The organism is Arsenicicoccus sp. UBA6765 (assembly GCF_002453335.1).
Classification (GTDB): domain Bacteria; phylum Actinomycetota; class Actinomycetes; order Actinomycetales; family Dermatophilaceae; genus Arsenicicoccus; species Arsenicicoccus bolidensis.
The window spans coordinates 1179-49960 of the sequence record NZ_DKGR01000049.1; the positions used below are offsets into that span (position 1 = coordinate 1179).

Below are 48782 nucleotides of genomic sequence, written 5' to 3' on the forward strand. Positions count from 1 at the left end.
GGAGAGGCGGTCACGGTGACGGTGACGGTCTCGGACGGCGACGACGGAGCGGGAGCGGACGTGGACGTGGCCGTGGCGGAGCCCGCCGGTGATGACCCCGCAGCGGTGCTGCCCGTCGTGCTCGGATCGCCTCCGCCGCACCCCGCGAGGGCGATCGTGAGGGCCACGAGGCCCGCTGCCAGGAGCGGCTTCATCGTCCCAGGGTGGCAGGGCGACGGCCGACCCGCCAGGGGCGCGATCGGCTCAGTCCGGCAGGAGCGCGCGTATGACGCGACCGGGGTCGCCCGCCCGCATCACCTCGCCCATGACGGCCACCCCGTGCGCACCCGCGCCCATGGCCTCGGCGGCCGTCTCGCCCGAGATGCCGCCCAGCGCAAGGACCTTCGTCTCGCCGAGGGGCACCGCATCGATGACCCGGCGAAGCCCTGCGGGTCCGAGCGCGGGGCCGTAGCCCGGCTTGGAGGCGGTTGCGGCATACGGCGAGAGCGTGACGTAGTCGCACCCCTGCTCCACCGCAGCACGCAGCTCGGCCACGTCGTGGGTCGAGCGCCCCACCAGCGACGCGTGCGGCGGGACGGGATCGCTGCGTCGCAGGTGCACGCCGTCCGCCACCGCGCCCCACGCCGCCGCGGCAGGCAGGGGCGCCGCCACGACGAGCCGACCACCCACCGGCCGCAGGAGGCCGGCGAGCGACGTGGCGAGGGCGAGTCGCTGGTCGTCGGGCAGGTCGCGCTCGCGCAGGCACACCCAGCACGCCCCGGCATCGATGCAGCGCTCGACCTGCTCGACCAGCGACCGGCCGGCCGGCAGCTGCGAGCGGTCGGTGAGGACCAGCAGCCGGGAGGGCATCAGTCGATGCGGCCCTGCATGGGGGAGGACGCGAGAGCGTGGCGTCGGACCGGGATGCGGCCGGCGCCATGGGCGAGGCGCCCAGCGATGGTCGCGTGGCGGATGGCGGCGGCCATCGCGGCGGGGTGCTCGGACCGGGTGACGGCGGACGCGACGAGCACGGCGTCGCAGCCGAGCTCCATGGCGAGGGCGGCGTCCGAGGCGGTGCCGATGCCTGCGTCGAGCACCACGGGCACGGTGACGGCCTCACGGATCAGCTCGATGTTGTGCGGGTTGCGGATGCCGAGGCCCGAGCCGATGGGGGAGCCCAGCGGCATGACGGCGGCGCAGCCGAGATCGGCGAGCCGACGCGCGATCACGGGGTCGTCGGTCGTGTAGGGCAGCACCGTGAACCCGTCGTCGACGAGCCGTTCGCACGCGTCGAGGAGCTCGACGACGTCCGGGAGCAGGGTGCGGTCGTCGGCGATGACCTCGACCTTGATCAGGTCGGTGCCGAGCGCCTCCCGGGCGAGCTGGGCGGTGAGCACGGCCTCCCGCGCGGTGTAGCAGCCGGCCGTGTTGGGCAGCAGCCGGCACCCGAGGCGGCGGAGCAGGCCGAGCGTGTCGTCCTTGCCGGTGGTCGAGATGCGGCGCATGGCCACGGTGACCAGGCTCGGCTCGGCGGCGAGCACCGCGGCCTTGAGGTCGGCGATGCGCCGCGAGCCGCCCGTGCCGAGGAACAGCCGGGACGAGAGCTCGTGCCCGCCGACCACGAGCGGGTCGTCCAACGGTGTGGCGCCCGCCGGGGCGTGAGGAGTGGTGGGGGACATGGCGGCTCAGCCTCCCTGCATGGCGGTGACGATCTCGACCTGGGCGCCGTCGTCGAGGGTGCGGCCCTGCCAGCGTCCGCGGGGGACGACGGTGTGGTCGACGGCCACGGCGATGCCGTCGGGGGTCAGGCCGAGCTCGGCGACGAGGCCGGTGATGTCGAGCCCGTCTGCGACGGAACGGCTCTCGCCGTTGACGGTGATGGTCATGGGCTGTCCTCAGGGTGGTGACGGGAGGGAGGTGGGTAGCGGGTGGCGGCGAAGGGGGTCGCCTCGGCGATGTCGGTGACACCGTCGAGCACGAGGTCGGTCACGAGGTCGGCGGTGACGGGGGTCAGCAGCATCCCGTGGCGGAAGTGACCGGTGGCGACGACCAGGCCGGGCGTGCCGACGAGTCCGAGCAGGGGTCCGTTGTCGGGGGTGCCGGGGCGCAGCCGGGCGACGGCGTCGACCAGCGTCAGCTCACCGACCTCGGGCAGCAGGGTGGTGGCGGCGCGCAGCAGCTCCAGCAGGCCGCGCCCGGTCACGTCGGTGTCGCCCAGCTCCTCGGACGTCGCGCCGATCACGAGCTCGCCGGTGATGCGGGGGATGAGATAGACGTGGTCGCCGTGCACCGTCCCCCGGACCGTGTGGTCGAGGAGGCCTCGGGCTCCGCCCATGCGCAGGATCTGCCCCTTGACCGGGCGCAGCGGCAGGGTGACCAGCTCGGCGACGCCCGGGACCGCACCGCTGTCGACGCCCGCCGCGAGGACCACGGTGTCGCAACGGGACTCGCGTGGCGTGTCGTGGTCGCAGGACGCCACCGCGACGACCCGTCCGTCCTCGACGACCGGCGCCCCGCGCCGCGCGACCAGCTCCACCCCGGCCCGGACCCCCGCCGCGCGGAGCCCCTGCACCACGAACCGGTTGTCGACCCACAGGTCGCTCTCGACGAGCAGCGCGGTACGCGCACCGGGCGCGAGAGCGGTAGCCACCCGACGCAGCTCGCGTGACGAGAGCCGTTGGTAGGGAAGGGAGTAGCGCTCCAGCAGGTCGGCGGTCCGCCATACCTCGCGGGCGTCGTCGAGATCCATCCCGACGTGCAGGGCGCCCTCGGTGTGCAGGTCGGGCGAGATGTCCGACGCAGCCTCGAGCCGCGCGGCGAAGTTCGGCCACCGGGCGTGCGACGCGAGCGCCAGGGCGAGCAGGTCCTCCTCCTCGTAGGTCGCCTCGCTGACCGGAGCCAGCATGCCGCCGGCGGCGTGCGAGGCTCCCTGGCCCGGCGCGGGATCCCACAGCTCGACGTCCGCCCCGCGGCTCGCCAGCGACCACGCGCAGGCGAGACCGATGACGCCGCCACCGAGGACGACGACCCTGGGGCCGGGTGAGGACATCTGCGCTCCGATCTCCCTGACCCGCATGACCGGGCCGGTGCAGCGGTCGAGACCAGGCGTCAGGTCTCCTCTCAGCCCGGTGCACCGGGCTCCCGCGAGGACCCCACCATCCTAGGCCGGGCGCATCGTGCCCGTCTGCATGAACCGCTCGTGCCAGCTGAACGCCTCGCCCAGCAGGTGAGGCGTCTGCATCCCCCACGCGCCGCGCTGGGCCCGGTCGAAGTAGTCCTGCAGCATCGGCCGGAAGTCGGGGTGCGCGCAGTGGTCGATGATCCGCTGCGCCCGGCGCCGCGGGGAGCAGCCGCGCAGGTCGGCAAGACCCTGCTCGGTGATCAGGACCTGCACGTCGTGCTCGGTGTGGTCGACGTGCGTGACCATCGGGACGATGCAGGACAGGGCGCCGCCCTTGGCCGTCGACGGCGTGACGAAGGTCGACAGGAAGGCGTTGCGCGCGAAGTCGCCGGAGCCGCCGATGCCGTTCTGGATCCGCGAGCCCATGATGTGCGTCGAGTTCACGTTGCCGTAGATGTCGGCCTCGATCAGTCCGTTGCTGGCGATGACCCCGAGCCGGCGGATCACCTCGGGGTGGTTGGAGATCTCCTGCGGACGCATGATGATCCGCTTGCTGAAGAAGTCGATGTCGTCGTTGAACCGCTGAACTCCCTCGGGGGACAACGAGAACGCTGTCGCGGACGCCACCTCGATGGTGCCGTTCTCGATCAGGTCGAGCATGCCGTCCTGCAGCACCTCGGTGTAGGCCTGCAGCCCCTTCCACGGGGACTCCGACAGCCCGGCGAGCACCGCGTTGGCGATGTTGCCGACGCCGCTCTGCAGGGGGAGCAGCTTCTCCGGCATACGGCCGGCCCGGACCTCGGACTGCAGGAAGTCCATCAGGTGACCGGCGATGGCCTTGGAGTCGTCGTCGAGCGCCTTGAACGCCGTGTTGCGGTCGGGGGCGTCGGTCTCGACGATCCCGATGATCTTGTCCGGCGGGCAGCGGAAGAAGGGGTCCCCGATGCGGTCGGCGGCGTCGGTGATCATCACGGGCTTGCGGTGGGGCGGCAGGGCGGTGCCGTAGTAGATGTCGTGCATGCCCTCGAGCTCCATCCGCTGCCAGGCGTTGACCTCGAGGATCACCGTGTCGGCCTGGTCGATCCAGGTCTTGTTGTTGCCCACGGATGCCGACGGGAGCAGCGTGCCGTCCTCGTTGACCGCGGCCACCTCGACCAGCGCGACGTCGAGCTTGCCGAGGAAGCCCTCCCAGGTCATCTGCGCGACGTGCGAGAGGTGGACGTCGATGTACTCCATCGTGCCGGCGTTGATCTTGGCGCGGCTGATCGGGTCGGACTGGTAGGGGAGCCGCAGCTCCACGCCGTCGGCCTCGGCCAGCGCGCCGTCCAGCTCCGGGGCCGTCGAGGCGCCCGTCCACACCCCGACCCGGAAGTCGTCGCCGCGCTGGTGGGCGGCGGTCATCCGGTCGGCGAGCGCCTTGGGGACGGCCTTGGGATAGCCCGCGCCCGTGAACCCGCTCATCCCGACGTTGTCGCCGTGGCTGATGAGAGCGGCCGCGTCATCGGCCGTCATGATCTTGCTGCGGAGGGCGGGGTTGGCGACGCGGGAGCTCATCGAGATCACCTCGGGGGTCGGTCCTTGGGGTCGGTCCAACCCTAGGACCGGGGTCGGTCGGGTGATGCGGTGGGGTGGCCCTTGGCGCGGTGACGGACGGCGAGGCCGTATGCCGGGAAGGGGGACCCGGCATACGGCCTCTGCGTGCTGTGTTTGTCTGGGGTGACGCTGGGGTTACTGGACGGTGATGTCGTCGAAGACGAAGCTGGACTGGGCGGAGGAGTCCTCGGTGGCGCTGATCTTGAGGGTGACGGCCTGGCCGGCGTAGCTGGACAGGTCGACGGTCTTCTGGACGTAGCCGTTGGTCTTGGTCAGGTTGGAGTAGGACGCCACGGCGGAGCCGTTGATGGTGACGGTGGCCTTGTCGTAGGCGGTGTAGCTGGAGGTCTCGGCGCTGTCGACGGCGACCCAGTAGGTGAGCTTGTGGCCGGCGGGGACGGTGAGGGTCTGCTGCTCGTACTCGGTGGCGGTGGCGCCGTTGCCGCCGAGCCAGAGCTTCCAGGTGCCGGTGTGGGCGGGGCGTCCGGCGTTGTTGGTGATGGGGCCGGTGGTGCCGGTCCAGCCGGTCTGGCCGGACTCGAAGCCACCGTTGACGACCGCGTTGCTGCCCGGGGTGGGCGTCGGTGTCGGGGTCGGCGTCGGGGTGGGCGTCGTGCCGCCGGGTCGCGTGCCGCCGATGGCGTCGATGGCCGACAGGATCTGCGAGCGGTAGGCCGAGATCTTGGTGTAGTGCCCCGCGTCGTTGGCGCGGGCGCAGCCGACGCCCCACGAGGTGATGCCGACCTGGACGTCACGGCCGTAGGCGTTCTTGGCGAAGAGCGGGCCGCCGGAGTCGCCGTTGCAGGTGTCCGTGCCGGCCGTGCCGTTGCCGGAGGCGCAGATCTCGGCGTCGGCATAGGGGAGGCAGCCGCTGCCGGTGTGCAGGGGGAGGTCCACCTGCTGGAGGTACTGCGTGCTCGCGCCGCCCTCGGTGAGCCGGCCCCAGCCGATGGCGGTGAACCAGGGGGAGCGGTCGAGCGACGTGTCCGGGGTGATGGGGGCGAAGGTCGTGATCGTGGACGGGCGGTCCAGCTTGCCCACCGCCCAGTCGCCCTTGCGCGGTCCGGCGCCCGTCTTCCACGTGACCACCTTGCGGGACTCACCCTGGGTGTAGTCGACCTTGCCGATGAGGGCCTGGACCGTCATCGTCGAGGGGGTCTCGTCGAGGCAGTGCTGGGCCGTCAGGACGGTGTCGGGGCTGATCAGGGTGCCGCCGCAGCCGAAGGTGCCACCGGAGGTGGTCATCTTGATCTTGACGGCCATGGGCCACCGGCCCTCGGGGGCCTGACCCCCGCCGACGATGGGGTTGATGGGGGCCGAGGCCGGAGCGTCGGCCTGGGCGAGGGGGGCGAGCGCCCCGGCGCCGAGCGTGACGACGGCGGCGGTCGCGAGGGACATGAGGGCAGGGCGTGGCACAGTCAGATGGCGCATCGATGACTCCTGTGGGTGAGCACGGCCTGGGGATGGGAGGGCCGTATGGGGGATCATCCTGGACCGTCTTGCAGGCTGTGTAAAGACCTTCTGGCCACCGATTGTTTCTTGATCGGTCAACACGCCACGAGATACGCGGAGGGCACGTCCCGTCACGGAACGTGCCCTCTGTCCAGGTTGGCGCCGTCGTCAGCGCGGCGGCATGCGCAGCGCCCCGTCGAGCCGGATCACCTCGCCGTTGAGCATGGGGTTGGCGATGATGTGCTCCGCCAGCTCCGCGAACTCCTCCGGGCGGCCCAGGCGTGACGGGTGCGGGACCATGGCGCCGAGGCTGGCGCGCGTCTCCTCCGGCATGCCCGCCATCATCGGGGTCTCCATGGTGCCCGGGGCGATGGTCATGACCCGGATGCCCTTGTCGGCGAGGTCCCGGGCGGCGGTGAGCGTCAGCCCGACGATGCCCGCCTTGGAGGAGGCGTATGCCGCCTGCCCGACCTGCCCGTCGTAGGCCGCGATCGAGGCGGTGCTGATGATGACGCCCCGGTCCCCGTCGACCGGCGCGTTGTCGACCATGGCCGCCGCCGCCAGGCGCATGACGTTGAAGGTGCCGACGAGGTTGATGTCGACGACGGTCCGGAACTTCTCCAGCGCGAGGGGCCCACCCCGCCCCACGACGCGACCCGGTGTGGCCACGCCCGCGCAGGACACCGCGATCCGCAGCTCACCGAGCGTCGCGGCGACGTCGACGGCGGCCTGCACCCCCACCTCGTCCCGCACGTCGGCGGGGCAGAAGCGCACGCGTTCGCCCAGCTCCGCCGCGACCTGCGCCCCGTGCGAGGACTCGAGGTCGACGATGACGACGGTCGCGCCGGCGGCGTGCAGGGCGCGGGTGGTGGCCTCGCCGAGGCCCGAGCCGCCGCCGGTGACGAGGGCTACGGTCTGGTCGGTGATCTTCACGAAATGTCCTGTCCTGGAGGGATGTTGACGATCGGATGATAGGTCTGGCCGCAGCCGGACGAGCTCAGCCGCGGAGCAGCGCCCGCGAGATGACGAGGCGCTGGATCTGGTTGGTCCCCTCGAAGATCTGGGCGACCTTGGCCTCGCGCATGTAGCGCTCGACGGGGAAGTCCATCGTGTAGCCCGCGCCGCCGAGCACCTGCACCGCGTCCGTGGTGACCTTCATCGCCGCGTCGGTGGCCGTGAGCTTGGCGACCGACGCCTGCTTGCCGACGCTGCGCCCGGCGTCCTTCATGCGGGCGGCCATCAGATAGGTCGACCGCGCCTGGTGGACGGCGGCCTCCATGTCGGCGAGCAGGAAGGCCAGGCCCTGGAACTCGCCGATCGTCCGCCCGAACTGCGCCCGCTCCTTGGCGTAGCGCACGGACACGTCCAGCGCGGCCTGGGCCAGACCCGTGGCGCACGCCGCGATGCCGAGACGTCCGGCGTCGAGGGCGGCCAGCGCGATCGGCATACCCTGACCCTCGGCACCGATGCGACGACCCTCGTCGACCTCGACCCCCTCGAGGTAGACCTGGCGGACCGTGTCGCAGTGCAGGCCCATCTTGCGCTCGGGCTCGGCGAAGCCCAGCCCCGCCGCGTCCCCCGGCACGATGAAGCAGGACAGGCCCTTGGCGCCCTCGTCGCTCGTGCGGGCGAAGGTCGTGTAGAAGTCGGCGTGGCCGGCGTGCGAGATCCAGGCCTTGGTGCCGCGCAGGGCGTAGGGACCCGAGTCCCCTTGGCGCGTGGCCCGGGTCGTCATCGAGGCGACGTCGGACCCGGCCTGCGGCTCGGACAGGCAGTAGGCCCCGAGCTGCTCGCCCGAGAGCATCCCGGCCAGCAGGTCGCGCTGCTGCTCCTCGGTGCCGTAGGTCGCGACCGGGAAGCAGGTCAGCGAGTGCACCGACACGCCCACGGCCACCGACATCCAGGCGTAGGCGATCTCCTCGACCACCTGCAGGTAGACCTCGTAGGGCTGGCCGCCGCCGCCCAGCTCCTCGGGGTAGGCCAGCGTCAGCAGGCCCGACCTGCCGAGCAGCGTGAAGGTCTCGCGGGGGAACTCGTGGGCGGCCTCCATGGCATCGACCTGGGGCGCGAGCTTGTCGCGGCAGATCTCGCGGGTGAGGTCGATGAGGTCCTGGGACTCGTCGTTGGGCATCAGGCGCTCGGCTGGCATGCCCTGAGGATAGGACTTGACGTCGCGGAAGGCGCAGGCCCGGGAGCGCTGCCCGGGGCCCGCAGCGACCGTGATCTACAGCACGGAGACCTGCAGCACGCAGACCTACAGCACGATCTCGGCGATCTGCCGGACGGTGCGGGCGTTGCCGTGGATGACCATCGTGGTGACCAGCGACTCCTCCCACGCGGCGAGCTCGTCCTTGATCTTGGCGACCGGCCCGACGAGCGCGATCCGCGACACCATCTCGGTCGTGACGGCGGCCATGGCCTCCTCCTTGCGGCCGGCCAGGAACAGCTCCTGGATCCGCGCGCACTCTGCCTCGAAGCCCAGGCGCGCGACCGCGTCGTAGTGGAAGTTCTGGCCCTTGGCGCCCATCCCGCCGACGTAGAGGGCGACGTGCGGCCGCAGGCGGTCGGCCGCACGCTCGACGTCCTCGTCCACGACGACCTGCACCGGCAGCGGCACCTCGAAGCCGTCCGGGTGCCCCCCGCGCGCGGCGAAGCCCTCGTCGAGGCAGTGGCGGTAGAAGGAGTCCTCGTAGGGGGAGTAGAACAGCGGCAGCCAGCCATCGGCGATCTCGGCCGCGAGGGCGACGTTCTTGGGCCCCTCGGCAGCGACGAGGATCGGGATGGTCTCGCGGACGGGGTGCAGCGTGGACCTGAGCGGCTTGCCGAGGCCGGTCCCGCCCTCGATCGGCACCTGGTAGTGCCGGCCGGTGTGCTGCACGACGTCGCGACGCATGGCGGTGCGCAGGATCTCGACATACTCCCTGGTCCGGGCGAGGGGCTGCCGGTAGGGCTGGCCGTACCACCCCTCGACGACCTGCGGGCCGCTGGCGCCGATGCCGAGCGCGAACCGTCCGTCGGAGAGGTGGTCCATGGTCATCGCGGCCATGGCGGTGGCGGCGGGGGTGCGCGCCGACATCTGCATGACGGCGGTGCCCAGGGTGAGGCGCGTGGTGCGGGCGCCGAGCCAGGCGAGGGGGGTGAGGGCGTCGGACCCGTAGGCCTCGGACGTCCAGACGGAGTCGAACCCGCACTCCTCGGCGGCCGTGACCGCCTCCTCGACCCCCTCGGGCTTGCCCGCGCCCCAGTAGCCCAGTCCTAGTCCCAGCTTCATCGCCTGCTCCTCACCGTTGGATTACCGGTCAGTATGCCCGGGGTGCCCGGGCGGGACCAGGACGGGGCCGTATGACGAACCCCACCCGCTCGCGCGCAGGACGGTCCATCCACAGACGGTGAGGACGGCGTGGCGGCGGATCGAGTGGATCTCACCGCTCGGCTCGTCAGGGGTGTGGGAGAGCCGCGGGGCCGAGTCGGCAGCTGGCAGCCGTCCGACCTTAGGGCTCAAGGTGTCGCCGCGGCCCCGTCGAGGCAACTTTAAGCGTTAAGGTTGCCACAGGGCATCTTAGGGCATCTCGACGAAAGGCTAGCGACTATGGGCACGTGGGAGCAGGCGTGGTGGGACTCGTCCGAGCCCAGCCTGCCTCGGCGCGAGCGGCGTTCGGGGCCCTACCCGCGATATGTGCCGGACCTGCTGGTCGGCGCCGCGCTGGCTCTCGACCCGGAGACGGATCGGCTCGTCGCGGAGGCCGAGCGGCGTGTGCGTTCGCTCGACGGGGACCTTCGAGATCTTGCCGGGATCTCCCGCTTCCTCCTGCGCTCCGAGGCGATCGCGTCGTCGCGCATCGAGGGGATCGCGCCGTCCGCCCGAAATGTGGCGCTCGCCGAGCTGGGTCAGAGCGAGGAGGTCAAGGGGGTCGGCGAGCAGGCGCAGATGGTTGCGAACAACATGACCGTCGTCCGTGAAGCGACCACCCGCCTCGTCGGCGTCGATCACGTGGCGGTCGAGGACATCGAGGCCCTGCATCGGTCCCTTCTCCCCCGGGAGGAGCACCACCACGGGCTGCGGCAGGTGCCGAACTGGATCGGCGGCTCTGACTGGCATCCCCTCGACGCCGACTTCGTCCCTCCCGACCCCGAGCGAGTGCCCGCCCTCATGCAGGATCTCGTCGCCTATCTCGCCGGAGGACTGCACTCGCCTATCGCCCAGGCGGCGCTGGCGCACGCCCAGTTCGAGACGATTCACCCCTTCACCGACGGCAACGGCCGGGTGGGCCGCGCACTCATCCACACCGTGCTCGCCCGCCGCGGACTGACTCGCGACGCGGTGCTGCCCATCAGCCTCGTCCTGTCGACGATGCGCAGCCGGTATGTCGAGGGACTGACGACATACCGGGTCGCCGCCAGTGCGGACTCGGTGACAGGGATGGCGGTGCGCTCGGCCTGGATCGCCGTCTTCTCGACGGCGACGATCCTTGCCTGTGACCAGGCGGAGCGGATCGCGAGCGAGCTGGCGGCTCTGCGCGCTGACTGGGACACGAGGATTGCGGAGGAGCGGACGAAGAAGGGTGCCACCCGCGGCCTGCGTAGCGATTCGGCCACGGCGGCGATCCTCGCGGACCTTCCTGCGACGCCAGTCCTCACCGTAGCCACCGTGGTCCGGATCCACGGCGTCTCGCGGACCGCAGCCGGGAAGGCGCTGGACGAGCTCTACGTAGCACGGATCCTGACGAGGAAGGCCATCGGGCCGGGGCGGCAGGCCTACGTGGCCGACGACCTCCTCGACATGATCACCTGGGCCGAACGTCGGCTCGCGAGCACCCGCTTCGACACGAGACAGAGCGCGCCTCACCGCGGCGCTCCCACAGCCCCTCCGGCAAGGCCCGCTCATGACTGACTCCGACAGGCTCATCGACAAGCTCTGGCCCTGCTGCGATGTCCTGCGCGGGATCGCCTGCGAGAAGCTCTGAGAGCTCAGCGGCTGCGGCCGTCAGTGCTGGGAGGGGGCGAAGGCGCGGCGCGGGTCGACGACCTGCAGCGTGGGGTACTTGGGGGCGCGGCCGTCGCCGGACGACCGGCCGGTGAGGCGGCGCTGGACCCAGGGGCCGACGTAGGTGCGGGCCCACTCGACGTTGCCGCGCAGCGCCTCGGAGCGGGCGGGTGCGGCCATGGGCGGCAGCGGCGTGCGCCAGTCGGCGAGCTCGGGCGGGAAGCCCAGCGACTGGAAGGCCTCGGCGGCGACGCGCTCGTGGCCGTCCGGCGTCATGTGGATGCGGTCCTCGGACCACATGCGCCAGTCTTTGAGCGGCGTGAGGGCCCACTGGTTGAGCAGGTAGCACTCGTGCCGCTGCGCGATGGCCACGATGTGCGCGATGTAGGTCGCCACGCGGCCGCGAGTCAGGCCGACGAGGGGGGCGTCCTTGGGGTCGGTCGGGGTCGCCATGAGGACGTCGGCGCCGGTCGCGCGGATGCGGGCGACCGCCTCCTCCAGGCGGGACGCCAGCGCGTCGATGTCGGCGCGTGGTCGCAGGATGTCGTTGCCGCCGCCCACGATCGACACGAGGTCGGGCTCCAGCGCGAGCGCGTCGTCGACCTGCCGGGTCACGATGTCGTCGAGCAGGCGGCCCCGGATGGCGAGGTTGGCGTAGCGCAGCTCCCGGTCGTCCTTGGCGGCCACGACGGCCAGCATCGCCGCGAGGCGGTCCGCCCATCCGGCATACACGTCACCGTCGGGAGAGGCCGGGTCCGGGTCGCTCATCCCCTCGGTGAAGGAGTCGCCGATGGCGACGTAGCGGCCCCAGGACCTCGGATCACGGGCGATGCTCACGGGAGCCTCCAGTCGATGGGTTCGGCGCCCTGCTCCTGCAGGGCGGCGTTGGCGCGGCTGAACGGTCGCGAGCCGAAGAACCCGGCGTGCGCCGACAGGGGTGAGGGGTGGGCGGACTCGATGCATGGTATGCCGGGAAGGTGGGGCGCCAGGTTGCGGGCGTCGCGACCCCACAGGATCGCCACGAGAGGGCCGCCGCGCTCGACCAGCGCCGTGATCGCGCAGGCCGTGACGGCCTCCCAGCCCTTGCCCCGGTGGCTGGCAGGCTTGCCGGGCTGGACCGTGAGGACGCGGTTGAGCAGCAGCACGCCGTGGTCCGCCCACGGCGACAGGTCGCCCGAGCCTGGCTGGGGGACACCGAGGTCCGTCGTCAGCTCCTGATAGATGTTGACCAGCGAGCGGGGGATCGGGCGCACGTCCGGGGCGACCGAGAAGGACAGGCCCACCGCGTGACCCGGGGTGGGATAGGGGTCCTGGCCGACGATCAGCACCCGCACGTCGGGCAGCGGCTGCTCGAAGGCGCGCAGCACGTGGGCCCCGGCCGGGAGGTAGGGGCGACCCGCCGCGACCTCGGCCCGCAGGAAGTCCCCCATGGCCCGCACCTGGTCGGCCACCGGCTCGAGGGCCGTCGCCCACGTGGGGTGGACGATCTCGGACAGCGGCTGGGGCGGGGTCACGGCGACCACCCTAGACGGATCCCGGCGCCATCAGGTGTCGCTCAGGGTCCGGCCAGGGGTTTCCCCTGGCCCTGACGCAGCGTCAGGCCAGTAGCGTCGAGGGAGCAGCGGTCGGCCTCCCGGCTGGACCGCCACCGGACTCGCGGCAGCGGGGACCTATCGGAGGGGATGTCAGGGATGGGACTGTTCAAGAGGCAGCAGCCACGTCACGCACGACAGCAGACGGAGCCGGTGGTCGAGGCCGGCGACCCGCGCGAGACGGCGGCCACGCACGAGACGGTGGCCACGCACGAGACGGTGGCCACGCACGAGACGGTGGCCACCCGGGAGGTCCGCGCGCCGGCATACGAGCAGCGGGCGGTCCAGGGCGAGGTCGCCGCCTCGACGCGGGGCCTGGCCAAGGTCTATGGGCAGGGCGACGCCCGGGTGGTCGCGCTCGGGGGCGTCGACATCGCGTTCGAGAAGGGGCGGTTCACCGCCGTCATGGGACCGTCGGGGTCCGGCAAGTCGACCCTGATGCACTGCGCGGCCGGGCTGGACGCGCCGACCGCCGGGCAGGTCTTCGTCGGGGACACCGAGATCGGCGGCCTCAAGGACAAGGACCTGACCGAGCTGCGGCGCGACCGCATCGGCTTCGTCTTCCAGGCCTTCAACCTCATCCCGACCCTGACGGCGGAGGAGAACATCCTGCTCCCGCTGTCGATCGCCGGGCGCAAGCCGGACCCGGAGTGGTACGACACCGTCATCGACACCGTCGGGCTTCGAGACCGGCTGCGGCACAAGCCGTCCGAGCTGTCCGGCGGCCAGCAGCAGCGCGTCGCCTGCGCCCGCGCGCTGGCCAGCAAGCCCCAGATCATCTTCGCCGACGAGCCCACCGGCAACCTCGACTCCCGCTCCGGGGCCGAGATCCTCGGCTTCCTGCGGCGCAGCGTCGACGAGTTCGGTCAGACGATCGTCATGGTCACCCACGACCCCGTGGCCGCGGCCTACTGCGACCGCGTCGTCTTCCTCGCCGACGGCGAGCTCGTCGACGAGCTGCAGAGCCCGACCCGCGAGGACGTGCTCGACACCATGGCCCACCTGGACGAGCTGGTCCAGGGGCGCCGCCAGCCCCAGCGGGCAGGCTGACCCGCCATGCTCCGCACATCGTGGAAGTCCCTGATGGGCCGCAAGCTGCGGCTCCTCATGAGCGCCTTCGCCATCGTCCTCGGGGTGTCCTTCGTCAGCGGCTCCCTGATCTTCACCGACATGCTCGGCAGCACCTTCAACGGCATCATGAACGGCACCGTCGCCGACGTGAACGTCCAGCCCAAGGGCTCGTCGGCCGGGGGCGCGACGTCCGGGTCCCGCAGCGTCCTCACCCGCGCCCAGATCGACCGGATCGGCCAGGTGGAGGGCGTCCGGTCGTCCGTGGGCGCCATCACCGTCACCGACGCCTACCTCGTCGGCAAGAACGGCAAGGTCCTCGCCACCGTGGGGCCGCCGTCCATCGGCGGCAACGTCATCACCGAGCCGGCCTTCGGCGGCCAGCAGGGCATGGTCGTCAAGAGCGGACGGACGCCCCAGCGGGAGGGTGAGGTCGCGATCGACCCCGCCTCCCTCGAGAAGTCCGGCTACCGGTTGGGCGACACCATCGCCATCGCCAGCTCGGGGGCCGAGCCCACCATGCGGGCGACCATCGTCGGGACGGTCCTGTGGGGCTCCAAGGGGTCCACGGCGGGCGCGACCTACGCGATGTTCGACGACCGGACCGCGCAGCAGCAGTGGATGGGCGGCAAGGACGCCTACCAGGCGGCCTGGGTCACGGCCGAGCCCGGGCAGGACGTCGACGCCCTGGCCGAGCGGGTCCGCGCCCTGACGCCGGCCGGCTACGAGACCCTGACGGGCGCCGAGCTGGCCAAGAAGAGCGAGGACCAGGTCGGGCAGGCGCTGTCGTTCATCTCGACCTTCCTGCTCGTCTTCGCCGGCATCGCCCTCGTCGTCGGGTCCTTCCTCATCGTCAACACCTTCTCGATCCTCGTCGCGCAGCGCTCCCGCGAGCTGGCGCTCCTGCGGGCCATGGGGGCGAGCCGGCCGCAGGTGCGCCGGGCCGTGCTCTTCGAGGCGTTCGTCGTCGGGCTCGTCGGCGCCACCCTCGGGCTGCTGCTCGGCCTGGGGATCGCCCAGGGCATCTCGGCGATGTTCTCGACGTTCGGCCTCGACATGGGGTCCACCCCACCTCGGCTCACGCTGCAGGCGGTGGCGGCGTCATACGTCGTGGGTCTGCTCGTGACGATGCTCGCGGCCTATGTCCCGGCCCGCAAGGCGTCCTCGGTGCCCCCGGTCGCCGCCATGACCGGTGACGCGCTGACCGGCCGGTCCGACCTCGGACGACGGCTGGCCATCGGCCTGACCCTGACCGGCCTGGGCGTCGCCGGGCTGCTCGCCGGGCTCTTCTGGGAGGACGCCCCCGGGCGCACGTGGTGGATCGGGGCCGGCGCGCTCCTGACGCTGCTCGGCGTGGCCTTCACCTCGCCGGTGCTGGGCAAGCCGGTCCTGTGGGGCCTCGGCCGGGTCTACCGCGGGATGTTCGGCCAGGTCGGAGCGCTCGCCGAGACCAACGCCACCCGCAACCCACGCCGCACGGCCGCCACCGCCTCGGCCCTGATGATCGGCCTGACCCTCGTGACCACGATGGCGGTGCTCGGCCAGTCGGCCAAGACCTCGCTGACGGGCATCATCGAGGGCGGGCTCCGCGGGGACTACATGTACTCCAACCCGGCCTTCCAGCCCTTCTCGCCCGCCATCGCCGACCAGGCGGCCAAGGTCGACGGGGTGGCCAGTGTGCACCGCATGCGGATGGCGTTCGGGACGCTCGGGGGCGAGCAGACGATCCTGGGAGCGATGGCGCCGAGCGACTTCGACAAGATCTTCAAGCAGGAGGCCGGCCGGGGCTCGCTCGCGGACTTCCGCAAGGGCACGGTCATGGTGCCCGAGAAGATGGCGACCGACAAGGGCTGGGCGCTCGGGCAGAAGGTCGACGTCGCGCTCCCCAGCGGGCCGCTGCCCCTGACCCTCGCGATGACCTACCAGCAGGACGAGGGGATGGACGGCGGGCTCTACACCACCCTAGACACCCTCGCGGACGCCGGGGTGCCGGCGACCGACATGCGCGTGGTGGTGGACGTGGCGGACGGCGCCGACAAGGCCAAGGTCCGTCAGCAGCTGGAGACCATCGTCAAGGACCTGCCCATGGTGACGGTCAAGGACAACCAGGAGTTCGCCAAGACCCAGACCGGGCAGATCGACCTGCTGCTCAACATGATCTACGCCCTGCTCGGGCTGGCGATCGTCATCGCCGTGCTCGGCATCGTCAACACGCTAGCCCTGTCCGTCATCGAGCGGACGCGCGAGATCGGGCTGCTGCGGGCGATCGGCCTGCGGCGGGGACAGCTGGGGCGGATGATCCGGCTCGAGTCGGTGGCGATCGCGCTCCTCGGCTCGGTGCTCGGTCTCGGCATGGGGCTGCTCTTCGGTTTCGCGCTGGTCCGGGCGCTCGAGGGCGACGGGCTGTCCCTGCACGTGCCGTGGGTGCAGCTGCTGGCCTTCCTCGTCGTCGCGGGGATCGTGGGGGTGCTGGCCGCGCTGTGGCCGGCCCACCGCGCCGCGCGGATGGACGTGCTGCGGGCGATCCAGACCGAGTGAGCCGGGGCCATGTGGGTGATCGGGGGCGCGGCACGAATGACATGCGTGTGATTCGGCCGCTACCCTGAGGCTCATGAGCGCCGCACTGCACCCCACGTCGGCCGAGCGTCCCGTCGCCTCCCTCAGCGACCGGGAGCGCGAGATCCTCGCGTTCGAGCGCCAGTGGTGGAAGTACGAAGGCGCCAAGGAGCAGTCCGTCAAGGAGCTGTTCGACATGAGCGCGACGCGCTACTACCAGGTGCTCAACGCCCTGATCGACACGCAGGCGGCCCTGGAGCACGACCCCATGCTCGTCAAGCGGCTGCGGCGCATGCGCGCCCAGCGGCAGCGCGCCAGGTCAGCACGCCGGCTCGGCGTCCAGCTCTGACCCCCACAGACCCGTAGGCCCCCGTCCTCGCACAGGACGGGGGCCATCGGCATCCCGGGGGCCGGGAGTAGATTCGCGGGCATGCGCACCGGACCCACCAACACCCTCGTCGACGTCGCCGGGTTCCGGGTCGGTCACGCGACCCGGGACGAGACGGGCTGGCTGACCGGGACCACCGTCGTGCTCCCGCCGGACGGCGGCTGCGTCGCCGGCGTGGACGTGCGCGGCGCGGCCCCCGGGACCCGCGAGACCGACCTGCTCGACCCGCGCAACCTGGTCGACCGGGTCGACGCCGTGGTCCTGTCCGGCGGTTCGGCCCTCGGGCTCGCCGCGGTCGACGGCGTCGTCCAGGGGCTGCTGGAGGACGGCATCGGGTGGCCCATGGGCTCGCCCGGGCAGGTCGTGCCCATCGTCCCCGCAGCGGTCGTCTTCGACCTCGGGCGGGGCGGCGAGTGGCGGCACCACCCCGGCTTCCGGGACGGTCAGGCCGCGTATGCCGATGCGCGCGACTCGGGTGCGCGGCCGGTGCCGATGGGCGCCGTCGGTGGCGGGACGGGCGCCAAGGTCGGGGGCTTCAAGGGCGGCGTGGGCTCGGCGTCGTGCGTGCTCGACGACGGCGTGACGGTGGCCGCCCTGTGCGTGGTCAACGCCATCGGGTCCGCCGTCGACGAGACCACGGGCGAGCTGTGGGGAGCGCGGCACGAGCTTGACGAGGAGCTCGCTGGGCTCAGGTCACCGTCCGCGCAGGACGTCGCGGCGTCACGCGTGGCAGCAGGGAGCCTGCCGGAGCGGTTCGCGGGCATGCCGGGCATGGCGACGACGATCGGCGTGATCGCGACGGACGCGCGGCTCACCAAGGCGCAGTGCCAGAAGATGGCGGGCGTCGGGCACGACGGCCTCGCGCGGGCGCTCAAGCCGGTCCACACCTACTTCGACGGCGACACCCTCTTCGCCCTCGGCTCGGGGCGCCACGAGCGAGAGCTGTCCCTGCCCGAGCTGGCCCTGCTCTTCGAGGCCGGGGCGGACTGCGTGACGCGTGCGGTGGTGCACGCCGTGCTGGCGGCCGAGTCCGTGGACCGCACGGCGGACGGCGGCGCGGCCTGGCGCTCCTACCGGGCCGCGTTCCCCTCGGCATACGGCTGACTGACTGGATGACTGACCGACTGACGTGGCCGGACCGGCCGAGCCTCGCGGAGTCTGGGAGAGTGGTCGTATGACGGAGCAGTGGGACACACCGGAGAAGCTCGCCGCCATGCGCGACGCCACCGAGGCGACCGTGCCGGGGTGGCGACGGCCCGCCCTGTGGGGCGTCGGGATCAGCGCAGCGTCGTCGGAGCCGGAGTGGGAGTTCCCGTGCGTCAACCAGGGCGGGGCCTACCTGCCCGCGGTGGTGCTCGGGCGCCTCGTCCGCCACTCGCAGACCACCGAGACGCTGCCGGTGACCGTGGACGTGCTGCGACGCGCGATCGACGACCTCTCACCGGCCGAGGCCTGCACCACGGTCGACCACCCCAACCTCGTCGCCTGGCGGTGGCTGCTGGCGGAGGTCGAGTCCAACCCGGCGCGCGATCTCGTCGTGGTCTACGTCGACGACCTGGACGACCCCGTGAGCAGCGAGGCCGACGGCGATCTGAGGGCCGCGGCCTCCTGACAACCGGCCTGACAGGACCCGAGCGGCCCGCCGACGCAGGTCACGCTGGGTCGATCGGCGTCACGGACGCGATTTCTTCAGACGCGGAGGGTAACGCTCGTCATACTTGATGCAGAGGACGCGCCGGCGCCCGCTCGTCGAAGGCTCCGCGAGGCGATGGCCGAGAGCCGTCAGCAGGAGGAATACTTCCGCAGCCTCGTCCAGGACTCGCAGGACGTGATCATGATCTGCGACGGGCGTGGGGTGCTGGAGTACGTCTCACCCGTCGCCGAGCGGGTGATCGGGACCGAGGAGGCCCTCCGCAGCGTCGACGACCCGCGGTCCTCGACGCTGGCCGAGGTGCTGCTCGTCGATCCCACCGTCGTTACGGAAGCGCTGCGCCTGGCGAAGGACGAGGGGTCCGCGTTGTTCGACGTCCAGACCGACGGTCGGGTCCTCGAGACCTCGGTCGCCCCGCGTCCCGACGGGTTCGTGGTCGCCGTGCGCGACGTCACCGCGCGGGTAAGCTGTGCGAGCCGCTGCACGCGCTCGCCTACAACGACACCCTGATCGGGCTCGCCAACCGTCCCCAGCTGCTGGAGCGCCTCGGTGAGCTGCTGGACGACCCGGTGGAGCGCTCCGAGGTCGCCCTGATCTTCGTCGACCTCGACCGGTTCAAGCAGGTCAACGACTCCAGCGGGCACCACGCCGGAAACGCCCTCCTGCGCGAGGTCGCCGCGCGGATCACCGGCGTGACCGGGCCCGGGCGCCTGCTCGCCCGCCTCGGCGGGGACGAGTTCGCCGTGGTGGCGTCGGCCGGCATCGAGGAGGCGACGGAGCTGGCCGGTCACGTGCACGACGCCCTCGCTCGGCCGTACGGCCTCCTGGACCGGGTGCACCAGGTCGGCGCGTCGATCGGCGTCGCGGTGGCGGAGCCGGGGGAGCCCCGCCTCGCCCCGGAGGAGCTCCTGTAGCGGGCGGACCTCGCGATGTATGCCGCGAAGCAGGCGCACGAGGCCTGGCGTGCCTACGACCCCGGCATGCGGGCCGCCGTGGAGCGCCGCGCCGACGCCGACCACGAGATCACGAGGGCCTGGGGAGCTGACTCCGTCCGCCTCTACCTGCAGCCCATCGTGCGCACGCACGACCTCACGGTGCACTCGGTGGAGGCGCTGCTGCGGTGGGTGGGTGCCGACGGCCGGGTCGTCGGCCCCGCGACCGTGCTGGACTACGCCACCCGCACCGGGCAGATGACGCGCCTCACCCAGTGGGTCGTCTCGGGCACCGTGGAGTCCCTGAGGCGCATCGGGTCTGGTGGTGTCCCGGTCTCGATCAACCTGCCCACCGCGCTGCTGGACGTCGAGGACGTGGCGCCGAGGCTCGAGGACACGCTGCGTCGGGGCGGGCTCCGACCCGCCGACGTGCACCTCGAGCTCACCGAGGAGGCGATGGTCGATCGCGGCCCTCGGTCCGCGGAGACGATGCAGAACCTGCGTGCCCGGGGTTTCCGGGTCTACGTCGACGACTTCGGGACCGGTTACTCGTCACTGAGCTATCTCGTCCACCTGCCGATCGACGGGATCAAGATCGACCGTGCGTTCGTGCGAGACCTGCCCACCTCCGTCGCGGCCCGGTCCATCGTCCGCGCGCTCGTAGCCGTCTCCGAGGAGCTGGGGGTCGAGCTCGTCGCCGAGGGCGTCGAGACGGGGGCGGAGGCCGCGTGGGTCGAGCGCCTCGGGGTCCCCCTGGCCCAGGGCTTCTGGTACGCCCGCCCCGCCGACGCCGCGCGGCTCCCCAGCCTGCGGGAGCTGGCGTCCTGGGGGTCCTTCATGGGCGCCGGAGGCGTCCGGCATACGACACCGTCGTCATTTGCACTCGGGGGTGCCGAGTGCTAATCATGGTGTTAGCACTCTCCTAGCGAGAGTGATAAGAGCCCGGTCGTATGACGAGGTCCGGGGCCCCCAGGTGATGTGAACCCGGTGGCCACGAGCCGTCCGTCGCGGGCGTCCTGCGACCGACACATCCGTTTCGTGTGGGAGGAAACCCCCGAATGGCCAAGCTGATTGCCTTCGACGAGGAGGCCCGCCGCGGTCTCGAGCGCGGCATGAACATCCTTGCCGACGCCGTCCGCGTCACCCTCGGCCCCAAGGGCCGCAACGTCGTCCTGGAGAAGAAGTGGGGAGCCCCCACCATCACCAACGACGGCGTGTCCATCGCCAAGGAGATCGAGCTCGAGGACCCGTACGAGAAGATCGGGGCCGAGCTCGTCAAGGAAGTTGCCAAGAAGACCGACGACGTCGCCGGTGACGGCACCACCACCGCGACGGTCCTCGCGCAGGCCATGGTCAAGGAGGGCCTGCGCAACGTCGCGGCCGGCTCCAACCCCATGGCGCTGAAGCGCGGCATCGAGACCGCCGTGAAGGCCGTCTCCGCCGAGCTGCTCGACATGGCCAAGGACATCGAGACCAAGGAGCAGATCGCCTCCACCGCCTCGATCTCCGCCGCTGACCCCCAGATCGGCGAGCTCATCGCCGAGGCCATGGACAAGGTCGGCAAGGAAGGCGTCATCACCGTCGAGGAGTCCAACACCTTCGGCCTCGAGCTCGAGCTCACCGAGGGCATGCGCTTCGACAAGGGCTACATCGCGCCCTACTTCGTCACCGACACCGAGCGCATGGAGGTCGTCCTCGAGGACCCCTACGTGCTCATCGTCAACTCCAAGATCTCGGCGATCAAGGACGTCCTGCCGCTGCTCGAGAAGGTCATGCAGTCCGGCAAGCCGCTCGCGATCATCGCCGAGGACGTCGAGGGCGAGGCCCTGTCCACGCTGATCGTCAACAAGATCCGCGGCACCTTCAAGTCCGTCGCCGTCAAGGCCCCGGGCTTCGGTGACCGTCGCAAGGCCATGCTCGGCGACATCGCCATCCTCACCGGTGGCCAGGTCATCTCCGAGGAGGTCGGCCTCAAGCTCGACACCACCGAGCTCGACATGCTCGGCCGGGCGCGCAAGGTCGTCGTCACCAAGGACGAGACCACGATCGTCGAGGGTGCCGGCGACGCCGACCAGATCGCCGGTCGCGTCGCGCAGATCCGTTCCGAGATCGACCGCAGCGACTCCGACTACGACCGCGAGAAGCTCCAGGAGCGCCTCGCCAAGCTCGCCGGTGGCGTCGCCGTCATCAAGGCGGGCGCGGCCACCGAGGTCGAGCTCAAGGAGCGCAAGCACCGCATCGAGGACGCGGTGCGCAACGCCAAGGCTGCCGTCGAGGAGGGGATCGTCGCCGGTGGTGGCGTGGCCCTGCTGCAGGCCACCGACGCTGCCTTCGCCAAGCTCTCGCTGGAGGGCGAGGAGGCCGTGGGCGCCAACATCGTCCGCGTCGCTGCCGAGGCTCCGCTCAAGCAGATCGCGATCAACGCCGGTCTCGAGGGTGGCGTCGTGGCGGAGAAGGTCCGCCACCTCACCCCGGGCGAGGGCCTGAACGCCGCCACGGGCGAGTACGTCGACATGATCAAGGCCGGCATCATCGACCCGGCCAAGGTCACCCGCTCCGCCCTGGAGAACGCCGCGTCCATCGCCGCGCTGTTCCTCACCACGGAGGCCGTCATCGCCGACAAGCCGGAGAAGGCTGCGGCGGCGGCGCCTGGTGGCGACGACATGGGTGGTATGGGCTTCTGACGAAGCATGTAGGTGAGGCCTAGTCCCGAGGAACGAGGGACACGGCCGAGCCGGAGTGCGAGGAAGAAGCCCGATCAAGCTCAGGCTTCTGACGCCAGACGGAGCCCGATCAAGCACAGGCTTCTGACGCACGAGATTCACGAAGGGCGGCTCACCGATCACGGTGGGCCGCCCTTCGCGTGCGCAGCTGCTGCACATACCGGGTCGAGCGTGAACCGGGGTGTTGTGCCGCAACGGAATTCGTCCGGGACGAGCTCCGATGTGCAGCAGTTGTGCGCGCTGCCGACCGTCGGTGGGCGCTCGCCGTGCCTGCGAGCGCACCTCGGCGCACCAGCCGGGTCGTATGCCGGCCCGCCGGGCACGTGAGCGACGTCATGTCGTCCGAAACGTGGGTGGACGTGCGCTCCAGGGCCCGGTCGGGGGAGAGTCGTGGTCGGACCACGTCGACGACACCGCAGGAGCCCCAGCATGATGCCGCGCAAGGACACCTTCCTCGCCTGCGTGGTCATCCTCATCTGGGGCGTGAACTTCGTGGCGGCGAAGTACGGCATGGAGGTGATCCCGCCGCTGCTGTTCGCGGCGCTGCGGTTCACGCTGGTCGCGTTCCCCGCGGTGCTGTTCGTCCGGCCGCCGGGCAACGGGTGGCGGACGGTGCTGGCGTGCGGAGCGACGATGTCGGCGGGGCAGTTCGCGCTGCTCTACACCGCGATGAACCTCGGGATGCCGGCGGGGCTGGCGTCGCTGGTGCTGCAGATCCAGACGGTGTTCACGGTGACGATCGCGGCCCTGGTGCTGCGGGAGCTGCCGACGCGCTGGCAGGTGGCGGGCATCGCCATCGGGGTGCTCGGCATGGTCGTGGTGGGGTGGGAGTTCATGGTGGCGGCGCCGGTGCTGCCGTTCGTGATGACGATCGCGGCCGCCGCGTCGTGGGGGATGGGCAACGTGCTCACCCGTCGCCGTCCGCCGCGGGACGGCTTCTCGCTGGTGGTCTGGTCGGCCCTGGTGGCGCCGCTGCCGCTGCTCGGTCTGTCGCTGTGGCTGGAGGGCTGGGAGCGGGACCTGCATGCGCTGACGCACCTGACGCTGACGTCGGTGCTGGGGCTGGCGTTCGTCACCTACGGCGCCTCGATGGCGGGCTACGGCCTGTGGAACCTGCTGCTGTCGCGCCATGCGGCGTCGACGGTGTCGCCGTGGTCGATGTTCGTGCCGGTCATCGGCACGGTCGCCGCCTACTTCTACAACGGTGAGACCCCGACGGTCCTCGGCCTGGTCGGGGCGGTGGTCATCATCGTCGGCGTGCTCATGGCCCTCGGTGTGATCGGCCCGCGTCGACGGCCACGGTCGGACCTGCCGGACCGGGAGCACCCGGCTTCAGAGCCCGCGGGTCTCTGAGGCTCGGGCCGCCTCGGGCGACCGGCTCCTGGCGACGCGCCCGGTCCAGGGCCCGGTTCCCGGTTCCGCCAGACCGTCGAGGGACACCGAACCGGAAGAAGGCCGCGGCGGGGCTGGGGGACCCCCCCGCCGCGACCCTCCCGACCCGGGCGGGCCGAGCCCGTGGGCCCGCCCGGGAGCTCGTGGGGTCAGCGGAACATCGCGGTGTTGGCCTGCTCGGTGTCGGCATACTGCACCCCGGCCTGCTGGAGCAGCCGGTTGATCGACTCCAGCGACTCGCGCACCTGCGACTGGGTGCCGCGCCACTGCGCGATGACCCCCTGGAAGCCGGCGGAGGCGCTGCCCTGCCAGGCGTCCTGCAGGGCGGTCAGGCGGCCCATCATGGCCCCGACCTGCGTCTCGATCTCCGCGGAGATCTGGCCGATGTCGGCCGAGGCCGCCGAGATGCGCTCGGTGTCGACGGTGAAGGTTGCGCTCATGTCCGAATCCTCTGCTCGCGTTCGACCCTGGTGGCCCGTCCGTCCGGTGTGCCCGGACCGGCTGAGAGCAACTCTGCCCCGCCCGGCCCGTGACCTCGTCCGCTCATCCACAGGCGGGGTCGGTTAGCCTGCCAGCATGGGGACGGTGACCGCGTGACGCTCTATGTCGACGCTCCGCAGTGGCCGGCGCACGGCCGCCACTTCGCCCACCTCATCTCGGACTGCTCCTACGACGAGCTGCACGCCTTCGCGGCGGAGGTGGGACTGCACCCGCGGTCCTACGACGGTGACCACTACGACGTCCCGCAGGAGCGCCACGCAGACGTGGTCGCGGCCGGGGCGCGCCTCGTCGACGGTCGGGAGGTGGTCCGGCTGCTCCACGCCACGGGACTGCGCTTCCGCAAGCGCAAGGGCGAGCGCCCGATGGGCCGCTACCCGGACGTGGTGCCGACCGTCGCCGGACCGCACCACCTCGACGTGATCGTCTCCGACCAGGAGCCGCCCGAGCCGACGACCTCGGCGGCGGCGACCTTCGTCTTCGACCGGTCCGATCGCCTCCTGATGGTCCACAGCCGCGCCCGTGGCGGGTGGGAGGCGCCGGCCGGGGCCCGCGAGCCCGGCGAGACCCCGCGCGCCGGAGCGGTCCGCGAGGTGCGCGAGGAGACCGGCTTCGACCTCGACGAGGCGCTGCTGCGGCCGATCGGCTACGAGCGGATCACTCAGAGCCGGCCGTCACCGCGCTGGCCGCACCTGCCGCACTGCCACGTGGCGATCTATGCCGCGGACCTGGACGTGGACGGGCCCTCCCTCACGCCATACCGCACCGAGGTCCACGACGCGGTCTGGGTGCCGCTCGACCAGGTCCCCGAGCACTGCTCGGCGCAGTTCTGGTGGCCGGTGCTGGACTGGTTCCTGCAGCAGCGCTGAGGGGCGTCGCAGGAATCAGCCGGCCGGGACCGAGCCGGGCAGCACCCGACGAGCAGCGGCGGCTCAGACGAGCGCCCAGGCGGCCGCGACCGTCGCGAAGCCCACGAGGCTGCCGATGGTCGACAGGACGGTCCAGGTCTTGAGCCCGTCCGCCACGCTGAGTCCCAGGTAGCGCGTCACGATCCAGAAGCCGGAGTCGTTGACGTGGGAGGCGGCATACCCGCCGAAGGCGATGGCCAGCAGGATCAGCACGACCTGCACCGAGCTGAATCCCCCTGAGGCGATGGAGGGCTGGACCAAGCCGGCCGTCGTCAGGATCGCCACGGTCGCGGAGCCCTGCGCCACGCGCAGCCCCACCGCGATGAGGTAGGCCATGAGCAGGACGGGCATGCCCAGCCCCGCCAGGGACCCGGACAGGGCCTTGCCGACGCCCGTCTCGATCAGGACGTTGGCGAAGACGCCGCCCGCCCCGGTCACGAAGATGATGACGGCGACCATCGGCAGGGCGGAGTCCATCAGCTCGCCGCCCTTCTCCATGCTCCAGCCCTGGTTGAGGCTGATCACGTAGTACGCCAGCAGCGCCCCCACGAGCAGGGCGAACGGCGGGGCGCCCACGAGCGAGAGGATGTTGCGCAGCGTGCCCTTGGGCAGCAGCATCGCGCCCGTCGTCCCGGCCATGATCATGCCGATGGGGATGAGGATGAGGGCCATGACGGTGCCCGCGCTCGGGACCTTGCGGCGCGGTGCGTCGGCGCCCCCGGCATACGAGCCGGTCGCGAGGTCGGTGGAGTGCTCGGCCGTCTTGAGGGCCTCCGTGGCGGGGGAGTCCTGCAGGGTGATCCGGTCGTAGCGCATCCGCTGGGACACGAGGTAGCAGACGACGGCCATCGGGATGCAGGCGAGCAGGCCGAGGATGGTCAGCAGGCCGGCGTCGGCGCCGAGCGTCGCGGCGGCCGCGACGGGACCAGGGTGCGGCGGCACCGCCACGTGGACCGCCAGCAGCACGGCCGCGACCGGCAGGCCGATCTTGAGCGGCGAGATGCGGGCGACGGCCGCGAAGCCGAACACGATCGGCGCCAGGATGATCACGCCCACGTCGAAGAACACGGGGATGCCGAGCACGAAGGCGGCGCAGGTCACAGCGAGCACGACGCGCTTCTCGCCGAGGCGGGCGGTGAAGCGGCGGGCGAGGTTCTCGGCGCCGCCGGACAGCTCGATCATCCGGCCGAGCATCGCGCCGAGGCCGACGATGATCGCGACGGAGCCGAGGGTCTTGCCCATGCCGTTGGTGAGGACGGTGATGACCTTCTCGGGGGCGATGCCGCCGGCGAGCGCGGTCACGAGACTGACCAGGATCATGGCGACGAACGCCGGCATCTTGGCCTTGATGACGAGCAGGAGCATGACCGCGATCGCGCCGGCGGCCAGGCAGAGCAGGTATGCCGTGGACATGGCTCAGGCCCCCTGGACGTCGGGGGTCGTGACGCGGGTGGGGGCGAGGACCCGGATGACGCTCGAGTCGTCGGAGGCCGCCAGGCCGTGGGACTGGCCGAGCAGGTAGAGCTGCTGCGCCGCCGCCGCGACGGGCGTGGCGAGACCCGCGCCCTTGGCGGCGGTCGCGACGATGCCCATGTCCTTGACGAAGATGTCGAGACGGCTGCGCACCTCGGCCCCGTCCTCGTCGTAGGCCTGCAGCATGCGCGGCCCGCGGTCGCCGAGCATGAACGACGCCGCGGCGCCGGCACCCAGCGTCTCCAGGGCGGCGGCGGGGTCGAGCCCGAGCGCGTCGGCCAGGGCGAGCGCCTCGGCGCCGGCGGCGATGTGGACGCCGCACAGGAGCTGGTTGACGGTCTTCATGGCCTGGCCGGCACCGGCGCGGTCACCCACGCGGCGCAGGGTCGAGGCCATCGCCTCGAGGACGGGACGGGCGACGTCGTATGCCGTGTCCTCGGCGCCCACCGTCACGAGCAGGTCGCCGTTGCCGGCGCGGGTGGGGCCACCGGACACGGGCGCGTCGACGAGGCCGAGGCCCTGGTCGGCGAGGCGGGTCGCGACGTCCTCGACCGCGGCGATGCCGACCGTCGAGGTGAGCAGCACCACGCTGCCGGGCTCGAGGACCTCGGTGACGCCGTCGTCACCCCACAGCGCGGCCTCGAGCTGCTCGGCGTTGCGGACGGCGACGAGCACGACGTCGGCGTCGGTGGCGGCCTCGCGGGCGCTGGCGTGGCCCGTGGCGCTGGTGGTGCCGAGGCCGGCGGCGCGGGAGGGGTCGAGGTCGTAGGCCCGGACGGGGAAGGTCTGGGCGAGGTGCGTGGCCATGGGCAGGCCCATGGCGCCGAGTCCGAGGACGGCGACGGTGGGGGTCACGGGATCTCCTTCGATCGTGAGGGTGCAGCGGTTGGGGCGATGGGGCGATGGGGCGCGGAGGGGTGCGGCGGGGCGCCATACGGCAGGTGCGTGGTGCGCGTGGGACCGACGTCAGCGGGAGAGGGTGTCCACCACGTGGGCGAGGGAGGCGTCGGTGCCGACGTTGCCGGCGAAGACGATGTAGGGGATGCCGCGGGCGGGTCCGTCCACCGGCTCCCACAGCGACACGATCCCGGGGAGCATCGGGCCGCGGACGTAGGCGCGGGCGATGCCGAGACCGCGGCTGGCGACGTCCGAGGAGGTGATGCCGCCCTTGGCCACGACGAAGCGCGGCGCCCGGCGGGCGAGGACCTGCTGGACCACCTCGACGACCGCGGTGGACACGGTGCGGGCGATGTCGAGGGAGCTGTCGGCGTCGTCGCCGCGCACGAGGGTGCGGCTGGTGCGGACCACGACGGTGCCGGTGGCGAGGGCCTCCACGACGGTGTCGACCACGGCGAGCAGGTGGGCGTCCCGGTCCTCGGAGCGGACGGTGGGGACGTCGATCTCGAGCTCGACCGGCTGGGTGCGCTCGCGCAGGGCGTCCAGCTGGCGGGTGGTCAGGGCGACGTGGGAGCCGACGACGACGAGGCCGCCGGTGGCGTCCTCGGCCAGCCCGCCGTCGCGGATGCGGGCCACCTCCGCGGAGGTGAGGGGGGTGCGGGGCTCCTGGCCGATGAACGCGCGGGGAAAGGGCGGGCCGACGCGGTAGAGGAAGGTGGAGCCGGCGGCCTCGGCCTCGAGCAGGGCGGCGCTGAGCAGGCGCAGGTCGTTCTCGTCGACGATGTCCGCGACGACCGGTTGGCCGTGGGTGAGCGAGCGCAGGAGCGCGACGGTGCCGGCACGGTCCTGGCGCAGCAGGTCCAGCCCGAGGGAGACGACCCGGGACTGCTCGCGGGTGGTCCCGGACTTCTCGGCCACCCAGTCGCGCAGGTCGGAGCTGGCGTAGCCGAAGGTCGCGTCGCGCGCGAACTCGGTCTCGCCGACGGGGGTGTAGCCGTCGACCGGGTTGCCGGCGTGGTGCACCGCGTCGACGGTGACGCGCCCCGCGTCGCCGAAGGCCGGGACGAGGACGACGCCGTCGACGTGGGGGCCGTCGAGCTCGGCCAGGGTCTCGGCGATGGTGTCGGTCTCGAGCGGGAAGTGACCGCGCAGGGTGGAGTCGGAGCGGGACACGAACCCCACGGTGACGCCGGTCTCGCGGGCGGCGGCCAGGGCGGAGGTGACGACCTCGCGGTTGACGCGGGCGGCGTCGGCGGGGGCGAGGCTGCGGGAGTTGGTCATGACGTAGACCGCGGGCTCGCGCTGCTGCAGGGCCCAGGCCAGGGAGTCGACGTCCCACGCCGTGAGCACGGGCAGGTCGGCGACCGACTGGGTGCCGGTGGGGTCGTCGTCGAGGACGACGAGGACGCGGCCGCGGCGGGCGACCTCGGCCGCGATCTCGGCGGCGGGCTGGTGGGGGCCGGCGGCGTGGTGGCGCACCAGGTCGTCGAGTGTGACGCTCACGGGTCTCTCCTTTGAGATCAGAGGTCTGATGTCTAGAGAGGGTAGCGGGGGACCACCGAGGAGGGAAGGGGTGGCGCGATCTCGGCCTCAGAGCCGCACGTGGGTCGCCAGGTCGTCGGAGGTCTGGTCCATGTGGGCGTCCATCGCGGCCTGGGCCGCCTCGGGGTCGCCCGTGCGGAGCGCAGCCAGCACCCGTCGGTGGTGGTCGAGCGCGTGCTCGCGGATGACCGGGACCTCCGAGGTCTGGTAGCGGGCCCGCTCGAGGACCCGGCGCAGCGGGTCGTAGACGGCCCCGAGGAAGGGGTTGCCGGCGGCCTCGAGGATCCGGGCGTGAAAGGCCATGTCGTGGCGGACGAAGGACTCGAGGTCGGACTGCGTGACGGCCTCCGCCATGGCCTCGCAGTGCTGCTGCAGGAGGTCCAGGTCGCGCTCGGTGGCTCGCCGGGCGGCGAGCGCGCAGGCCCCGACCTCGATCATCCGGCGGATCTCGATCAGCGACTGGGCCGTGGCGTCGGACCCCTGGCCGCCGGCCCGCGCGGCGCGGCTGACCGCGTCGAGGTCGGTCCAGCGGTCGACGGGGTTCACGAAGGTCCCGTTGCCGTGCTCGACCCGCAGCACGTGCCCGGCGGCGAGCGTGGCGGTGGCCTCGCGGACCGTCAGGCGGCTCACGCCGAGCAGCGTGGCGAGCTCGTCCTGGCCGGGCAGCCGGTCACCCGGGCCGAGCCGGCCCGACACGATGCGGTCCAGCAAGGTCGTGACGGTCTCGTCGACCAACGAGCTGCGCGGCATACGGCCCTCTCCTCCTGGTGGTGCCAGCCAGGATAGGACGCGGAGGAGGCCGGTCAGGCCAGCCGGGCCAGCTCTCGCCGGACGTTGTCCCGGGCCGCCGCCTCCCAGGCGGTGCGCGCGCCGGGCGTGGCATAGATGTGCGGTCGCTCCACGAGCGCCTCGAGGATGCGGGAGCGGCCGGTCCGGTAGTCGTCGTCCGGGACGGCGGGGTACTCGTCGCGGACCTGGCGGCAGTACTCGTCGAACCGGTCGGCCGGCGCCCCGAGGATCCACAGGTCGGCGTCGAGGAAGGCGGCGTGCACCGGGTCCGTCGTCGGGCCGTGCTCGGCGGTCGCGTGCACGAGCCCGGCCACCTGCTCGATCAGGTCCACCTCGGCGTCGAGCTCGTCGAGCAGCTCGACGGCCAGGGCGGCGCTGGCCTCCTCGTTGGCGCCGGGCTCGGCGGTCACGTCGTAGACCGCGTCGTGCAGCCACGCCGCCACCCGGCAGGCCAGCAGCTGGGGTGGGGTGAGGGCGTCGTCGGCGGCGAGCCGGCCGAGGACCGCGAGCATCTCGGCGAGGTGGTGGATGCCGTGATAGGTCCGGTGCGGCTCGCGCCAGTGGTCGACGAGTCGCGTGGCCGCGCGCTCGAGGGGGACCGCGTCGGCCCGAGGGGCGAGGGCCTGCAGGTCGGCCTGGCAGGCGGCGACGAGCTCATCCATGGCCCCACCCTCTCATCCGGTCGTCAGTCCAGGGGGGTGGGCGCGGTGAGCGGTCCGGGGAGCGGTCGGGCGTGAATCACGCTGAGACCAGACACGGCTCGCGTCAGGACGACATAGAGGCGTCGCAGCCCGGTCCGCTCGTCGGGCTCCGCGTCGGCGATGGCGGCCGGCTCGACGACCACCACGCGGTCGAACTCCAGACCCTTGGCGACGGTCGCCGGCACGACGTGGACCTGGTGCTCGACGTTGCCGTGGTCGGCGCCCAGCGTGCCGTGCTCGATCCCCGCGTCGGTCAGGGCGGCGGACGCGGCGGTGACGCCGGCGTCGGGGACGACGACACCGACCGAGCCGGGCCGCCGGGCCAGGCCGGCGACCCTGTCGGCCGTCTCTGTCCAGAGCGAGTCAGCCTGCACCGCAACGATGTCCAGCTCGCCGACGTTGTCGCGCACGGACTGCGGAGCCGCCAGGCCTGGCGCCATGACGGGTAGCAGGCGGGCGGCATACTCGATCACCGCCGCGGGCACCCGGAAGCCCCGGCGCAGCTCGGTGACCTCGCCGTCGGGCTTGCCGAGGTGGCGCAGCGACTCCGCCCACGAGCCGGTGGCCCACGGGGTCGTGCCCTGCGCGATGTCACCGAGGACGGTCGCCGCGCCGGTCGAGCAGCGCCGGCCGACCGCCCGCAGCTGCATCGGTGACAGGTCCTGCGCCTCGTCGAGCATCACGTGACCGAGGCTGGGGGTGCGGGTCAGCAGGTCCGCGAGCTCGTCGAGCAGCACGGCATCGGCGAGGGTCCAGCGGGCGGACCCCGGCGTGCGAGGAGCCTGGTCCCACACCAGGTCTGCCTGCTCCGCAGGGGAGAGTATGCCGTCCGCCGCCGCCTCCAGCGCCGCCGGGTCGGACCACAGCCGGTGCAGGACCGAAGCGGGGTCGAGACGGGGCCACACGGCGTCGGCATACCGCGTGACGGGGGTGGAGCGGGCGACCGCGTCCTGACCCGGTCGTCGGGCGAGTCGCCGGCGGCCTCCATCTGGACCAGCACCGCGTGGGCGAGACGCTGCGGGAGCATCTGGCGGGCGGCGTCGTGGCGCACGTCGCGGGTGCGCAGCTCGTCGAGGATCTCGCGCACCTCGTAGGCCGGGATCCGCCACCGGCGGGCACCGCGGGGGACGACGAGGGGCTCGTCGGGGTCCTGGACGGTGGCGCGGACCGCGCGACGCAGCACGTCGGCCAGGCGGGCGTCGCCCTTGAGGGTCGCCCGGCCGGGAGGGTCGGTGGCGCGGATGCGGACGCCCTCGCCCACCAGGCCCTCGATGGTGGTGTGCCTGACCTGCACCTCGCCGAGCGCCGGCAGCACGGCGCCGATGTGCTCGAGGAAGGACGCGTTGGGGCCGATGACGAGGACGCCCTGGCGGGTGAGGCGGTCGCGGTAGGCATAGAGGAGCCACGCGGCGCGGTGCAGGCCGACGGCCGTCTTGCCGGTCCCGGGCGCCCCTTGGATGCAGACGGTCGTGCTGTCGTCGACGCGCACCAGCAGGTCCTGCTCGGGCTGGATCGTGGCCACGATGTCGCGCATGGGACCGACGCGCGGACGCTCGATCTCGCGGGCGAGGATCTGCGAGCTCGCCTGCTGCTCGGTGCGATCCGTGAGGTGCTCGTCCTCGAGGGCGGTGATGCGACCCCGGTCCAGGCCGAACCTGCGTCGGAGCGTCACGCCCATGGGCTCGGTGCGGGAGGCGCGGTAGAACGCGGTCGACACCGGCGCCCGCCAGTCGATGACGAGAGGGTCGCCGGCGTCGTCGGTGACGTGGCGTCGGCCGACATACCAGCGCTCGCCGTCGTGCTCCGCGTCGAGGTCGATCCGGCCGAAGAACAGGGCGGTCGCGGGGTCGTCCTCGAGCGAGCGGGCGCGCTCCCAGAGGGTGCGGGCGAGGTGCTCCGCGGCGATCGGGTCGCTGCCCTGCACGTCGACGGCGAGGGTGCGCTCGCGCATGGCGGCGAGCTCGGTGCGGGCCCGGTCGAGGTGTCCCTGCTCGGCTCGGAGCTCGGGGTCGAGGTGCGTGTCGCTGGGCGCGGGCATGACGGCAGCACCTTCCGGGGTGGGCGTGAGGGGGGACGAGCCACCCTAGCCCAGGCGCGTCCAGCCGGGCGTCCAACCCCGGCCGATGTGCCTACCTCAGGTCGTCACATCGGCCTGGCGTGCGAAGCCGGGCGGACGTGACGACCTGAGGTAGGTCACTGGGAGGACTTCTCGGCGAACGTGATCTGCACCTCGCGCCGCTCGCCGCCCCGCAGATAGGTCACCTTGGCCGTGTCGCCGACCGTGCGCTCGCGCACCTGGGCCACCAGCGCCAGCGACCCCGTCACGGGCTCGTCGTCGATCGCGATGATCGCGTCCTGGGTCTTGAGTCCGGCCTTGTCGGCGGGCGACCCCGAGACGACGTTGGCGATGACGGCGGCCACGCGCTGCCCGCCGCCGTCCTTGACCATGGCCGGCTTGGACGAGACGCCCATGAACGCGTGCTGCGCCTTGCCGTTCTTGATCAGCTGGTCGGTGATGGAGTTGACCTCGTTGACCGGTATGGCGAAGCCGATGCCGATCGACCCGGCCTGACCGCCCGTGGACGACCCCATCGAGGCGATGGAGGAGTTGATCCCGATGAGCTGGCCGTCGGCGTTGACCAGGGCGCCGCCGGAGTTGCCGGGGTTGATGGGGGCCGAGGTCTGGATCGCGTTGGTGACCACCGGGTCGGCTGCCTGCTGCCCGAACAGGCCACCGTCCTGCTGCCCCTGCGAGGACTGGTCGGTCGACACCGGGCGGTTGAGGGCGCTGACGATGCCGGTCGTGACGGTGCCGGACAGGCCGAGCGGGTTGCCGACGGCCATGACGGGCGCGCCCACGGCGATCTGGTCGGAGTTGCCGATCGCGATGGGCTTGAGGCCCTTGACGTCGCCCTGCAGCTTGATGACGGCGAGGTCGGTCGACGGGTCGAGCCCGACGACCTTGGCCTGGTAGGCGCGCTGGTCGTCGAGGGTCACGACGATCTGGGCGCCCGACCCGATCTCGCCGACGACGTGGTTGTTGGTCACGATGTGACCCTGGTCGTCGAGGATCACGCCCGAGCCCTCGCCACCGCTGCTGCCGCTCTGCACGGAGATCGACACGACGCTGGGGGAGACGGCCTGGGCCGTGGCCTTCCAGTCGGGGGCGTTGGTGCCACCCTGGTTGAGAGGGGCCTGCGTGTTGCGGGCCGGGTTGGTGGTGGGCGCCGTGCGGGACACGCTCGTCGTGCTCTGCCCGTCACGGCCCGCGAACAACGCGTACGTCCCCCCGCTCGCCAGTGCCGCCGCGGCCACGGCCGCCGTCGGCACCTGCCACCAGCCGGACCGGCGACGCCGGGGTGCCGCCGGGCCCGAGCCACCACCCTGGCCGTATGCCGGCCCGCCGGCTCCCGAAGCCCCCGGCTGACCGGGGGCGGCATAGGGGTTGGACGACCCGGGTTCGGCGACGCGCGGGATCTCCTGGGTGGAGCTGTGGCGGGGGATCTCCTGCGTGTGCTGCGGGTCGCCCTGCGTCGGGGACGGCGAGCCGGGCTGGTGCTGATCGTTCATCGTGACTCCTCGGGGGCCTGAGGTCTCGAAGGGTGGTCCATCGACCTAGGCCGATGCTGGTGCGTCGCTGTGGGGTTGCTGTGGATCGGTGGGGAGGCGGACCCGGAAGGTCGCGCCGCCGCCGGGCGTGGGGACGATCGTGACATCTCCGTGGTGGGCACCGGTGATGGCGGCCACGATCGCGAGTCCGAGCCCGGTGCCACCAGGATGGTCGGTGCGGCCACGGGACGGGTCGTTGCGGAAGAACCGTTCGAACACCCTGTCCGACAGCTCGGGGTCGATCCCCGGTCCGTGGTCGCGGATCTCGATGGTGGTCCACGCGTCGCCATCCTGCCCGTCGCCGTCGCCGTCGCCGTGGCCGACGGCCAGCTCGATCGGCGTGCCGGCGGGGGTGTGGTTGATCGCGTTGCCGACGAGGTTGGTCACGAGCTGCCGCAGCTTGGACTCGTCGCCGCGCACGGGGTTGGCCTCGATGGGGCCGTGCAGGCCGACCATCTGGATGTCGCGGTCCGGCGCCAGGGCGCGGGCGTCCTGGGCGGCGTCCGCGAGGACCACCGTGAGGTCGACCGAGGTGAACTCCATGGGTCGCTGCTCGTCCAGGCGGGCCAGCGACAGGAGGTCCTCGACCAGGGCGCCCATGCGCGTGGACTCGTCCTCGATCCGCTGGAACACCTGCCGCACGTGCTCGGGCTGGGTCACCGCGCCCTGGCGGTAGAGCTCGGCATACCCCCGCACGGCGGCCAACGGTGTCCGCAGCTCGTGCGAGGCGTCGGCCACGAACTGCCGCATGCGGGTCTCGCTGGCCTCGACGCGCTGGAAGGACCGCTCGATGTGGCTGAGCATGACGTTGAGGGAGTCCGACAGGCTGCCGACCTCGTCGTCCGCGGACCGGGCCGGCACGCGCCGGGTCAGGTCCCCGCCAGCGATGGCCTTGGCGGTGTCCTCGATCTGGCGCAGCGGGCGGAAGGCGCGACGGATCGCGAACCACCCCGCGATCATCAGCGCCGTGACCGCCGCCAGCCCGATGAGCAGCGAGAAGATCATCACCTGGCTCGTGGTCTTCTCCACCCCGCGCATCGACACGGCGACGGCATAGGTCCCGGAGTCGCCGTCGATCTTGTCCGCGATCACGCGCCACCGCTGGTTGCCGTCCTTGGACCGCACCTCGAAGATCTGGTGGGTCACGACCTCGGGGGAGTCCATCGCGAGGCGAGGGATGTCGGGGTGCTCCGCCTCGGTCTGCGGCTGGAAGGGGATGGGTTTGCTGGACCCGTTGGGGAAGAACACGACGGCGTAGTTGGTCGGGAAGTTGTCGAGCTCCTGCTCGTTGGCGATCGCGCCGAGGGCGCTGGCGCCGAGCGCCCCGGCGCTGAGCCGCAGCTCCTGGTCGGTGCGCTGCAGGAGCTGACGCTCCAGCAGCCAGGTCGTCGCGCTCGTCGTCAGCGTCAGCGCACCGGCCATGAGCACCACCAGGATCAGGACCAGCCGGTGGGTGAGCGGCATCCGCTGCAGCCACCGGTGGACCGCGAGGCCCACGGTGGTCTGGGGCCGCAGCAACACCCGTCCGGCTGGATGGCTCACGAGATCTCGGGAGGCAGCCGCAGGACGTAGCCGACGCCGCGCTTGGTGTGGATCAGCGGCGGCTCGATCGAGTCGACCTTGCGGCGCAGGTAGGAGATGTAGGACTCGACGATCCCGGCCTCGCCGCGGAAGTCGTAGTCCCAGACGTGGTCGAGGATCTGCGCCTTGGACAGCACCCGGTTGGGGTTGAGGATCAGGTAGCGCAGCAGCTTGAACTCGGTGGGGGAGCAGTCGATGACCTTGCCGGCGCGGCGGACCTCGTGCGAGTCCTCGTTGAGCTCCAGGTCGTGGAACCGGATCGTGCCGTCCTCGGGCTCGTCCTGCCGGGTGCGACGCAGGACGGCGCGGATGCGGGCGACGACCTCCTCGAGGCTGAACGGCTTGGTGATGTAGTCGTCGCCGCCGATCGTCAGCCCCTTGACCCGGTCGTCCACCGCGTCGCGCGCGGTGAGGAAGACGATGGGCACGTGGCGGCCGGCCTCGCGCAGCTTGGTCGTGACGGTGAAGCCGCTCATGTCGGGCAGCATCACGTCCAGGACGACCAGGTCGGGCTCGTGCTCCTCCGCGAGGACCAGAGCGCCCCCGCCATCACCGGCGGTGTACACCTCGAATCCCGCGAATCGCAGGCTGGTCGCGAGGAGCTCACGAATGTTGGGCTGGTCCTCGACGACCAGCAGTCTGGCTTCGGGCGTAGTGGTCACGCCGTCAAGTCTGACCGCTCACGCTGGAAGGTTCCTGGGAGACCGCTGGACCACCAGGCCGTATGCCGCCCGCCCCAGCCTCGATCGTTGCGACTCCGGACGGGCGTGTGGCGCGATCCCATCGAGGGGTCGCAGATGAGCGCGACACGCCGTGGAACGCCACAGATGCGTCCCCTCGACCTGGGTGTTGAGGCCACACGGCTGGCGGGAGCAGCGTCATACGGTGCTTGTCCACAGGCTGACGCGCTCCCGCCGCCTCCGTCCACAGGGGGCGAGCGGGCCCATCCGTGATGGTGACGACGAGTGCATGCTCGCGCCATGGACGAGCTGCCCCGCCACCTGACGTCGGCCGAGGCCCGCCGATCAGGCGTCACGAGAGCGACCCTCACCGCGTCCGGGCTCGTGCGGACCCACCACGGTCTCTGGGCCGCTGACCTCCCCACCACGCTCGACGAGGCGATCGCCCAGGCCGGTGCCGTGATTCGGCGTCCCTGGGCCGTGTGCGGCTGGTCGGCGGTCGAGCTCCTGGGGCTCCCCGACCGGAGGCCGTGGCAGCCGGGGGACCCCGTGCACGTCTGCGTGCCGACCGCCGCGGGGCGCGTGCGGCGTGAGGGGATCGTGTCGCGCAAGGGTCTGGAGCGCCGCAGGGTCGTGGACGTGAGTGGGATCCCCCTGGTCGCCGGGATCTGGGCTGTCGCAGACGTGCTGACGGACCCGCTCGCCACGCACGAGGACCTCGTCCGGCTGTGCGACGGCTACCTCCACCTCGGCGGAACGGCCGGCTCCCTGGTGGCGCTGGCCTCCCTCGGTCGGCGAGGAGCGAGCCGCTTGCGTGGGGCCCTGCGCGACACGAGGCACGGCGCGGAGTCCCCGCGCGAGACCGACCTCAGGCTCCTCCTGGCGCAGGCTGGTCTGCCAGAGCCGGAGCAGCAGGTCCGGCTGGTGGACGCGGACGGAGCGACGGTGTGCCGGTTCGACCTCTACTGGGAGGAGTTCGCGCTGGGCGGTGAGTTCGACGGCGACGGTCACCGCACGCAGCGCGGACGCTGGCGCGGTGACCGCAGGGCGGATCGGCGGGCGCTGCTGCTCGGGCATCGCAGGCTGCGCGTGACGTCGGACGACCTGATGCCGGACCGGCGGCACGAGACGGTGGAGGAGTTCCGCACGTCGATGGTCCCTGTCCGCGCCCCGGTGGGGGGACGGCTGGTGCGAACGGTCGACTCCTCGCCGCTGGTGATGCCGTGGTGACGTCTGACCGCGCATCGAGGGGACGCAAAGGCGTCCGGCACGCCGTGGAACGCGACATCTGCGTCCCTTGGACGGGGACTGGGACGGGGACGGCGCGTGCGGAAGTGTGGCGGGGACGGGGGACGGCGGATGCGGACGTGCGGGTGGGGTGGGGTCAGGTCGGACGGGTCAGGGGAGGTCGCCGGCGTCGACGATCGTGTAGGCATAGCCCTGCTCGGCGAGGAAGCGCTGACGGTGCGCCGCGAAGTCGGCGTCGACCGTGTCGCGCGTGACGACCGTGTAGAAGTGCGCCGTGCGCCCGTCGCCCTTGGGGCGCAGCAGCCGGCCGAGGCGCTGGGCCTCCTCCTGACGCGACCCGAACGTGCCCGACACCTGGATCGCGACGGAGGCCTCGGGCAGGTCGATCGAGAAGTTCGCGACCTTGGACACCACGAGCAGCGAGATCTCCCCGGTGCGGAAGGCCTGGAACAGCCGCTGCCGCTCCTTGACCGTGGTCGAGCCGGTGATGATGGGGGCGTCCAGGCGAGCGGCGAGCGTCTCGAGCTGGTCGAGGTACTGCCCGATGACCAGCGTGGGCTCGCCCGCGTGCCGCGCCACCAGGCGCTCCACCACCGCGTCCTTGGCGTCGGCGCACGACGACAGGCGATAGCGCTCGTCCGGCTCCGCCACGGCGTACGCCATCCGGTCCGCGTCGGGCATGGTGACCCGCACCTCCACGCAGTCGGCCGGGGCGATCCAGCCCTGCGCCTCGATGTCCTTCCAGGGAGCGTCGTAGCGCTTGGGGCCGATGAGCGAGAAGACGTCGGACTCGCGGCCGTCCTCGCGCACGAGGGTCGCGGTCAGCCCCAGCCGTCGGCGCGCCTGCAGGTCGGCCGTCATGCGAAAGATCGGGGCCGGGAGGAGGTGCACCTCGTCATACAGGATCAGCCCCCAGTCCCGGGCGTCGAGCAGCTCGAGGTGGGGAAAGATGCCCTTCCGCTTCGTCGTGAGCACCTGGTAGGTCGCGATCGTGACGGGGCGGATCTCCTTGCGGGCGCCGGAGTACTCGCCGATCTCGTCCTCGGTCAGCGACGTGCGGCGGACCAGCTCGTCCCGCCACTGCCGCGCGGACACCGTGTTGGTCACCAGGATCAGCGTGGTGGCCCGGGCGCGGGCCATGGCACCGGCCCCGACGAGGGTCTTGCCCGCCCCGCACGGGAGGACCACGACCCCGGACCCGCCGTCCCAGAAGCCGTCGATCGCCTGCTGCTGGTAGGGGCGCAGCGCCCAGTCGCTCTCGTCGAGGTCGATCGGGTGCGCCTCGCCGTCGACGTAGCCCGCGAGGTCCTCGGCGGGCCAGCCGACCTTGAGCAGCTCCTGCTTGAGGTGGCCCCGCTCCGAGGGGTGCACCACCACGGTGTCGTCGTCCACGGCGTCACCCAGCAGAGGGCGGATCCGCTTGTGCCGCAGCACCTCCGCGAGGACGGCGCGGTCGGTCGTGCGCATCACCAGGCCGTGGTCGGGGTCCTTGGCGAGCGTCAGCCGGCCGTAGCGGTCCATCGTGTCGGCGACGTCGACGAGCAGGGCCTGGGGGACGGCATACCGGCTGTGGGTGAGGAGGGCGTCGACGACCTGCTCGGCGTCGTGGCCGGCGGCGCGGGCGTTCCACAGGCCGAGGGGCGTGACGCGATAGGTGTGCACGTGCTCGGGGGCGCGCTCCAGCTCGGCGAACGGCGCGATTGCCCGGCGTGCGGCCTCGGCCCCGGGGTGGTCGACCTCGAGCAGGAGGGTCTTGTCGCTCTGGACGATCAGGGGACCGTCGGGCATCAGACGGCGGCCGGGGTCGAGGTCAGGGTCGGGGCCGGCGAGGGGGTCATCGACGGCAGGTCCGCCTGCTCGACGAACCACAGGAAGCCCGCGACACCGGCGATCAGCAGCACGACGCCGAGAACCACGTTGAGCACCAGCAGGATCCATCCGATGTTGGCCAACCGGTTGGCGCGCCGCGGATCGTTGCCGTGCTGGGCGAGACCGATGATCCCGAGGATCGCGCTGGGCAGCCCGACGATGAAGGCCGTCGACAGCACCGCGAGCACGCTGACCACCGTGATGACGATGGCGTTGACCGGGGCGCCGGGGGAGGGAGCGCCGTATGCCGGCTGCCCGTAGGCCGGACGACCGTAGGCGGGCTGACCGTATCCCTGCTCGTACCCCTGCTGGCCGTAGCCGGGCTGAGCGGGGTGACCACCTTCGCCATACGAGCGTGGTGTCTGGTCGTCGGCGGGTGGCTGCGGGCTCATCGGTGCTCCTCGGTCGGTTGTGACGTCAACCCCACGTGGCGCTGGTTGCTTCCCAGGAGGCTAGCGGGGTGGGGCAGGATGGGGCTGGATGCTCGACGGCGACATGACGGCGCCGGGCACGAGGACGTCGACGCCGACGCTAAGGAGCGAGATGCGCCAGCCCCAGCACGAGCCGATGACCGGTGCGCCGGACCGCGTGACGATCTACGAGGTGGGTGCGCGCGACGGGTTGCAGAACGAGAAGTCGATCGTCCCCGTCGACGTCAAGGCGGAGTTCGTGCGGCAGATGCTCGCCGCCGGGCTCCAGACCGTCGAGATCACGAGCTTCGTGTCGCCGCGGTGGGTGCCCCAGCTGGCCGACGCCGCCGACCTCGTGAGCGCGCTCGGGCCGGAGGCGCTCGGCACCCAGCGCCCCGTCCTGGTGCCCAACGAGCGGGGGCTGGACCGGGCGCTGGACCTGGGGGTGTCGTCGGTGGCGATCTTCGGGTCCGCGACCGAGACCTTCGCGGCCAAGAACCTCAACTCCACGGTGCTGGACCAGTTCACGATGTTCGAGCCCGTCGCCAAGCGCGCCAAGGACGAGGGGCTCTGGCTGCGGGCCTACGTGTCGATGTGCTTCGGCGACCCCTGGGAGGGCGACGTGCCGATCGACCAGGTCGTCGACGTGTGCGCCCGCATGATCGACCTCGGCGCCGACCAGCTCTCGCTCGGCGACACTATCGGCGTGGCCACGACCGGGCACGTGCGGCGGCTCCTCGATGCGCTGGGGGAGCGCGGGATCGGGTCGGAGCGGATCGCGGTGCACTTCCACGACACCTACGGCCAGGCGCTCGCGAACTCGCTCGAGGCGATCCGGCTCGGGGTGCGGACGATCGACGCCTCGGCCGGTGGGCTCGGGGGCTGCCCGTATGCCGAGTCCGCGACCGGCAACCTCGCCACCGAGGACCTCGTGTGGGCGCTCCACGGCATGGGCGTCGAGACCGGCGTCGACCTCGAGGCGCTGGTCACCACGTCCGTCTGGATGGCCGAGCAGCTCGGCCGCGCGTCGCCGTCCCGGGTGGTCAAGGCCCTGTCGGGCGGCTGACCCACCCAAGCCGCACGCCCCGCGCCCCGCGTCCCCGGTCCCGGTCCCGGTCCCGGTGAGAGGGTGGGAGCGGTCGCTTGGGAACCGTGGGCCGGGGCTAGCTCTGGGTGGCCAGCTCGATCGTGAGGGCCTCTGCCATGGCTCGGCAGAAGGCTCGCGGGTCCTGGTCGGCCGGCACCGTCTCGGGGACGATCCGGTGGGCGATCCCGGCCTCGACGAGCTGGGGCGCGGAGATGCGCTGACGCAAGGTCATCTCGGGGGCGTGGTCCGGGGTGCCGTGGACGATGACCGAGGCGCCCTCCGGTGGCAGCGGTGACAGCCAGCCGTGCTCGGCCACCACGACCCGACGCGCGGGCAGCATCGCGAGAGCCCCACCGCCGCAGCCCTGCCCGAGCAGGAGCGCGACGCTGGGCACCGTCAGCTGGGTCATGTCGGCGATGCAGCGGGCGATCTCGCCGGCCAGCGCGCCCTCCTCCGCCGTGACCGACAGGTCGGCGCCGGGGGTGTCGATGACCGAGACGAGGGGGAGCCCCAGCTCCTGGGCGAGGCGCATGCCACGTCGGGCGGAGCGCAGGGCGGCGGGTCCCATCGACTGCTTGGCCTGGTTGCGGCGGTCCTGCCCCACGAGGACGCAGGGGTCTCCGCCGAACGATGCCAGCGCGAGCATGAGCCCGGCGTCGTGCTGCCCCTCGCCGGTCCCGGAGAGCGGGAGGACCTCGTCCGCGGCATACCGGAGGAGCTCTCGGACGCCCGGACGACGAGGTGAGCGAGTGATCTCGACGGACGCCCAGACCTGCCTGGACTCCGTCGGCGCAGGCCAGGCCCGCCCCTCCCCACCAGGATCGTGAGCGTCTCGTCCAACATTCTTGGAGGAGACGCTCACGATCTCGGGGGTCGCGGGGGTCGCGGGGGTCGCGGGGGTCTCGGGGGTCGCGGGGGTCTCGGGGGTCTCGGGGGTCGCGGCCGCGTCGTCGCGGCGGTGGGGGTGCAGCAGGCGCAGCACCCGCGCGGCGACGGTCGCAAGCTCCTCGGACGGGACGACCGCGTCGATCACGCCCTTGTCGACGAGGTTCTCGGCGAGCTGCACGCCCGCGGGGAACGGTTCACCGTTGAGCGCCTCGTGGACCTTGGGCCCGAGGAAGCCGACCAGCGCACCGGGCTCGGCGACGGTCACGTGGCCCAGCGACCCCCACGAGGCGAAGACGCCGCCGGTGGTGGGGTGCCGCAGGTAGACGAGGTAGGGCAGGGCCGCGGCCTTGTGGTCGACGATGGCCCGCGAGATCGTCACCATCTCGACGAACGCCGGCGTGCCCTCCTGCATGCGGGTGCCGCCCGAGGCGGGCGCGGCCACGAGCGGCAGCCGCTCGGCGGTCGCTCGCCGCACGGCCGCCGTGATCCGGGCCGCTGTGGCCGCGCCGATCGAGCCCCCGAGGAACCGGAACTCGCCCACGACGACCGCCACCGGGAGCCCGTCGATCAGTCCGCGGCCGGTGAGCACCGCCTCGTCGACCCCGCTGCGCTCGGTCGCGGCGTCGAGCTCGGCGGCGTACTCGGAGGAGATCCCGGCGCGGTCGGGCGGGGTGTCCCACGAGACGAAGCTGCCGGGCTCGACAACGAGGTCGATCAGCTCGAGGGCCCCGGGGCGCTGCGGCGTCATGGAAGCTCCTTCGGGGGAGGAGGGGTGCGTGCCCGCGACGATAGCCAGGTCAGGCCTCGGACACACCCGTGATGCGGTGGAGCGTGAGAATCCTCTCGACGTTGCTCGTCCCCGCGGTGCCGTAGACGCGCCCACCCTCCACCCGCCGCGGGTGGAAGAGCAGCGTCGTGGCGCCACCGTCGGGCCCCACGTGGCTGAGCCGCACGGGACGGCGGTCGGCGACGGCCTCGCGCAGGACGCCCAGCACCACCGCAGGGTCCGTGCCGCCCTGCGACGGGTCGCCGTCGGCCCGTGCGTCGACCCCGGCCTGCCCTGCGCGGAGCAGGGCGACCAGGTTCTCGGCATACGGGCGGTCGACGACGCTGGTGAGGGTCGAGGCCGGTGGGCGCCGACGAGGCGGTGTCCGGCGGGCCGACCCGGCGGGGACCGCGACGACGCCGTCGGCGGTCTCCGCGGCGGGCGCGAGGCCGTGGTCGCGCAGGGTCGCGAGCAGGACGTCGCCGCTGACCGGGCTGACGAGCACCGTCGGGGCGATGCGACGCAGGCCCAGCGGGGCGAGGGCCGGGGCGGCCAGGATCGCGTCGAGGGTCACGGGGTCCTCGCTGCGCACGTATGACGCCGCCGCCGCCACCCGGAGCTGGCCGTGGCGCCGGGTGACGTCGTTGACGAGATAGGTGAGCGGCTGGGGCACCGGCGTGGAGCTCGCTTCGGCGAGGGCGTCGAGGAGCTGCTCGGCGGTCCAGCCGGCGTCGAGGGCCCGGCGCACGGACGCCTCGGTGAAGCGGTGGACGGTGGCCCCGCCCCGCGACTCGACGTCTGCGGCGAGGCGCAGCAGCCGGGCCAGCGCGCCCTCGACGCGGCCGGGAGCGACCGCGGTGAGGTCGGCCTGCAGCAGGATCTCCTCGACGGGGGCCGGCAGGTGGGCGTGCATGGCCTCGGCCGCCGAGCCGACGTCGGGAGGGGTGGAGGCCACGAGGGTGCGCCCCGCGGCGCCCAGGGCACCCCGGCCCGTGACGCCGAGCCACTCGGCCTCGCGGACGACCGCCTCGACGACCTGCTCGAGGTCGGCGACCCGACGCAGCGGCCGGCGCCAGCGCATCCGCTCGACGAGCCCGTCGACGGTGGGCGCGGACCAGGCCGGCAGCTGGGCGAGGTCGGCGAGGACGTCTTGGCGGAGCCCGCGGACCGGCGGCCAGTGGGCGTCGGGCGAGAGGGCGTTGATCGGCGAACCTCCGCGCTCCGCAGGCGAACCCACGAGGTGCGCGGCACGGGTCGAGCGCAGCCACGCGTCGGCCAGCACGGCCCAGCGGGCGGGCGGCGACTGCTGCAGCCAGTCGTCGTAGGCCGGCGTCGGCGCCCACACCGGGTCGAGCGCGCCGTCGTCGGCGAGCAGCCCGGCGGCGTGCGCCACCTCCACGACGAACGCCGCCCGCTCGACCGGCAGGTCCAGCGTCGACGCCAGGGCGCGCAGGTCGCGGACGGCCAGCCCGCCGGCGCGCAGGACGCGCGGCGGGCGTTCGCCCCACCGGGTCGCCGTCTCGTCGACGAGACCCAGCAGCTCGCCTGCCGCCCCACCGGCGGCGAGGTCGACGACGGTGGCCGAGCGGGTCGTGAGGGCGACCTGCGGGGGGTGCAGCGCGACGTCCTGCAGCAGCCGCCCGCCGCGCAGGTGCAGGGCGACCTCGCGCGGCAGCACCAGCTCGCCCTCGCCGTGGGGGTGCAGCAGGCCGCGCTCGGTCAGCCAGTCGAGCGCCTGCCCGGCCGCACCGCTCGGCCGGCCGCCCGGCTGCCGCGCCACGACGCCGCTGGACCACGTGAGGCGGTCGAGGACGGCACGAGCAGCCTCCGGCGCCTCGGCCAGCACCGCGTCCAGCGCGGCGGGCGTGGCGAGGGCGTCCCGCGTGGTGCCGCGCAGCGTCGCGAGGGAGGGGCCGAGGCCTCCGGGACGCGGTCCGAGCAGCTCCGCCACCGTGCGGGCGACGGTGATGCGGTCGGCGGATCGCCATACGAGAGCGAGGGACTCGAGACGGGACAGGATCTCGACCAGGGAGCCGGAGCCGCGGTCGGTCCCCAGCCAGGTGGCCGCCTGGTCGACGTCGGCGGGGGAGCCGGTGGCGAGCAGGGCCTCGAGGACCTGCAGGTGCGCGGTGTCCAGGCCCTCGAGCGCGCGCTGGGTCGAGGCGCGGGTGCCGGAGCGGGCGGCGAGGGCGGTGATGTCGGTCGGCGCCGGACGGGCAAGGTCGGGGCGCGCCACGAGCAACGCGACGAGCTCGTCGTCCGAGCGGCCACGGAGGTCGTCGGCGAGGCTGCGGGCGCGGGGCGCGTCGAGGCGGGGCATCACCGTCCAACGTTAAGACCTGCCGCGGGCAGGTACATCGACCTGGGGAACGAGGGCCGGTCGATGAGTCCGCCGGGGGCGGGTCTGTCGTCGAGGTCGGGCCGATGTGCCCACCTGAGGTAGACCGCTGGTAGCGCGCCGCGCACCGTTCGGCGCGCCATCCCTTGCCGCCACCGGCGCGGCGCACGAGACTGCGAGCCATGACGGCAACGACGCTCTCGTACACCTCCGGCATCTCCGACACCCCGCTCCTCGGCGAGACCATCGGGCACAACCTCGAGCGCACGGTCGCGCGGGTCGGTGACCGGCTGGCCCTCGTGGACGTGCCCAGCGGGCGGCGGTGGACGTATGCCGAGCTGGACGCCGCCGTCGACGAGGTCGCCAAGGGCCTGATCGCCGCAGGGCTCGGGCACGGGGACCGCGTGGGCATCTGGTCGCCGAGCTGCCCGGAGTGGACGATCGTGCAGTACGCCACCGCCAAGGCCGGCGTGGTGCTCGTCAACATCAACCCGGCCTATCGCGCCCACGAGCTCGAGTACGTCGTCAAGCAGTCCGGCATGCGCATGGTCGTGAGCGCGGTGTCCTACAAGACCTCGACCTACCAGCAGATGCTCGAGTCCATCCGGCACGACTGCCCGGACCTGGAGCGCGTCGCCTACCTCGGCGAGCAGTCGTGGGAGGACCTGCGGGCCGGGGGTGCCGCCGTCGGAGACGAGGACCTCGACGCGCGGATGGCCGAGCTGTCCGCCGACGACCCGATCAACATCCAGTACACGTCGGGCACCACGGGCTTCCCGAAGGGCGCGACCCTGTCCCACCACAACATCCTGAACAACGGCTTCTTCGTCGGCGAGATGATCCGCTACACCGAGCAGGACGTGGTCTGCATCCCGGTGCCCTTCTACCACTGCTTCGGCATGGTCATGGGCAACCTGGCGTGCACCTCCCACGGCGCGGCGATGGTCATCCCGGCGCCGACCTTCGACCCGGTCGCGACCCTGGAGGCGGTGTCCCAGGAGGGCTGCACCAGCCTCTACGGCGTCCCCACGATGTTCATCGCCGAGCTCGGGCTGCCGGACGTCGACCGCTACGACCTGTCGACGCTGCGCACGGGGATCATGGCCGGCTCGCCCTGCCCGGTGGAGGTCATGAAGAAGGTCATCGACCGGATGAACATGGCCGAGGTCGCCATCAACTACGGCATGACCGAGACCTCGCCGGTCTCCACCTCCACGCGCACCGAGGACGACCTGCGCCGCCGCACCGAGACGGTCGGCCGCGTCATGCCGCACCTCGAGGTCAAGATCGTCGACCCCGCAACGGGTCGCACCGTGCCGCGCGGCGAGACGGGCGAGCTGTGCACCCGCGGCTACTCGGTGATGCTGGGCTACTGGGGACAGCCGGACAAGACCGCCGAGGCGATCGACGCCGCCCGCTGGATGCACACGGGCGACCTCGCGACGATGGACGAGGACGGCTACTGCGCCATCGTGGGCCGGATCAAGGACATGGTCATCCGCGGCGGCGAGAACGTCTATCCCCGCGAGATCGAGGAGTTCCTCTACACCCACCCCGACATCGCGGACGTGCAGGTGATCGGCGTCCCCGACAAGAAGTTCGGCGAGGAGCTCATGGCCTGGATCATCATGCGCGAGGGCGTGCCCGCGCTGACCGTGGACGGCGTCCGCGAGTTCTGCACCGGACAGCTCGCGCACTACAAGATCCCGCGCTACGTGCACATCACCGACAGCTTCCCGATGACGGTGACCGGCAAGATCCGCAAGGTCGAGATGCGGGACCGGGCGACCGAGCTCATCGAGCAGGGCTGATGGGCGCCTAGGGTGGCGGGCATGAGCGAGCAGGTTCTGCCGAGCGGCGAGCAGTGGACCATCCGGCACGGCGAGCACGAGGCCGTGGTCACCGAGGTGGGAGCGACCCTGCGGTCCTACACGTATGCCGGACGGCCCGTGATCGTCGGGTCGCCGCAGGACGCGCCGGCCCTGCATGCGCGGGGGACCGTGCTGATCCCGTGGGTCAACCGCATCCGCGACGGGCACTACACCTTCGACGGCACCGAGCGGCAGCTCGCCCTGTCCGAGCCCGCCCGGCACAACGCGCTGCACGGCCTGGTGCAGTGGCTGCCGTGGTCGCCCGTCCGCGTGGAGGACGAACGGGTGACCATGCGCGCACGCCTGCACCCGCAGCAGGGCTGGGACTGGACCCTGGACCTGCGGCTCGACTACCGCCTCGACGACGACGGCCTGACCGTCACGCCCACCGTCACCAACGTCGGCGACGCCACCGCGCCGCTCGGCGTGGGGGCGCACCCCTACCTGACGGTGGGGGAGGACCGGGTGGACGACCTCGAGATCCGGTGCCCCGCTGCGTCATACGTCGCCGTGGACCCCGACCGGCTCCTCCTGGCCGACGACACCGTGGCTGCCAGCCTGCGTCCCGTCGAGGGCACGCCCCAGGACCTGCGCGACGCCGTCGTCGGCGACCGCGACCTCGACACCGCGATGACCGGCCTCACCGCGGACGACGACGGCCGGTGGCGCATCACCATCGCCCACGGCGGCCGCAGCACGACCCTGTGGGCCGACGCCGACGCGTTCCCCTGGACGCAGGTCTACACCGGGCACGACCTCCCCGAGGGCTACGCGCGCACGAGCGGCCTGGCGGTCGAGCCCCTCACGGCGGCGCCCGACGCGTTCCGCACCGGCGAGGACGTCGTCCGGCTCGGTCCGGGCCGCGCGTGGTCGGCCTCGTGGGGCCTGACGCCTCGCTGAACCGTTAGCCTGGTGGGCAGGGCACGTGCTCCGAGAGCTCCACGTGCCCTGACGCCGACCCCGCACACGGGCCGGCCCACGACGAGATCGACACGAGGTGGACCAGTGCCAACGGGCAAGGTCAAGTGGTACGACACGGACAAGGGCTTCGGCTTCCTGGCCGACGACGAGGGCGGAGACGTCTTCGTCCACGCCAACGCCCTGCCCGAGGGGACGACCACCCTCAAGCCCGGCACCCGCGTGGAGTTCGGGATCATGGACGGCCGGCGCGGGGCCCAGGCCCTGTCGCTCACGATCCTCGACCAGGCCCCCTCGGTGACGCGCAAGCTCCACGAGAAGAAGCGCAAGCCCGCCGACGAGATGATCGAGATCGTGGAGGACACCATCAAGCTCCTCGACGGCGTCTCGATGCAGCTGCGCAAGGGGCGCTACCCCGACGCGGCCGGGTCCACCAAGCTCGCCGCCGCCCTGCGGGCCATCGCCGACAACTTCGACGGGAGCTGACCGATGGCCACCATCAAGCCCGACACGACGCTGACCGCGGCGGTCGACCTCGCGCGCGCCGCCGCCGAGAGCATCGCCGAGGCGGGGGCCGTGGGCGACCACCTGGCCGTCGTCATGGAGGGCGAGCGGGTGGCCACGCACCAGTTCGCCTGCCTGTCAGCGGGATACCCCGACTGGCGGTGGTCCGTCACCGTCACCCGCGTCTCCCGGTCCAAGCACGTCACCGTCTCCGAGACGCACCTGCTGCCCAGCGACACCAGCATCGTCTCCCCGGCCTGGCTGCCGTATGCCGAGCGCATCGCCCCCGGCGACCTCGGCCCCGGCGACATCAACCCGTACGTCGAGGAGGACCCCAACCTCGAGTACGGCTTCGAGGCGACCGGGGACGAGGACGTCGACCGGATGGCCCAGTGGGAGCTGGGTCTCGGCCGCAAGCGCGTGCTGTCCGCCGAGGGCCGCGAGGACGCCGCCCAGCGCTGGTACGACGGCGACAACGGCCCCACCGCCGAGGTCGCCGTCAAGGCACCCGAGCGCTGCTCGTCCTGCGGCTACTTCCTGCCGATGGCCGGTGCGCTGCGCCGGTCCTTCGGGGTGTGCGCCAACGCGTGGTCACCGTCGGACGGCCGCGTCGTCGCCCTCGACCACGGCTGCGGCGCGCACAGCGAGGTCGACATGCCGACCAACGACCCCCGCCCGCTCGACCCGCCCGTGGTCGACGACCTGGCGGTGGACCTCGAGGTCGCGCCGGCCGTCGAGCTGACGCTGGCCGAGAGCGCCGAGAGCGCCGAGAGC

At 72.4% G+C, this 48782-nt stretch carries 44 protein-coding genes and 1 pseudogene; 18 read left to right on the forward strand and 27 right to left on the reverse strand.

Annotated elements, in window-relative coordinates; translation table 11 throughout:
• The 10 genes and pseudogenes from B4K29_RS13040 to B4K29_RS13085 form a co-directional block, all read right to left on the reverse strand.
• Positions 1-194 (reverse strand): annotated as a pseudogene (locus B4K29_RS13040) (SGNH/GDSL hydrolase family protein); the annotation flags it as partial.
• Between the two features lie 49 nt (positions 195-243).
• Entirely contained in the window at positions 244-849 is a 606-nt protein-coding gene (locus B4K29_RS13045) for a thiamine phosphate synthase (protein ID WP_286960618.1), read from the reverse strand.
• A complete protein-coding gene (locus B4K29_RS13050) occupies positions 849-1658 on the reverse strand; it encodes a thiazole synthase (protein ID WP_286955478.1) in 810 nt (269 codons plus the stop codon). Before B4K29_RS13050 ends, B4K29_RS13045 begins: the two co-directional genes overlap by 1 nt.
• Before the next feature lie 6 nt (positions 1659-1664).
• Positions 1665-1865 carry a sulfur carrier protein ThiS gene (gene thiS, locus B4K29_RS13055; protein ID WP_239262935.1) on the reverse strand — a complete coding sequence of 67 codons (201 nt, stop codon included), beginning with the start codon at positions 1863-1865 and terminating at the stop codon, positions 1665-1667.
• On the reverse strand, positions 1862-3028 hold the full coding sequence (gene thiO, locus B4K29_RS13060; RefSeq protein WP_286967629.1) for a glycine oxidase ThiO: 1167 nt from the start codon (positions 3026-3028) through the stop codon (positions 1862-1864). The genes thiS and thiO overlap by 4 nt, the downstream gene beginning before the upstream one ends.
• Before the next feature lie 111 nt (positions 3029-3139).
• A complete protein-coding gene (locus B4K29_RS13065) occupies positions 3140-4654 on the reverse strand; it encodes an acetyl-CoA hydrolase/transferase family protein (RefSeq protein WP_286967631.1) in 1515 nt (504 codons plus the stop codon).
• Positions 4655-4828: 174 nt separating this feature from the next.
• Positions 4829-6124 (reverse strand): trypsin-like serine protease, encoded by a 1296-nt coding sequence (locus tag B4K29_RS13070; protein WP_286967633.1) that lies wholly within the window; start codon positions 6122-6124, stop codon positions 4829-4831.
• 189 nt (positions 6125-6313) lie between these two features.
• Positions 6314-7078 carry an SDR family NAD(P)-dependent oxidoreductase gene (locus tag B4K29_RS13075; protein WP_286967634.1) on the reverse strand — a complete coding sequence of 255 codons (765 nt, stop codon included), beginning with the start codon at positions 7076-7078 and terminating at the stop codon, positions 6314-6316.
• A 64-nt stretch (positions 7079-7142) separates the two neighbouring features.
• Positions 7143-8294, reverse strand: a complete 1152-nt coding sequence (locus B4K29_RS13080) for an acyl-CoA dehydrogenase family protein (protein WP_286960624.1) — start codon at positions 8292-8294, stop codon at positions 7143-7145.
• A 105-nt stretch (positions 8295-8399) separates the two neighbouring features.
• Complete coding sequence (locus tag B4K29_RS13085) at positions 8400-9416, reverse strand: LLM class F420-dependent oxidoreductase (protein WP_286967636.1); 1017 nt, start codon at positions 9414-9416, stop codon at positions 8400-8402.
• Between the two features lie 318 nt (positions 9417-9734).
• Between B4K29_RS13085 and B4K29_RS13090 the strand changes: the two genes are divergently transcribed.
• Positions 9735-11036, forward strand: a complete 1302-nt coding sequence (locus tag B4K29_RS13090) for a Fic family protein (RefSeq protein ID WP_286967639.1) — start codon at positions 9735-9737, stop codon at positions 11034-11036.
• Between the two features lie 93 nt (positions 11037-11129).
• Here the strand turns inward: B4K29_RS13090 and B4K29_RS13095 are convergent, their stop codons facing one another.
• On the reverse strand, positions 11130-11966 hold the full coding sequence (locus B4K29_RS13095; protein WP_286956046.1) for an SGNH/GDSL hydrolase family protein: 837 nt from the start codon (positions 11964-11966) through the stop codon (positions 11130-11132).
• The gene (locus tag B4K29_RS13100; RefSeq protein ID WP_037210818.1) at positions 11963-12643 is read right to left on the reverse strand and encodes a uracil-DNA glycosylase; all 681 of its coding nucleotides are present in this window, start codon (positions 12641-12643) and stop codon (positions 11963-11965) included. The genes B4K29_RS13095 and B4K29_RS13100 overlap by 4 nt, the downstream gene beginning before the upstream one ends.
• A 177-nt stretch (positions 12644-12820) precedes the next feature.
• Here B4K29_RS13100 and B4K29_RS13105 point away from each other — a divergent pair, with 177 nt between their 5' ends.
• From B4K29_RS13105 to B4K29_RS13150, 10 genes are all read left to right on the forward strand, one after another.
• On the forward strand, positions 12821-13771 hold the full coding sequence (locus tag B4K29_RS13105; protein ID WP_313666843.1) for an ABC transporter ATP-binding protein: 951 nt from the start codon (positions 12821-12823) through the stop codon (positions 13769-13771).
• Between the two features lie 6 nt (positions 13772-13777).
• On the forward strand, positions 13778-16327 hold the full coding sequence (locus B4K29_RS13110; protein WP_286967640.1) for an ABC transporter permease: 2550 nt from the start codon (positions 13778-13780) through the stop codon (positions 16325-16327).
• Positions 16328-16400: 73 nt separating this feature from the next.
• A complete protein-coding gene (locus B4K29_RS13115; protein ID WP_019284360.1) occupies positions 16401-16694 on the forward strand; it encodes a DUF3263 domain-containing protein in 294 nt (97 codons plus the stop codon).
• An 81-nt stretch (positions 16695-16775) separates the two neighbouring features.
• Complete coding sequence (locus B4K29_RS13120; RefSeq protein WP_286960632.1) at positions 16776-17837, forward strand: P1 family peptidase; 1062 nt, start codon at positions 16776-16778, stop codon at positions 17835-17837.
• A 70-nt stretch (positions 17838-17907) separates the two neighbouring features.
• Positions 17908-18345: a hypothetical protein gene (locus B4K29_RS13125; protein WP_286967643.1), complete on the forward strand. Its 438-nt coding sequence runs from the start codon at positions 17908-17910 to the stop codon at positions 18343-18345.
• Between the two features lie 156 nt (positions 18346-18501).
• The gene (locus B4K29_RS13130; RefSeq protein WP_286967646.1) at positions 18502-18894 is read left to right on the forward strand and encodes a PAS domain S-box protein; all 393 of its coding nucleotides are present in this window, start codon (positions 18502-18504) and stop codon (positions 18892-18894) included.
• 26 nt (positions 18895-18920) lie between these two features.
• On the forward strand, positions 18921-19298 hold the full coding sequence (locus B4K29_RS13135) for a diguanylate cyclase domain-containing protein (protein ID WP_286967666.1): 378 nt from the start codon (positions 18921-18923) through the stop codon (positions 19296-19298).
• A gap of 15 nt (positions 19299-19313) precedes the next feature.
• The gene (locus B4K29_RS13140) at positions 19314-20219 is read left to right on the forward strand and encodes an EAL domain-containing protein (RefSeq protein ID WP_286967648.1); all 906 of its coding nucleotides are present in this window, start codon (positions 19314-19316) and stop codon (positions 20217-20219) included.
• Positions 20220-20374: 155 nt separating this feature from the next.
• Positions 20375-22000, forward strand: coding sequence for a chaperonin GroEL (gene groL / locus B4K29_RS13145; RefSeq protein ID WP_029212475.1), 1626 nt, complete (start codon positions 20375-20377; stop codon positions 21998-22000).
• A gap of 468 nt (positions 22001-22468) precedes the next feature.
• Positions 22469-23392 (forward strand): EamA family transporter, encoded by a 924-nt coding sequence (locus B4K29_RS13150; protein WP_019284353.1) that lies wholly within the window; start codon positions 22469-22471, stop codon positions 23390-23392.
• A 188-nt stretch (positions 23393-23580) separates the two neighbouring features.
• On the opposite strand, the gene B4K29_RS13155 is transcribed toward B4K29_RS13150, so the two are convergent.
• A complete protein-coding gene (locus B4K29_RS13155) occupies positions 23581-23871 on the reverse strand; it encodes a WXG100 family type VII secretion target (protein WP_019284352.1) in 291 nt (96 codons plus the stop codon).
• A 153-nt stretch (positions 23872-24024) separates the two neighbouring features.
• Here B4K29_RS13155 and B4K29_RS13160 point away from each other — a divergent pair, with 153 nt between their 5' ends.
• Entirely contained in the window at positions 24025-24798 is a 774-nt protein-coding gene (locus tag B4K29_RS13160) for a DUF4031 domain-containing protein (RefSeq protein WP_019284351.1), read from the forward strand.
• A 63-nt stretch (positions 24799-24861) separates the two neighbouring features.
• Here the strand turns inward: B4K29_RS13160 and B4K29_RS13165 are convergent, their stop codons facing one another.
• The 10 genes from B4K29_RS13165 to B4K29_RS13210 all read right to left on the reverse strand — a co-directional run bounded on the left by B4K29_RS13165 (position 24862) and on the right by B4K29_RS13210 (position 36091).
• Positions 24862-26250, reverse strand: coding sequence for a GntP family transporter (locus B4K29_RS13165; protein ID WP_239262993.1), 1389 nt, complete (start codon positions 26248-26250; stop codon positions 24862-24864).
• Between the two features lie 3 nt (positions 26251-26253).
• Positions 26254-27165 (reverse strand): NAD(P)-dependent oxidoreductase, encoded by a 912-nt coding sequence (locus B4K29_RS13170; RefSeq protein ID WP_019284348.1) that lies wholly within the window; start codon positions 27163-27165, stop codon positions 26254-26256.
• 111 nt (positions 27166-27276) lie between these two features.
• On the reverse strand, positions 27277-28710 hold the full coding sequence (locus B4K29_RS13175; RefSeq protein ID WP_286967651.1) for a four-carbon acid sugar kinase family protein: 1434 nt from the start codon (positions 28708-28710) through the stop codon (positions 27277-27279).
• Between the two features lie 87 nt (positions 28711-28797).
• A complete protein-coding gene (locus B4K29_RS13180; RefSeq protein ID WP_019284346.1) occupies positions 28798-29499 on the reverse strand; it encodes a FadR/GntR family transcriptional regulator in 702 nt (233 codons plus the stop codon).
• 53 nt (positions 29500-29552) lie between these two features.
• Positions 29553-30200 (reverse strand): hypothetical protein, encoded by a 648-nt coding sequence (locus B4K29_RS13185; RefSeq protein WP_029212480.1) that lies wholly within the window; start codon positions 30198-30200, stop codon positions 29553-29555.
• A gap of 23 nt (positions 30201-30223) precedes the next feature.
• A complete protein-coding gene (locus tag B4K29_RS13190) occupies positions 30224-30976 on the reverse strand; it encodes a hypothetical protein (RefSeq protein WP_286967653.1) in 753 nt (250 codons plus the stop codon).
• The gene (locus tag B4K29_RS13195) at positions 30946-32277 is read right to left on the reverse strand and encodes a HelD family protein (RefSeq protein ID WP_286967655.1); all 1332 of its coding nucleotides are present in this window, start codon (positions 32275-32277) and stop codon (positions 30946-30948) included. The genes B4K29_RS13190 and B4K29_RS13195 overlap by 31 nt, the downstream gene beginning before the upstream one ends.
• Positions 32278-32432: 155 nt before the next feature.
• The gene (locus B4K29_RS13200) at positions 32433-33809 is read right to left on the reverse strand and encodes a S1C family serine protease (RefSeq protein WP_286967656.1); all 1377 of its coding nucleotides are present in this window, start codon (positions 33807-33809) and stop codon (positions 32433-32435) included.
• A gap of 45 nt (positions 33810-33854) precedes the next feature.
• Positions 33855-35390 carry a sensor histidine kinase gene (locus B4K29_RS13205; protein WP_286960642.1) on the reverse strand — a complete coding sequence of 512 codons (1536 nt, stop codon included), beginning with the start codon at positions 35388-35390 and terminating at the stop codon, positions 33855-33857.
• Positions 35387-36091: a response regulator transcription factor gene (locus B4K29_RS13210; RefSeq protein ID WP_029212484.1), complete on the reverse strand. Its 705-nt coding sequence runs from the start codon at positions 36089-36091 to the stop codon at positions 35387-35389. Before B4K29_RS13210 ends, B4K29_RS13205 begins: the two co-directional genes overlap by 4 nt.
• A 318-nt stretch (positions 36092-36409) precedes the next feature.
• Here B4K29_RS13210 and B4K29_RS13215 point away from each other — a divergent pair, with 318 nt between their 5' ends.
• A complete protein-coding gene (locus tag B4K29_RS13215) occupies positions 36410-37339 on the forward strand; it encodes a hypothetical protein (RefSeq protein WP_286961871.1) in 930 nt (309 codons plus the stop codon).
• Between the two features lie 168 nt (positions 37340-37507).
• Here the strand turns inward: B4K29_RS13215 and B4K29_RS13220 are convergent, their stop codons facing one another.
• Together B4K29_RS13220 and B4K29_RS13225 are read right to left on the reverse strand one after the other, a co-directional pair.
• Entirely contained in the window at positions 37508-39145 is a 1638-nt protein-coding gene (locus B4K29_RS13220; RefSeq protein WP_286960650.1) for a DNA repair helicase XPB, read from the reverse strand.
• The gene (locus B4K29_RS13225; protein WP_286967659.1) at positions 39145-39618 is read right to left on the reverse strand and encodes a hypothetical protein; all 474 of its coding nucleotides are present in this window, start codon (positions 39616-39618) and stop codon (positions 39145-39147) included. Before B4K29_RS13225 ends, B4K29_RS13220 begins: the two co-directional genes overlap by 1 nt.
• Positions 39619-39769: 151 nt before the next feature.
• On the opposite strand from B4K29_RS13225, the gene B4K29_RS13230 reads away from it, so the two are divergent.
• Positions 39770-40702: a hydroxymethylglutaryl-CoA lyase gene (locus tag B4K29_RS13230; protein WP_286967668.1), complete on the forward strand. Its 933-nt coding sequence runs from the start codon at positions 39770-39772 to the stop codon at positions 40700-40702.
• A gap of 97 nt (positions 40703-40799) precedes the next feature.
• On the opposite strand, the gene B4K29_RS13235 is transcribed toward B4K29_RS13230, so the two are convergent.
• Positions 40800-42359 (reverse strand): carboxyl transferase domain-containing protein, encoded by a 1560-nt coding sequence (locus B4K29_RS13235; RefSeq protein WP_286967660.1) that lies wholly within the window; start codon positions 42357-42359, stop codon positions 40800-40802.
• A gap of 49 nt (positions 42360-42408) precedes the next feature.
• Positions 42409-44697 carry a helicase-associated domain-containing protein gene (locus B4K29_RS13240; protein ID WP_286961895.1) on the reverse strand — a complete coding sequence of 763 codons (2289 nt, stop codon included), beginning with the start codon at positions 44695-44697 and terminating at the stop codon, positions 42409-42411.
• A 200-nt stretch (positions 44698-44897) separates the two neighbouring features.
• Between B4K29_RS13240 and B4K29_RS13245 the strand changes: the two genes are divergently transcribed.
• The 4 genes from B4K29_RS13245 to B4K29_RS13260 form a co-directional block, all read left to right on the forward strand.
• Positions 44898-46526, forward strand: a complete 1629-nt coding sequence (locus B4K29_RS13245; protein ID WP_019284332.1) for an AMP-binding protein — start codon at positions 44898-44900, stop codon at positions 46524-46526.
• Between the two features lie 21 nt (positions 46527-46547).
• Complete coding sequence (locus B4K29_RS13250; RefSeq protein WP_286967662.1) at positions 46548-47486, forward strand: aldose 1-epimerase family protein; 939 nt, start codon at positions 46548-46550, stop codon at positions 47484-47486.
• Between the two features lie 105 nt (positions 47487-47591).
• The gene (locus tag B4K29_RS13255; protein ID WP_239266524.1) at positions 47592-47990 is read left to right on the forward strand and encodes a cold-shock protein; all 399 of its coding nucleotides are present in this window, start codon (positions 47592-47594) and stop codon (positions 47988-47990) included.
• 3 nt (positions 47991-47993) lie between these two features.
• On the forward strand, positions 47994-48782 hold a 789-nt coding region (locus tag B4K29_RS13260; RefSeq protein WP_286967664.1), incomplete at its 3' end, for a DUF3027 domain-containing protein.

What these genes read in the sequence shown, in the direction of transcription:
- B4K29_RS13045 (WP_286960618.1), bottom strand. Translation starts at nt 849, where the DNA reads ATGCCCTCCCGGCTGCTGGTCCTCACCGACCGCTCGCAGCTGCCGGCC.
- B4K29_RS13050 (WP_286955478.1), bottom strand. Translation starts at nt 1,658, where the DNA reads ATGTCCCCCACCACTCCTCACGCCCCGGCGGGCGCCACACCGTTGGAC.
- thiS (WP_239262935.1), bottom strand. Translation starts at nt 1,865, where the DNA reads ATGACCATCACCGTCAACGGCGAGAGCCGTTCCGTCGCAGACGGGCTC.
- thiO (WP_286967629.1), bottom strand. Translation starts at nt 3,028, where the DNA reads ATGTCCTCACCCGGCCCCAGGGTCGTCGTCCTCGGTGGCGGCGTCATC.
- B4K29_RS13065 (WP_286967631.1), bottom strand. Translation starts at nt 4,654, where the DNA reads ATGAGCTCCCGCGTCGCCAACCCCGCCCTCCGCAGCAAGATCATGACG.
- B4K29_RS13070 (WP_286967633.1), bottom strand. Translation starts at nt 6,124, where the DNA reads ATGCGCCATCTGACTGTGCCACGCCCTGCCCTCATGTCCCTCGCGACC.
- B4K29_RS13080 (WP_286960624.1), bottom strand. Translation starts at nt 8,294, where the DNA reads ATGCCAGCCGAGCGCCTGATGCCCAACGACGAGTCCCAGGACCTCATC.
- B4K29_RS13085 (WP_286967636.1), bottom strand. Translation starts at nt 9,416, where the DNA reads ATGAAGCTGGGACTAGGACTGGGCTACTGGGGCGCGGGCAAGCCCGAG.
- B4K29_RS13090 (WP_286967639.1), top strand. Translation starts at nt 9,735, where the DNA reads ATGGGCACGTGGGAGCAGGCGTGGTGGGACTCGTCCGAGCCCAGCCTG.
- B4K29_RS13105 (WP_313666843.1), top strand. Translation starts at nt 12,821, where the DNA reads ATGGGACTGTTCAAGAGGCAGCAGCCACGTCACGCACGACAGCAGACG.
- B4K29_RS13110 (WP_286967640.1), top strand. Translation starts at nt 13,778, where the DNA reads ATGCTCCGCACATCGTGGAAGTCCCTGATGGGCCGCAAGCTGCGGCTC.
- B4K29_RS13115 (WP_019284360.1), top strand. Translation starts at nt 16,401, where the DNA reads ATGAGCGCCGCACTGCACCCCACGTCGGCCGAGCGTCCCGTCGCCTCC.
- B4K29_RS13120 (WP_286960632.1), top strand. Translation starts at nt 16,776, where the DNA reads ATGCGCACCGGACCCACCAACACCCTCGTCGACGTCGCCGGGTTCCGG.
- B4K29_RS13125 (WP_286967643.1), top strand. Translation starts at nt 17,908, where the DNA reads ATGACGGAGCAGTGGGACACACCGGAGAAGCTCGCCGCCATGCGCGAC.
- B4K29_RS13130 (WP_286967646.1), top strand. Translation starts at nt 18,502, where the DNA reads ATGGCCGAGAGCCGTCAGCAGGAGGAATACTTCCGCAGCCTCGTCCAG.
- B4K29_RS13140 (WP_286967648.1), top strand. Translation starts at nt 19,314, where the DNA reads ATGTATGCCGCGAAGCAGGCGCACGAGGCCTGGCGTGCCTACGACCCC.
- groL (WP_029212475.1), top strand. Translation starts at nt 20,375, where the DNA reads ATGGCCAAGCTGATTGCCTTCGACGAGGAGGCCCGCCGCGGTCTCGAG.
- B4K29_RS13150 (WP_019284353.1), top strand. Translation starts at nt 22,469, where the DNA reads ATGATGCCGCGCAAGGACACCTTCCTCGCCTGCGTGGTCATCCTCATC.
- B4K29_RS13155 (WP_019284352.1), bottom strand. Translation starts at nt 23,871, where the DNA reads ATGAGCGCAACCTTCACCGTCGACACCGAGCGCATCTCGGCGGCCTCG.
- B4K29_RS13165 (WP_239262993.1), bottom strand. Translation starts at nt 26,250, where the DNA reads ATGTCCACGGCATACCTGCTCTGCCTGGCCGCCGGCGCGATCGCGGTC.
- B4K29_RS13180 (WP_019284346.1), bottom strand. Translation starts at nt 29,499, where the DNA reads ATGCCGCGCAGCTCGTTGGTCGACGAGACCGTCACGACCTTGCTGGAC.
- B4K29_RS13185 (WP_029212480.1), bottom strand. Translation starts at nt 30,200, where the DNA reads ATGGATGAGCTCGTCGCCGCCTGCCAGGCCGACCTGCAGGCCCTCGCC.
- B4K29_RS13195 (WP_286967655.1), bottom strand. Translation starts at nt 32,277, where the DNA reads ATGCCCGCGCCCAGCGACACGCACCTCGACCCCGAGCTCCGAGCCGAG.
- B4K29_RS13200 (WP_286967656.1), bottom strand. Translation starts at nt 33,809, where the DNA reads ATGAACGATCAGCACCAGCCCGGCTCGCCGTCCCCGACGCAGGGCGAC.
- B4K29_RS13215 (WP_286961871.1), top strand. Translation starts at nt 36,410, where the DNA reads ATGGACGAGCTGCCCCGCCACCTGACGTCGGCCGAGGCCCGCCGATCA.
- B4K29_RS13220 (WP_286960650.1), bottom strand. Translation starts at nt 39,145, where the DNA reads ATGCCCGACGGTCCCCTGATCGTCCAGAGCGACAAGACCCTCCTGCTC.
- B4K29_RS13225 (WP_286967659.1), bottom strand. Translation starts at nt 39,618, where the DNA reads ATGAGCCCGCAGCCACCCGCCGACGACCAGACACCACGCTCGTATGGC.
- B4K29_RS13230 (WP_286967668.1), top strand. Translation starts at nt 39,770, where the DNA reads ATGCGCCAGCCCCAGCACGAGCCGATGACCGGTGCGCCGGACCGCGTG.
- B4K29_RS13235 (WP_286967660.1), bottom strand. Translation starts at nt 42,359, where the DNA reads ATGACGCCGCAGCGCCCCGGGGCCCTCGAGCTGATCGACCTCGTTGTC.
- B4K29_RS13240 (WP_286961895.1), bottom strand. Translation starts at nt 44,697, where the DNA reads ATGCCCCGCCTCGACGCGCCCCGCGCCCGCAGCCTCGCCGACGACCTC.
- B4K29_RS13245 (WP_019284332.1), top strand. Translation starts at nt 44,898, where the DNA reads ATGACGGCAACGACGCTCTCGTACACCTCCGGCATCTCCGACACCCCG.
- B4K29_RS13250 (WP_286967662.1), top strand. Translation starts at nt 46,548, where the DNA reads ATGAGCGAGCAGGTTCTGCCGAGCGGCGAGCAGTGGACCATCCGGCAC.